The following is a 55,460-nucleotide window of genomic DNA, read 5'->3' on the forward strand; positions in this document are numbered from 1 at the left end:
CGGGCTGGTCAGCAGTAGCGCGACGAAGGTGAGCAGCACGGACAGGCCCGCCACGAGGATGGACGGGGCGCCCATGCGCACGGCTCTGGACAGCGAGTCCACGTCCCGGGTGCCGCGGGTGAGCAGATCACCGGTGCCCGCCTTCTCCACGGCGGACAGGGGCAGCGACAGCACCCGCTGGACGAAGCCCTCGCGGATGTCCGCGAGCACCTGCTCGCCGAGCCGGGCGCCGAGCAGCCGGGCCGTCCTGGTGAACACGCCCTGGAGCAGCAGCAGTCCGGCGATCACCGCGACGACGACGTCCACCCGGGTGGTGGAGACGTCCTGCTGCACCTGTTCCACGAGACGGCCGAGCAGCGCGGGGACGACCAGCCCGCACGCGGTGGCGAGCACGAACCAGGCCACCGTCCGGCCGAGCAGGCCGGCGCGGCCCCTGACCAGTTCTCGGACGTGGCGGCGCACCGCGGGGGCGTCGGCGACCGGAAGACTCACAGCGCACTCCTTCGCGGGATGCCGGAGGACCGGTGCTGGGCGCGGCCGGTCATGTTCCGTCCCGCAGGACGGCGGTGGCGTACTGGGGGTTGCGGGCCACGAGGTCGCGGTGCGCGCCGGTGCCGACCACCTTGCCGTCGACGACGAAGGCCACCTCGTCGGCCTGGTCCAGCAGCAGCGGGCTGGAACTCATCACCACGGTGGTCCGTCCCGCGCGGGCCCGCCGCAGCCGCCGGGCGACGCCCGCCTCGGTGAGGGCGTCCACCGCACTGGTCGGGTCGACCAGGACGAGCACGGGGGTTCCGGACGCGACGGCCCGGGCCAGCCGCAGCCGCTGGCGCTGTCCGCCCGAGAGGCTGCTGCCCTGCTCCGTGAGGACGCTGCCGAGCCCGTCGGGCAGTGCGTCGACGATGTCCTCGGCGCCGGCGGTGTGCAGCGCGGCGGCCAGTTCCTGGTCCGTACGGCCGGCGGCGAGTTCGTCGCGGAGCACTCCCGAGAAGAGCGTGTCGCTGTTGCGCACCACCAGGATGTGCCGGCGCACCTGTTCCACCGGCAGGGTGTCCAGCGGCACCCCGCCCAGGGTCACCGCGCCCTCGCGGTAGCGGCCGAGCCGCTCCGCGAGCTCGGCGTTCTCCTCCGGGGTGGCGGACACGACGGCGGTGAGCCTGCCGTGGCGCGCCGTCAGCCCGGTGGCGGCGTCGACGAGATCGGGGGCCTCCGGCAGGACGGCCGGTGCCGTGCCCGCGGTCGGATCAGGTGCGACGGCGAGCACCCGTACCACGCGCCCGGCGGCCACGTTGGCGCCGACGACGACCTGCACGGCCGAGGTCACCGTGCGCATGGGCAGCATCAGGAACGCCGCGTAGCCGTACGCGGCCACCAGGTCGCCGGGGGAGACGTCACCCGCGAGGGCGAGCCGGGCGCCGGTCCAGACCACGGCCACCACCAGCACGCCGGGCAGCAGGACCTCGGCGGCGGGCAGTACCGACTCCACCTCGGCGACCTCGACACCGGCCTGCCGCAGCCGCTGGGAGTCCGCGCGGTAGCGCCCCCAGAATGCCCGTTCGCCGCCGATGCCGCGCAGTACCCGGAGTCCGGCCACGATGTCCGAGGCCCGCCGGGTCAGTTCGCCCTCCAGCTCGCGGTACCGCCCGACACGCCGGTGCAGGGGACGCAGCAGCGGACCCGTGCCGGCCAGCAGGACCGGCACCCCGAGCAGCACCAGCAGCCCCAGGGGCAGCGAGGTGGACAGCAGGACCACGGCCACCACGACGATGGTGACCGCGCTGCCGGCGCCGCGGGCCACGGCGCCGGGCAGCGCCCCGATCCGCGAGATGTCGGCGGTGCCGACGGTCACCATGTCGCCGTCGGCGACGCGGTCGCGCAGCCCGCCGCCCAGGGTGACCGCCTGCCGGACCACGAGACGGACCGTCAGGTAGTTCGCCTTCAGCCGTCCGACGGTGTCGCACCGGTGCCGCAGCACGCTGCCGGCGGTGGTCACCAGGGCGAGCCCGAGGACCACCCCGGTCCAGGCGAGGAGGTCCCCGGTGTCCTTGTCGCTGATCGCGTCGACGGCCCCGCCGACGGCCAGCGGGGTGAGCCCCATGCCGGCCATCCACAGGCAGCCCCAGAACACCCCGAGCGTCGCCGTACCGGCCTGCCGGCGCAGCAGCCAGAGCAGATAGCGCCGGGGCGACCGGAGATCGGGTTCTCCGGTGTCGGGCAGTGGGTCGTTCCTCGGCAACGCGATTCCTTCTGACGTGTCTCGGTGGGCTCGGGACCAGGGCGCGGGCCGGCCGGGAGGCCGGCGGGGACGGGCGGCGGGCTAGTCCCCCACGCCCGTACGGGCCCTCTCACCGAGGTGGCGGAGCGCGTCCACGACCTCGTCGGGGTGGTCGAGGTGGTAGAGGTGCCCGCCGTCGAAGCGGCGCACGCCGGCCGGCGCGGCCGACCAGGCGCCCCACTGCCCGGCGTGCTCGTCCGTGACGCCGAGGTCGTCCCTGCCCCGCCAGGCGTGGATCGGGCAGGGCAGTACGGCGTCCGCCGCCGGCGGGCGGTACTGGTCGCACAGGGTGAGGTCGGCGCGCAGGGGGCGGGCGACGATGGGGACCAGCTTCTCGCTGGCGGCCACGTAGTCCGGTACGGCGCCGTGCTCGGCCAGTTCGGCCACCAGCTCGGCGTCGCTCATGGCCGCCGCCCCGGTCGGCGCCCCCTGGGCGTCCGGCGCACGGCAGGCGGAGGCCACGAACCCGACGGGCCACGACCCGTACCCGCTACCGAGGGCACGCGCCAGCTCGTATCCGAGCAGGGCGCCCATGCTGTGCCCGAACACGAGGTAGGGCAGGTCGAGCCGGGCGGCCAGCACCGGGACGAGCTCCCGGACCACCTCCTCCGCGCGCGTCGCCGGCTCCTCGCGCCACCGGTTCTCCCGCCCCGGCAGCTGTACGGCGACCACGGCGATCCCGGGGCCGGCCAGCTCCTGCCACTGACGGAACTGGAAGGCCCCCGAGCCCGCGTGCGGCAGGCACACCAGGAGCAGCCGGGCCGTGGCCGGCGGCTGCCACTCGACGAGCCAGCGCCGCTCGCCCCCGTTCACCGCACCGCCCCGCGCGTGTCCAGGGCGTCGGCGAGGTCGTCCGCCAGGTCCCGGCACACGAGCCGCAGTTGGTCGTCCGCGTAGAAGTGGCCGCTGGGGTACCGGCGTACGGTGGCCGCCTCCCGCGTCTCGCCGGCCCAGGCCTCCAGGCCCGGCAGTGCGACCCGGTCGTCCCGCTCGCCCGCGAAGACCGAGAGGGGACACGCCAGCCGGGGCGCCGGCCGCGGTACGTATCCCTCCAGCCAGGCGAGGTCGGCCCGCAGCACGGGGAGCAGGATCTCCAGGAGCTGCGGGTCGGCGAGCGCCTGCGCCGGTGATCCGCCCAGGGCCGCCATCCACGCGAGCAGTTCCGCCTCGGGCAGCCGGGACAGTGAAGGCCGGGGCCGCCCGGAGCCGGGATGCTCCATCCCCGAGACGGCGAGCAGGGCGGGGCTCGTCGACCGGTCGTCGGCGGACAGGGCGCGGGCCACCTCGAAGGCGACGAGGGCGCCCATGCTGTGTCCGAACAGGGCGTAGGGCCGGGAGCCGTGCGCCGCGACATCGGCGCCGATCGTGTCCGCGAGCCGGGCGGGGTCCACGCACGGCGGTTCGGTGATCCGGTGTTCGCGTCCCGGGAGTTGGACGGCCACCACCTCGATCCCGTCCGGCAGGGCCGTGGGCCACGGCCGGTAGGCCGAGGCCGCGCCGCCGGCGTGCGGGAAGCAGTACAGGACGGTGGGTGCCTCGGGCCGTGGCCGGGGGCGCACCAGTTCCCGCGCGGTCGGCGGGCGTGCGGTGGTGGGGGAGGGCTTCATCGCGTTCCCGGCGGTCTCAGGAGCGCGGCTCGGCGGCCGGCCACAGGCGTTCGGCCTGCCGGTACAGCAGCTCCGAGCCGACCGAGCGCCGCCGGCACAGTTCCTCCAGCAGGCCGCTCTGGCGCACCGGTTCGGACTCGGCGTCGAACTCGGAGCCGGTGAGGTGCTTCAGCCAGGGTTCGAGGCCCATGGCGTAGGCGTACACGTGCCGGGCGCCCACCTGCTGGGCCAGCCGGTCCGCCATGGCGGCGTCCGAGCCCTTCAGCCGCCGCGACTGGTTCTGCTCGCGGGTCAGCTTGGCCTCCATCAGCGGGCCGTAGAGCCAGCTCAGGGAGGCGCCGACGCACTCGAGTCCGACGAACAGCGCGTCGACCTCGCCGACGATGTCGCGCACCCGGTCGTAGAGGGCGGGCTCGATCGGCGTGATGTCGGTGGCGAACATGAAGGAACGGCCGAGCGCGCGGACCAGCGGCACCATCTTGGTGCGGATGTCGAGGTCGGCGTGCTCGCCGATGAAGGGCAGACCCACGACGTCGAGTCCCTCGGCGGCCCGGTGGGTGTCCAGCTCGCCCAGCTCCACCACCCGGCGGAAGCCCAGGGCCTCCAGCATCACTTTCAGGCTGGGGTCCTGGAGCGTGCCGCCGGAGGCGCGGGGGACCACGATCGTGCCGATGCGGGTGCGCAGCTGGAGAAGTGTCTCCAGCGAGAAGTGGTCCGAATGGAAGTGGCTGATCACCACGGCGTCGATGTGGTGGGGCAGGTCCGCCAGGGCGAAGTGCTCGTACCCGTCGTCGGAGTAGCCGATCAGCGGGTCGAGCAGGACGCAGCCCGCCGAGGTCTCCACCAGGACCGTCGCGTGCCCGAAGTAGCGCATGCGCACCTGCCCGTCGGGGACGCGGTCCGGGGTGCGGGGGACCTCGTCGTGGAAGAGCGCGTCGAAGCCGGTCGCCCCGGCGGCGTCCAGGCCCAGCCGCTCGGCCAGTTCCCGGGTGTCCACGGGCTGGAGACGGGCGGCGAACACGTCGTCCCACACGGCGTCGGAGAACGGCACGCCGATGTCGAGGCGCTCGGGCGAGGGCAGCACGGGACTGCCGTACACGAAGGGCTGGTCGCGCGGGGGGACGGCGGTCAGCGACAGGGTCTGGCCGTGCTCCTCGAACGCGGGGGAGCGGTACAGCAGCGACTCGAAGAAGCGGAAGGAGGGGTGGTTCGCCGTGTCGTAGACCAACTCGACGCAGCCGCGCAGCGATTCGGGGACCTCGGGGTACAGGGACTCCAGGGGGCCGCCGGTGGCCCGCTCGGCCAGCAGGGCCCGCAGGCGGTCGATGTCGTCCGCGAGGGTGAGGCGCGCCGCCGCGTCCCGCAGGGTCGTGTCGAGCAGTGCCTGCACATCGTCGGTGCCCGCGCCGCCCGGGTTGAGGAACGGTCCGCCGTAACGGGACGGGTCCGCCAGGGCGTTGCGGTGCAGCGCCGGGGACATGACGTAGTTGCGGAGGATGGGAAGCAGTCTCTCGCGCAGGTTCAGCGCCCCGGTGTGCGGTGCCAGGAGGTAGGGCCAGGCGTACCAGCGGTGCAGCAACGGCTGCGCGACGACGGAGGCACGAAGATGGCGTTTCTGGATGACGGGCACGCTGCGTTCCCTTGCGAGTCGAGGCCGGTGGTCAACGGGGGTCGGCTCTTGTGGTGTCTTCGAAATCCGTATTCGGCCCCGTGGCGAATGGGCGGCACAGGCCGGGGGCGGAAAATTCGTACTGCGCCACCGAACAGGTGGGCCGGCATGTTCCCCCGTTTCCCCGCGAGGCTTTCTATCCGGGCGTTCGGGGGCTGGATTTCCGCCCTTTATCGCCGCAGGATTTCGCGCTGTAGTGCTGGGACTTAGCTTTCGACTGTAGTCATGATCCTCAAGGGCCTGCCACCGATCGCACATGTGACGTGCGTCACATGGCGACGTCGCGTGTGTGCGTGATTGACTGGCAAGAAGTTACGGGTGGTCATGCGGTGAAGCTCTCTTCACTACTTCCTTTCCTGGAGGGCGCGTGACCCGAAATCCTCTTCTTGAGGCCGGCGCGCGGGGAACCCGCTGCATGACCGGTCATGAAGTGCACCTTGACACGGGGTGCAGGCCTACGTGAAACTCTGCGACCTGTTGCAGGGGGAACGAGAGGGATATGTCGGACGGTACGGAGCCTCGTGGCATTGCGTTGGTTTCTGGCGCCTCGTCCGGATTCGGTGCGCGCATCGCGCAGGTGCTGTCTGCAAGAGGATACGCAGTCATTGCCCTCGCTCGCCGCGCCGAACGGCTCAAAACGCTCGCCGAAGAGGATCCATATCGAGCCATTCTCCCTGTGGTCGCCGACGTGCGGGACCCGGACTCCCTGGGCAGAGCCCTCGACGGTCTACCCGCCGAATACCGCGACATTTCGGTGCTTGTGAACAACGCGGGCCTGTCGAAGGGCTTCGGCCCGCTCCAGCAGGGCGGCTCGCAGCACTGGCGTGAAATGATCGACACAAACGTCACAGGTGTGCTGAATCTGACCGAAATCGTGCTGCCCCGGCTCGTCGCGCGTGGCGACGGGCACGTGGTCAACGTCGGATCCATCGCGGCCGAGTACCCCTACCTGGGCGGCAACGTCTACGCCGCCACGAAGGCGTTCGTGCACCAGCTCTCCCTCAACATGCGCGTCGACCTCCAGGGCACCGGAGTCCGGGTCAGCTGCGTCGCGCCCGGCATGGCGAGGACGGAGTTCGCCCAGGTCCGCTACGAGGGGGACGACACGCGCGCGGCGGCCCTCTACGCCGGTGTCACGCCTCTCACGGCCGACGACGTGGCCCAGGGCATCGCCTGGTGCCTGGACCGGCCGCCGCACGTCAACGTCAACATGATCGAGCTGATGCCCGTCGACCAGCCCTTCGGACTCGGCTTCGGAGGGAACCGGAAGGGCGGCACGGGCGCCTGCGCCGAACCCGATGCTTCGTGATCCGCGGGCCGGTGCCCGCGGCCGGCCCGGACCCGGCGGGACCGGGGTCGACGCCCGGCCCCGGCCGGCGGACCAGGAGGTGCCGGTACGGCGGGCGCGCCCCGGGGACGCCGGGGAGCTCGCCCGGATCTCCGCGCCGTTCGCGGCCGCGGACCGGCTGCTCAGACGCTCGCCGGACACCTTCGCGCGGCACATCGACGAATTCCTCGTGGCGGTCCCGGAAACAGCGGTCCAAGGGACGGCGCTCCACGGAACGGCGGCCCGCGAAAACACCCTCGCGGGCTGTATGGGACTGCTGCCGGTGCCGCGATGCCTGGTCATATACAACCTCTGCGTCCCGCCGGAGTTCCAGGGCAGAGGAATCGGCCGGACCCTACTGCGTCACGCCGTCCGGCGGGCGGCCGACAGCGGGCGCACCGCGATTCTCGCGGCCTCGAAACACGGGGGCGCCTGGTTCACGCGGCAGGGCTTTCAAGAAGTCGACCCGGACTGCGCCCCGGAAGAGTGGCGGCGCCTGTCCCCCGCCGGCCGCAAGTCGTCTCTTTATTGTCTGCGACTCGATGACCGGTAACACTGGGGCCATTGCTTCAGGATGATCAGGGAGTGGAAAATTGATTGTCTGCGGACTCAAGCTCACGCATGACGGAGCGGTGGCCCTGCTCGACGACGATCGCCTCGTTTTCAGCGTCGAGATGGAAAAGATAGGGAACGGTCTGCGGTACAGCACCGTCTCCGACCTCAGCCAGATCCCCGGAATTCTCGAAGATTTCGGCTACAAGCCGCAGGACGTCGACGAATGGGTCGTGGACGGCTGGGACGGTGACGTCTCGGGCGTGGTTTCCCTGCTGAGTGCCTCGGTCCCGGTGGAACTCGCCGTCGGTCCCTACCGGGAATCAGCGGCCTGCCCCGACCTGGCCGCGCCGGGGGCATCCGGTGAGTTCCCGATGGACGGCCGCACCTACCCCTACACGAGCTACGCGCACGCCGCCGGACACCTGGCGAGCGCCTACTGCTCCAGCCCTTTCGCCCGCCGGGGGGAGCCGTCCTTCGTCCTCGTCTGGGACGGCGGACTCTTCCCCCGGCTGTACTGGGCCGACCCCGACACCGGCGTGGAGAACCTCGGCGAACTCTTCCCGCTGCTCGGCCACGCCTACGCCATCGCCGGCCACCACTTCGGCCCGTTCCGCCGCGAGGTCCAGTCACCGACGGTGGACGACCTCTCGGTGGCCGGCAAGCTGATGGCGTACATCGCGCTCGGACAGCCGCACGAGGACGTACTCACCGCGCTGCGCGAGGAGTTCCACCGGATCTTCGAGAGCGACCTGCCGGAGTCCGTGGAGTACCGCCGTTCGGTCGGCGGCTACGGCAGCCTCTTCGAACCGTCGGTGCCCCCCGTCCACGAGTTCTTCCAGGCCGTACGCGACCGGGTGGAACCCCGGGGAATCGCCGACGAGGACGTCCTGGCGAGCGTCCACACCTTCTTCCAGGAACTGCTCCTGGAACGCATCACCCAGAAGGTCGACGCGGCGCGCGGACCCGGGCCGTTCAACCTGTGCTTCGCCGGTGGCTGCGCCCTGAACATCAAGTGGAACAACGCGTTGCGCGCCCTCCCGGAGTTCGCCGACGTCTGGGTTCCGCCGTTCCCCAACGACTCGGGATCGGCGATCGGCGCCGCCGTGCTCGGCAGGGCCCGCCACGAGGGCCTGCGGCCCGTCGACTGGCACGTACGGCTGGGCCCGGCCCTGCAGCCCAGCCCGCAGACCCCCGACGGCTGGACCGCGACGCCCTGCACCCCCGCCGAACTCGCCCAGGAACTCCATGAATCGGGCATGCCCGTGGTCGTCCTCCAGGGGCGCGCCGAACTGGGACCGCGGGCCCTCGGGGGCCGCAGCATCCTGGCCGCGCCCACCCGGGCGGCGATGAAGGACGAACTGAACCGGGTCAAGGACCGCGAGCCCTACCGCCCGGTCGCCCCGATCTGCCTCGTCGAGGAGGCCCCGGCCGTCTTCGCCCCCGGCACCCCCGACCCTTACATGCTGTTCGAGCACGAAGTGCGCCCCGAATGGCTCGACAGGATCCCGGCGGTCGTCCACCTCGACGGCACGGCACGGCTCCAGACCGTCTCCCGGGACGACGACCCGTTCCTGGCGGAGGTACTGACCGCCTACCACCGGCTCAGCGGTGTCCCCGTCCTGTGCAACACCAGCGCCAACCTCAACGGACACGGCTTCTTCCCGGACGTCGCCTCCGCCATGGCCTGGGGCAGGGTGGACCGGATCTGGAGCGACGGGGTGCTCCACCACCGCAGGGGCGCCTGATCCGGTACCCGTCCGTGGCCGGCACGGCGGCCGGGGGCGCGGAGCGCGAGGCGCTCCGCGCGGTGGCGGCACTCGTCGGCGCCCTGCCGCTGATCAGATCCCTCCACGGCGGTGCCGTGGTCGTCGTCGCGGGGCGGGCCGTGCTCGCCCCCGGCGCGCTCGGCGAGGCGTTCGCCCAGGACCTGGCGTTCCTGCGGTACAGCGGGGCCCGGCCGGTCGTCGTGCACGACGCCGGCCCCGAGCCGGTCCGTCGGGCCCCGGGCGAGGACGAGGGCGCCGCGCTGCGCACGGTGGCCGCGGGCCTGGTACAGCGGCGCCTCGTCGGCCTCGTCAACGCCCACGGCCCGCTGGCCGTCGGCATCACGGGCGAGGACGGCCACACGCTCACCCGCACGGCCTCCGGAGACCTCGTGGCCGACCCCGGGGTCCTGCGCACCCTGCTCGACGACGGCCGCGTCCCCGTGGTCGCCGCCGTCGCACACAGTGAGCACGGCCCCCACCCCGCCGACGTGGTGACGACGGCCCGCCTGCTCGCGGCCCACCTGGCGGCCCGGCGACTCCTGCTGCCCCGGGACGCGGAGGGAACCGACACGACCGGGGCGGTACTCCTCGACCCGTCCGCACCCCACGCACTCCTGCGCACGCTGTACGAACCGGACACACCGCCGGACGAGGCCCAGGAGAGCACACCCGCGGAGCAGGGTGCCCGTGAGGCGCGGTGGGCCGGCCGGCCGTGGCCGGAGCCCGGCGGAGACACCCGCGAACCCCGCCAACCGTCCTGACCGGCGGGACGTCGGACCTGCCGGTACGCAGCGGCAGCGGAGGTGTGCCGCCGCCGGCGCGCCGGTGTGCCCCCGTTGACGCGCCGCGGCCATCGGCGCGAGCCGGATACATCACCCTGCCCGTTCCGCACCCGCCCGCGCCGAAGGGGGTGGCGGTGACCCCGGCGCGGCGCCGCGCGGTACGGCGCGGTGCGCTTCCGCCCGGCCGGGCGGAAGGCGGCCCGGTCCGGCGTGCCCTTCCGCGCCCCGCTCCCACCGGCCGCGGGCCCATCCCGGCATGCCGTGCGGTCTCGGCACCTCTTTGGCGGGACACCCGGCGTCCGGGAGGGGTAGAAGTGGAGTGTTGGCCGGAACAGTGAGGTGAGCGCTCCATGGACCTCGTGCTTGGCGCCCGGGACACGGGGGCCGGAGTAGGTCGCGGGACCCTTCCCGGCGCGTCCCCCTGGCCGCCCTAGGTCCCGTACCGCATCGTGGATGCGGCTGCTGGCCTGTGGGAAGACCCTGTCACCCGACTGCGCGGTGAGGCGGGCGCACCGGTGGGGCCGGCAGGCGGAAGGAGCGAGTGGGATGACAGGAGCGCAGCGGCGCTCGGAGCAGGCGGACCGCCCGGGGGGCGGCGCGGCCGATCCGAGCGGGCTGATGGATCTGCTGGGCGTCGCCGCGGTGCTGCTGGAGGCCGACGGCAAGATCGACATGTGGAGCCCGCAGGCGGAGGAGCTGTTCGGCTACACCCGCAGCGAGGCCGTCGGGCAGTACGCGGCACTGCTGCTCCTCCACCCCGAGAACCAGGACGCGGCGGTCACCCTGTTCGCCGACGTGATGGCGACGGGCCGGGGCTGGGCGGGGGCGTTCCCCGTCCGGCACAAGGACGGCAGCTCCCGGATGGTCGAGTTCCGCAACATGCGGCTGACGGACAACCTCGGTGACCACTACGCCCTGGGGCTGGCCACCGACCGCACCACCCTGCGGCAGGTGGAGCGCAATCTGGCCCTGTCAACCCGGCTGGTCACCCAGTCCCCGATCGGCCTGGCCGTGCTGGACAACGACCTGCGGTACCTGGCCGTCAACCCGGCGCTGGCGGCCATGCACGGCGTCCCCGAGGGCGACCACATCGGCCGCGACTTCCTGGAGGTCCTGTCCGGCGCGCCCTTCCTGGAAGCAGAGGGCGTGATGCGGCAGGTCCTCGCCTCCGGCGCCCCCGTGGTGGACCAGCAGGTGGTGGGCCGCACCGCCGCCGACCCGGAGCGCGATCACGCCTGGGCGGTGTCGGTGTACCGGCTGGAGGACCACCACGGGCACGTACTGGGCATCGCCACCATGGTCGTCGACGTCACCGACCGGTACGAGGCGGCCCGGAAGGCCGACCAGGCCCAGCAGCGCCTGCGTCTCGTGGCCAACGGCTCGTCACGGATCGGCACCACCCTGGAGGTGGAGCGCACCGCGCGGGAACTGGCCGACGTCGTGGTGCCCGACCTGGCCGACATGGTCGCGGTGGACCTCCTGGACTCCGTCCTCCAGACGGGCCGTCCCGACGTGGGCGAGGGCCCCGCGCTGTTCCGCGCCCTGGCGGTGAAGACGGCCTACCCCACCGACGCCGCCGACGCCATCGTCCCGCCCGGCCGCCTCACCACGTACCACGCGGACCACCCGGCGGCTCACTGCATCCGCACCCGCCGTCCGCACGTGATCACCCATCTGGAGGATCACGCCCGGATCGCCTCCGGCCCCGAGGCCGCCCGCCTGCTGGCGCGGGCCGGGGTCCACTCCGACATGGCCGTCCCGCTCATCGCCCGCGGAGAGGTCATCGGCGTGATGGGCCTGGCCCGCGCCCGCAATCCCCAGCCGTTCGACGACGACGATCTGGCCCTCGCCTGCGAGCTGGCCTCCTCCGCCGCGCTGAGCATCGACAACGCCGTCCTGCACCAGCACATCCGCAGCGCCGCCGAGACCCTCCAGCGCAGCCTGCTGCCCCGGCTCTCGCCCCGCCATCCCGGTCTGGACGTCGCCGCCCGGTACCGGCCCGCGCAGGCCTTCAGCGAGGTCGGCGGCGACTGGTACGACGTGATCCCCCTCGACGGCGACCGGACCGCGCTCGCGGTCGGCGACGTCATGGGCAGCGGCATCCCGGCGGCCACCGCCATGGGCCGCCTGCGCACCGCCACCTCCACCCTCGCCGACCTCGACCTGGACCCCGCCCGGATCCTCACCCACCTCGACAAGATCACTCATGGTCTGGACCCGTACATCGCCACCTGCGTCTACGCGGTCCACGACCCGCACCGGGCCCTGCTGCACGTGGCTTCCGCCGGCCACCTGCCCCCGGTGCTGATGCGCGCCGGCAGGCCGCCGGAACTGCTCGACCTGCCCACCGGCATCCCGCTGGGAGTCGGCGGCGTCCCCTTCGAGACCACCACGCTCGCTCTGGAGCCCGGCGATCAGCTGGTCCTCTACACCGACGGACTGGTCGAGACCCGCGACGACCCCATCGACGAACGGCTGGCGGACCTCCTGCGTCTCCTGGCGCCGCGCGACCGCTCCACGGAGGACACCTGCGACCGGCTCCTGCGGGAGCTCCGCCACCCCGCCGGCCACGACGACGTCGCCCTCCTCATCGCCCGCGCCCAGCCCCTGTCGGCCCGGTGACGCACCGCCACACGCCGCCCGGCCGGCCCTCAGCCGGGGAAGCGCCCTGTGGAGCGCAGCCGCCAGCGGCGTTCGGCGTAGGCGAGGTCGTCCCGCCACAGCCGCCCCGCCGCCGCCCGGACCAGCGGACGCAGCACCGGCGCCGCCCGGCGGGCGACGGCGAAACCCCGCCGGTCGGAGGCGGCCATCACGGCCTCGACGACCGCCGTACGCGGCCGGCCCCGCTCGTCCCGCCCGAGGGGCGTGGCATGCGTCTCGACCACGGAGCCCTGCCCCTCGCCCTCGGTGATGCGCATGACGACCGTGCGCGGTTCGGGGGCCGTGAACACGGCACGCACCGGTACGACGAGGCGTCCGGCCACCTTGAAGGAGACGTCGACGGTGAACGCGTCCTCGGTGCCCGGGCCGTCGGGTGATCCGACCACCGACAGGTCGACGAACGAGTACGGGTGGAACCACGCGCCGTGCCACGGGTCCAGGCGGTTGGCCACGACGTCCTCGGTCTCGCACACGCCCGTCCCGGTGTAGACGGCCGTCAGCGCCCGCGCCCGCTCGGGCCTCGGCGCGACGACCGGCGCGTCCAGCGGCGCCTCGCCGCCCGCCTCGTCCAGCCGCACCCACACCAGGACGCCGTCGTCGTGCACCGGCAGGGGAGCCCAGCCCCCGGACGGGCCACCGTCCAGGGCGAGCCCGTGCCAGTGGCAGACCAGGGTGCCGCAGCGCACGGGACTGTCCCGCAACGGTGCGCCGAGATGGGGGCAGATGCCGGGGCCGCCCACCGGACTGCCGTCGGCGCCGCGCCAGACGACCACCTCCCGGCCCGCCACGGTCCGCGCGAGCGGGCGGTCGCCACGCAGGTCGCCGGAGGCACCGACCACGTACCAGTTGCCGGACGGACGGGCCCGGGCCCGCTTCAGCGCCTGTGCGATCACCGCGGGCCGCGCCTCCCGCCAGGTGGGCCGCTGACGCTCCCACGGCACCGGGCGCCGCCGCAGCGACAACGGCAGCCGGCCGCGCCGGCCGGGGGGAACGGGGTTCACGCGACCTCCTCCGCGACCGGCGGGCACGAGGCGGCGCGCACGGCGGCGGGCAGTGGGCCCGGCGCGGCGGGGCGCCCCGGCCGGCGCCGCGCGGCCAGCCGGGCGGCGACCACCCGGACGAGCCCGTCGGCGGCGACCGCGGCCCGGCGCCGGTGCCCCACCGCCGCGCGGCGGTGCAGCACCGCGTACCCGTCCCGGGCGACGGCGTCCAGGATGCCGCCGTACAGGACGAACGCGGTACGGATGCACGGGCGGGACACCGGGTCCAGCATCGCCAGGCCCGGCGCCGCCTCCCGGTAGACACCGCGGGTCAGCGCCTCGAACTCGCGCAGCGCGCCCGTGATGCGGCGGTCGTGCCGCCCGGTGTCCCGGCTCCACCGCAGCAGTTCCCGGCCGACTCCGTGACCGGCCAGCAGATCGGCGGGCAGATAGACGCGCCCCCGGTCCAGGTCCTCTCCCACGTCGCGCAGGAAGTTGCTGAGCTGGAAGGCGACGCCCAGGGCGGCGGCGTACGGCGCGGCCTCCTCGCGCGGGACGACCGTCCCCAGCACCGGCAGCATCTGCAGACCGATCACCGCGGCCGAGCCGTGCATGTAACCGCGCAGGTCGGCATAGGTGGCGTAGTCGGTCACCACCAGGTCCGCGCTCATGGCCGACATGAAGTCCCGGAAATGGGCGTGGTCGATGCCGTAACGGCGTGCGGTGTCGGCGAGCGCCCGGACCACCGGTTCGCGGCTGTGCCCGTCGCGCAGCCCCTCGTCCAGGCTCCGCCGCAGTTCCCCCAGTACCTCGCCGCGCCGCCAGGTGTCCACGCCCGGGTCGAGGGAGTCGACGATGTCGTCCGCCCAGCGGGCGAAGCCGTACAGGGCGTGCACGGCGGGCCGGCGCTCGACCGGCAGCAGCCGGGTGGCGAGGAAGTACGTCTTGCCGTGCCGTGCGTTGAGCGCACGGCAGTGGTCGTACGCGGCGCGCAGCGCCGGATCGCCGATCCCCGCCGCGTCCAGTTCACGGTCCGTCATACGGTGCTTTCCTCCACGGACTTCGGCGTGCTCTGCGGCCGGGTGGCCGCGGGGTGCGGCAGGCCGGTGATCCGCGCGGCGGCGAGCTTCCCCGACACCAGCACGGTCGGCACGCCGACGCCCGGCGTCGTGCCGCAGCCGGCCAGCACGGCGTTCTCGGTGCCCCGCACCAGGTTGCGCGGCCGGAACGGGCCCGTCTGGGCGAAGGTGTGGGCCGCCGAGAAGGGCGTCCCGGCGGCGTGGCCCGCGGCCCGCCAGGTGGCAGGGGTGACGAGGCACTCCTCCTCGACGGCGGCCTCGATGCCGTCCAGGCCGCGCCGCTCCAGCTCGCGCAGCAGTGTCCGCCGGTAGCGGGGGCCGAGTTCGCCCCACGCGACGGCATCCGGTCCGATATCGGTGTTCGGGCACGGCGCGAGGATGTAGTGCAGGTGCCGGCCCGGGGGAGCGAGCCTGGGATCGGTGGCGGTGGGCCGCGTGATGAGCAGGGACGGATCGCTCATCGGCCGCCCGGTGCGGGTGAGTTCGTCGAACGTGGTGCGCCAGGCAGCGCCGAAGGAGATGGTGTGGTGGGCCAGTTGTGGCCAGGTGCGGTCCGTTCCCAGGTGCAGCACCACGGCGGACGGTGAGTGGCGCAGGCGCAGCGGCCGGCGGGGACGGCGGCCCAGGAGCCGGTAGGTGACCGGGAGATCTGGGGTGAGGACCACACTGTCGCAGGGGATGCGTTCCCGGTCGGTGACGACGGCGGTGACGCGCGCCCCCGAGCGTTCCAGCCGGATCACCTCCTGCCCGTGGCGCAGGTCGGCGCCCGCGTCGGCGGCGGCGTCCGCCATGGCCCGCGGCAGCGCGTGCATGCCGCCCCGGGGGAAGTACACGCCGGCGACGGTGTCCATGTAGGCGATGACGGCGTACGCGGCCAGAGCGCGGGCGGGCGGCACCCCCGCGTACAGGGACTGGAAGGAGAACACCCGGCGCAGCCGTTCGTCGGCGAGGAAACGCCCGATCCGGGCATCGAGCCGGCCGAAGCCGCCGAGCGCGGCCAGCCGGGCGAGGTCGGGGGTCAGCAGGTCCAGCGGGGAGTCGAAGTTGGCGTCGATGAAGCGGCGCATCTGCACCCGGTACAGCTTCTCCAGCCAGTCGCGCAGCCGCCGGTAGCCCGCCGCCTCCCGGGGCCCGGCGAACCGTTCCACCTCCGCCGCCATCGCGTCGGCGCCGGTGTGCACGTCGAGCGTGGCGCCGTCCGCGAAGCGGGCCCGGTAGGCCGGGTGCAGGGGAATCAGGTCGACCCGCCGGTACAGGCTGTCACCGACGGCCGCGAAGGCCTCGTCGGCGAGGTCGGGCATGGTCAGCACGGTCGGGCCGGTGTCGAACCGGTAACCGCCCAGGTCCAGGCGTCCGGCCCGGCCACCGGGCAGCGGGTCCCGCTCGACGACGGTGACGCGGCGTCCGGCGCCCAGCAGGTGCAGCGCGGCCGACAGCCCGGCCAGACCGGCTCCCACGACCACGACGTGATCGCTGCGCCCGGGCAGCGTACGCGTCATCGTCCGCACTCCTGCGCACCCGAACCGGCCAGGAACGCCGGCCCGGACACGCCCACGTCGCCCCTGGAACACGAACCGCTGCCACCGGACGGCACGGACTCCGCCCCGTGGCCTGATGCCGGCACGTCGCCCGCGGACGGCCGCGGGGTCCCGCCGTCCGACGACGCCCGCCCGCCGTCCCCGGCCGCCGCCCCGCCCTCCCCGGGGCCCGGCCCGGCGTCCGCGCACGGCACCGGTCGCTCGTGGTCCGCGCATCCCGGCCCGTCCCCCGTGGAGGCCGGTCCGTCGCCCGCGGCGGCGAGGAGGCGGCGGAGCCGGGCGCCGGGCACGTGCGCGAGGCGGGCGTCGTCGAGGTGGTGCAGGCCCTGGGCGATCAGGCGGCCGATCCTGTCCTCCACCGCCGCTCGGGCGCCCGTGCCGGTGAGCACCTCCCGCACCCGGTCCAGGTCCGGCTCGGTCAGGCCCGCGTTGCCCAGCGCGCGGCGCAGGACGGTCAGCGCCGAGTGGTCGCCGCTGGTCTCGGCGCGGACCCGGGCCAGAGCGACCAGGTACGTCGGTTTGCCCTCGCGGACGTCACCGCCGCAGGGTTTCCCGGTCCGCAGGGGGTCACCGAAGACGTCGTCCAGGTCGTCCCGCAGCTGGAAGGCCATGCCGGCACAGCGGCCGGCCGAGCGCAGCGCGCGCGTCGTGGCGTCGTCCGCGTCCGCGAGCACGGCGCCCAGCGCCAGCGGCCGCTCGACGGAGTACCGGGCGCTCTTGAGACAGGCCGCCCGCAGGGCCCGGGACAGGGAGTACGCACCCGTGATCTGTCCCTGCACCTCCAGATACTGGCCGGCCACCATCTCCGTGCGCATGTCACTCCACAGACGGCGCACGGCGGACGCCCGCACCGGGTCGAGCGGTGTCTCGGCGACCAGGTCGTCCGACCAGGCGAGCGCCAGATCACCGGCCAGCAGCCCGGCGGCCTCCCCGAAGCGGCCCACGCGCCGGGGCGAGGCCGAACCGGCGTACTGGGCGCTCAGCTCGGCGTGCAGCGCCGGCCGGCCGCGGCGCCGGACCGAGCCGTCCATCACGTCGTCGTGCACCAGGGCGCAGGTCTGCAGGAGTTCGAGCGCGGCGCCGATCCGCAGGGCCGACACCGTCAGCGCCTCCCCGGAGCCGCCGCAGGCACGCAGTGACCACCACAGCAGCTGGGAGCGGGCCCGCTTGCCCCCGGTCCGGGTGAACCGCACGACCCTGCCGGCCAGTTCCTCGGCGAACAGGACGTCCATGGCGCGGGCGCGGGCCACACGGCCGGCCAGGAAGTGGTCCAGCACCCGGGCCACGGCGGCCGGCACGTCCGCGTCGGCCACGCCCGCGTCCCCCGTGCCCGGCGGGATCGCACCCTGGGCCTCGCCGGTTGCGCCGTCCGGACGCACCCGGACGGGGGAACCCGACAGCGGCACCGGGCGCGGGAGGGGCGGCGGTGCGACCGCATGGTGTTCCTTCGCCTGTGTGGAGCGCATCGCGGTTCCTCTCGTCCTGATCACAGAGCAGTTCGTCACCACGTCTTCGGCGTGTGGGCCGGACGCGGATGCGGTACGGGCCGAGGCGCGGCGGACCGCTTGTGACGATGCCTTCCACATCCCTCACGCACCGTGGCCGACGCGTGCCGCATACGAGTGACCCGCATCCGTTCGGGCACATGGGCCGGAACAGGGGCCGGGTGCGCGACACGCACCGGGACGCACAGCACGGAAGGAGCCGTAGTGCCGGAGACGGAGGTGGCCGTCATCGGGGCCGGAGCCGCCGGGCTGTCCCTGGCCCACCGTCTGGCCGGGCCCGCGCCGGGACTGCGCACGCCGTCCGTGGTCCTCGTCGACGCGCCGCCCGGCCCGCTGCGCGCACCCCGCCGGACCTGGTGTTTCTGGGAGGCGGGCCGTGGCCGCTTCGACGCCGCGGTGACGGCCTCCTGGCGGCACCTGCGGGTACGGCCCCCGGCGGGGCCCCCGTTCGAAGGGGACCTAGGGCCGCTGCGGTACAAGATGATCCGCTCCGACGACTTCGAGGACCTGGTCGCCGGGGACCTGGCGCGCAGCCCCCACGTACGGCGCCTGGAGGCCACCGTCGAGACGGTGGAGGACGTGCCGGGCGGCGCCCGCGTCCGGCTGCGGAACCCCGACGGCACACCAGGGGTCCTCGACGCGCGCTGGGTGTTCGACTCCCGGCCGCTCGGCAGCCTGCCCGCCGCCCGCACCACACTCCTCCAGCACTTCCACGGCTGGTTCGTCCGCACCGCCGAGCCGGTCTTCGACCCGGCCACCGCCGACCTGATGGACTTCCGCACCCGCCAGCCCGCCGACGGCCTGTCGTTCGGTTACGTGCTGCCCACCGGACCGCACGACGCCCTCGTGGAGTACACCGAGTTCTCACCGCGGCCCCTGACCGCCGGCGGGTACGAGGCGGCGGTAGGGCACTACACGCACGATGTCCTGGGGCTCGGCGACCTCCGGGTCCTCGCCACCGAGACCGGGGTCATCCCGATGACGGACGCCCCGATGCCCCGTCAGGTCGGCGCGTCCGTCTTCCGCGTCGGCGCCGCCGGCGGCGCCACCCGCCCGGCCACCGGTTACACCTTCTCCGGGCTGCAACGCCAGACCGCGGCCGTCGCCGCCGCCCTGCGCCAAGGACGCCGGCCGGTGCCGCCCCCGGCCCACTCCGCCCGCTCGCGCGCCATGGACGCCGTACTGCTGCGCGCCCTGGCGAGCGGCCGGGTCGACGGCCCCGCCCTGTTCTGCGGGCTGTTCCGCCACGTGCCCACGCCCACACTCCTGCGGTTCCTCGACGGACGCACCCGTCTGCGCGAGGACCTGGCCATCGGCCTGCGCACCCCGGTCGGCCCGATGCTGCGCTCGGCGCTGGAACTGCCGGGCCTGCCCCGCCGCCCCTTCGACTGACCCGCCCGCCCCGCGCACCCTCGCCTTCCTACCGACCCCGCCGCACCTGGAGACCGCATGACCCTGCTGCGTGACGCGGACCTCGCCGCCGCGTTCGACCACGCCGCCCGCAGCTACGACGCGCTGGTGGCCGCCAACCCCGGCTACCACGCCCACCTGAGGCGCTCGGTACGCCGTCTGGGCCTGCCCGGACACGGTGCGGGGCTGCGCCTGCTGGACCTCGGCTGCGGCACCGGCGCCTCGACGGCCGCGCTCCGCTCCGTCCTGCCGGCCGCGCACATCACCGCCGTCGACGCCTCCGCCGGTATGCTGGACCGGGCCGCCGCCAAGCCCTGGGCGAACGAGGTGACCTTCGTGCGGGCACCGGCGGAAGGCCTGGCCGAGGCGGGGGTGAGCGGGCCGTTCGACGCGGTCTTCGCCGCCTACCTCTTCCGCAACGTGTCCGATCCCGACGCCGTCCTCACCACCGCCCGCGACCTGCTCGCGCCCGGCGGGCGGCTGGGCGTGCACGAGTACACCCTGAGCGGCCGGCGCGCCCACCGCGCCGTGTGGACGCTGGTGTGCCGGGGTCTGGTCCAGCCCACGGCGTCCGCACTCGGCGACGGCGAGCTGTACCGCCATCTGTGGCGCAGCGTCGTGGAGTTCGACACCGCCGACCGTTTCGCCGGCCGCGTCCGCGCGGCCGGCTTCGAGCAGGTCCGCGCCCTTCCCCTGCCGGGCTGGCAGACGGGCATCACCCACACCTTCGTCGCCCGCGGCCCGGAGGCGGCCCGCGGCCCGGAGGCGGCCCGCGGCCCGGAGGCGGCCCGCGGCCCGGAGGCGGCCCGCGGCCCGGAGGCGGCCCGCGGCCCGGAGGCGGCCCGCGGCCCGGAGGCGGCCCGCGGCCCGGAGGCGGCCCGCGGCCCAGAGGCGGCCCGCGGCCCAGAGGCCTCCGGCGGCCCAGAGGCCTCCGGCGGCCCGCGGACCGCCCCCCGCCCGGGGACCGCGCGATGACCGGAGCCAGGCACCCGAACGGCGCCCGTCGCGGCCGGGACCGGCGGGCCCGGCTGCTTCCGGCACATCCCGGGAGGCGACGCGTGGACGGCGCCCGACCCACCACGGCCGTCATCGGCGGCGGCATCGCCGGTCTCGCCGCCGCCACGGCACTCGCCGAGCGCGGCGTCGGCGTGACGCTGTACGAGAGCCGGCCCTACCTCGGCGGACGGGTCGGCGGCTGGCCGACCACCCTCCGGGACGGCACGCCGGTGACCATGAGCCGCGGCTTCCACGCCTTCTTCCGCCAGTACTACAACCTGCGCGGGCTGCTCCGCCGTACCGACCCCGGCCTGCGGCGGCTGACCGGCCTGCCGGACTACCCGCTGCTGCACGCCGGCGGGTTGCGGGACAGCTTCCGCCATGTCCCGCGCACCCCGCCGTGGAGCGCGCTCGGCTTCGTCGCGCTCAGCCCCTCCTTCGGCCTGCGGGACCTGGGGGACATGGATCCGGTCGCGGCGCTGCCGCTGCTCGACGTCCGCGTCCCCGGCGTCTACGACCGGCTCGACCGCACCAGCGCCCACGACTTCCTGCACGCCGTCCGCTTCCCCGAGAAGGCCCGGCACCTGGCGTTCGAGGTGTTCTCGCGGAGCTTCTTCGCCGATCCCCGGCACCTCTCGGCGGCCGAGATGGCACTGATGTTCCACATCTACTTCCTCGGTTCCGCCGAGGGCCTGCTGTTCGACGTGCCCCGCGCACCCTTCCCCACCGCCCTGTGGCACCCGCTGGCCGGCTACCTGGAGGGGCACGGCGCCGAGGTGCGCACCGGCGCGGCCGTCGAACACCTCGCGCCGGCACGGGACGGCGGCTTCCTGGTGACCACCGACCGGGACGAGCGGCACCACGACAGCGCCGTCCTGGCCCTGGACGGCGCGGGCCTGCGCTCCCTCGTGGCCCGATCGGACCGGCTGGGCGACGCGCCGTGGCGCGAGCGGGTCGCCCGGCTGCGCAACGCCCCGCCGTTCCTGGTCACCCGGCTGTGGCTGGACCGGCCCGTGGCGCCCGACCGGCCCGGATTCCTCGGTACGAGCGGCTTCCCGGCCCTGGACAACATCAGCGTCCTGGAGCGGTGGGAGGACGAGGCCGCCCGCTGGGCCGCGCGCACCGGAGGATCCGTGGTCGAACTGCACGCCTACGCGGTCCCGCCCACGGCGCCCCGGGACGTCGAGGAGAAGCGCCTGGTCGAACAGATGCACCGGGTCTACCCCGAGACGCGTACGGCCGCGATCGTCGACGTCCGCCACGAATGGCGCGAGGACTGCCCCCTGTTCCCGGTGGGCGGCTACCGCGACCGGCCGACCGTCCGCACCCCGGATCCGCGACTCGTGGTGGCCGGCGACCTGGTCCGCACCGGCCTGCCGGTGGCACTGATGGAACGGGCCGCGACCACCGGCTTCCTGGCCGCGAACGCGTTGCTGGAGCGGTGGGGCGTGCGGGGCCAGACCCTGTGGACGGTGCCGGACCGCGGGCGGAGCGCCGTACTGCGGGGCCTGGCCGGGTGGACGGGGAACGGCGCACGTCACAGACGCGACCGCCGGCCGGGAGCGGGCTCGCCCCACCCGGCCGGAGAGTGACAGGATGGCGGGATGCAGTGGGAGTCAGGGACGGTCGTACAGGTCACCCGGCACCGTCGTGTCTTCGAGGTCACGGTGCGCGGAGAGATGGACTACGACGAGTGCGACCTGCTCGGCGCCGCCTGGGACGAGGCCGACGACTGCGCGCTGCCAGCCACTGTGGTGGATCTCACCGGTCTGACCTTCGGTGACAGCCAGCTGCTCCGCTCCCTCCTCGACGCGCGCCAGCGCCACCAGGCGGACGGCCGCTCGTTCGTCCTCCTCGGCCCGCTCCAGGCAAGTGTCGACCGCCTGCTCACCATCAGCGGCACCCGCGAGTACTTCACCCTCACCGACTCCCGTGAGGCGGCACTGCGCACCACGGACGGCTGACGGCCCCTAGGATCCGCGTCCCGGAACACCAAGACCGGCGAACAGGCATGAGCGGCCTACGACCGGGTAGCCGGGCCCTATCAACAAGTCGTCCGGTACGGGCGGCGTGCGTACCCGGGAGGGGAACACCTTGACGGCAGTGAGCGTGGCGAAGACGGACAGGCGTGCGACGACCCATGCGGTCGGGCTGCCGGAGGTCGCGGATCCCACGGCTGTGGCTCCTCGGGATGCGCGGGAGTTGTCGAAGGTGTTCTTCGATCAGCTGGCGGTGCTGGAGGAGGGTACGGCGGAGTTCCAGTACGCGCGGAACACGTTGATCGAGATGAACATGTCCTTGGTGCGGTTCGCCGCCGCGCGGTTCCGCAGTCGTGGGCCGGAGGAGATGGAGGACATTGTCCAGGTCGGGATGATCGGCTTGATCAAGGCGATCGACCGGTTCGAGTTGACGCGTGAGGTGGAGTTCACGTCGTTCGCGGTGCCGTACATCGTGGGGGAGATCAAGCGGTTCTTCCGGGACACGTCGTGGGCGGTGCATGTGCCGCGGCGTCTTCAGGAGGCGCGGGTGGCGTTGGCGCGGGCGACGGAGGAGTTGCGCAGCCGGTTGGGTCGGACGCCGACGGTGCGTGAGCTGTCGGAGTTGATGTGCCTGTCGGAGGAGGAGGTCGTGGAGGCGCGGTTGGCGGCCAACGGCTACAACTCGGCTTCGCTGGACGCGGCGATCGGTGGCAGTGAGGACGGGGAGAGCGCGCTTCAGGACTTCATCGGTACGGAGGACGCGGCGCTGGGGTTGGTGGAGGACTTCCACGCGTTGGCTCCGATGATCGCGGAGTTGGAGGAGCGGGACCGGGTGATCCTGCATCTGCGGTTCGTGGAGGAGCTGACGCAGGCGCAGATCGGTGAGCGTCTGGGTGTCTCCCAGATGCACGTCTCGCGGCTGCTGTCCCGCACCCTCAAGCGCCTTCGGGAAGGCATGCTGACCACCCGCTGAGTCCCCTTCGGCGTAGGCAGGGGCATGGAGCCCCACAAGGCGGGTATAGGCGGCCAAGTGAAGGTAGTGAAGGCGGCTTCCACGGCGTGCGGTCTCCGCGCCGACCGTGTACGGGACATGGCCCCCGAGCCGATACAGGCCAGCGCGGCGCTCGACGGAGGTCTCGGCTGCATCGCCGAGGCGCGGCGCCGGGCCGCCGTGTTCCTGACGCACGCGCAGCAGGAATACGGGGTCCCGGTCTCGGCCCGGGCGCTCGACCTGACGCAGCTGGTCGTCAGCGAACTGGTCACCAACGCCTGCAAGTACGCGCCGGGACCGATCCTGATGGACCTGCGCGTCACCGGTGCCCTGGTCGAGGTGTCCGTGTGGGACTCCGACCACGTGCTGCCGGTGGCCCGCGCCGCCGAGCCCGGCCGGGTCGGCCAGCACGGCCTGGAGATCGTCCTGGCCGTCGCCGAGGCCTTCGAGGCGCAGCGCGAGCCCGTGGGCAAGAGGATCACCGTGCGCATCGCCCTGGCGGACGCCGGGCCCGCCGCGGCCAGGTAGCACATCGCCGGGCGTCCACGGCGAGGACCGCGGGCCGGCTCCGGCGCGCGGTCCCGGCGCACACATGGAGGCGCTCGGTCTCCGCTCCGCGTGAGGAATCCGCTTCGCACGGGGCCCCGGACAGGAAGTCGCCCACATTTTTCTCCCCACCGTACGGCCCCTCCCAGCAGGGATCTGGCACCGGAGCGCCGCCACCGACCGCGCAGAGCGGCTTGCGCCTGACACCAGGATGCGGAACTGTTGCCGTAAGGCATCTATTTCCGAAGGCAGGAAGGTGGTGGGGCGCGCACGCTGCGCGCCCCTGCTTGTGTGCGCATTTCGCGGCTCTTCCGCCGCCCCGCGCGGCGCCGCCGACACTGTCGGTGCGACGTGGGTCGACGCCCCCTGCCCCGTCCTGGTCGTCGACCGGCACGGCGGCCTCGTACAGCTCAACCGGGCCGCCCGGTCGCTGCTGCCGGACGCCTGCGGCGGTGACCGGTTCCACGACATCGTGCCGGCCTGGCTGTCCGACGCACACCGGGATCTCGCCGGCGAACAGCCCGATCGTCCCCGCGGCCCGTCGAGCGGCGCCATCGGCGAACGCTTCTTCGAGGCGCATCCCTCGCCGTCCCACGACGGGGACGTGGTGTGGTGGCTGATCGACGACACCGGCCGCCGCCTGGCCGAACGGGCCCTGCACAGCGCCCAGGAGCGGTCCACCGCCCTTGCCGAGGTCTCCAGCAGGCTCCTGTCCACCCTGAACGTGCCGCGCTGCATGGAGGTGGTCGCCGACACGGCCGCCGAGTACCTGGCCGAGGCCGCCGTGCTCGTCGCCCCGCCGCAGGGGCGGCGCCACCACGTGACGTACGCGCGGCGCGGGGGGTCCGTCACCCAGGTGACCCGGAACATCGATCCGCACGGCGTCCCCGGTCTCAGCGAGGCGCTCCAGGGGTTCCCGCCCGTTCCGGCGCGCTGGATCAACCCCGACGACATCCCCGACTGGCTGCTGCCCGAGGGCTTCCCGGGGGCGGCCGGCTCCGTCATCATCGCCCCCCTGCCCGGCCACGGGGTACCCGCCGGAGCACTGATCCTGCTGCGTTCCGGCACCGAGAAGTCCTTCTCCGACGGGGAGGAGGTCTTCGCCCGGCTGTTCGCCGCCCGTGCGGGCGCCGCCCTGTCCGCGGCCCGGCTGTACACCGAACAGGCCGCCATCACGGCCACGCTGATGCGGGAACTGCTCCCACCCGCCCTGCACCGGGTGCACGGGGTGGAGTACGCCGCCGCCTACCGCCCGGCCAAGGACCACGAACGGGTCGGCGGGGACTTCTACGACTTCCACCCCGGAGCCGACCCCTCGCGGGAGAGCCTCGTCGTCCTCGGCGACGTCGCGGGCAAAGGCCTGGACGCGGCCGTACTGACCGGCAAGATCCGCAACACCCTGCACGCGCTGCTGCCCCTCGCGGCGGACCACCACCAAGTCCTGAGCCTCCTCAACGGCGCCTTACTGACCTCGCACCACACCCGGTTCGCCACGCTCGTGCTGGCCTCGGTGTCCCGCCGGGGCGGCCGGACGCACCTGCGGCTGACCAGCGCGGGACACCTTCCGCCGCTGGTCGTCCGCAACAACGGCGAGGTCGAGGAGATGCCCACCCGCGGCACCCTGGTCGGCGCGCTGCCCACGGTGACGGCCCGCACCGTCGAGACGACGCTCGCGCCGGGGGAGACCTGCCTGCTCTACACCGACGGCATCACCGAGGCCCGCGGCGGACCACTGGGCGACGAGTTCTTCGGGGAGCACCGGCTCAGGCGGGCACTGGCGGAGTGCGTGGGCATGCCGGCGGAAGCCGTCGTGGAACGCGTCCAGATGCTCGCCACCCAGTGGCTCGGCACCGGCCACCACGACGACATGGCCGTCCTCGCCATGAGCGCCCCCAGGACCGGCCCCCTGTCGCTCGTCGACGGCAAGGTCCGGCATCCGCGTCCCAGGAGGAGCAGGTGATCCACCCCGCCCGGGCGGACGAGTGCCGCGACCGGCTGTGGGAAGCCGTCGCGGCCGGTGACGAGTACGACGCCGTGGACGCCGTCCGCGACGCACTGGCCGACGGCCTCGACGAAGAGGCGCTGCTGCTGGACGTGATCGCCCCCGTGCAGGAGAAGGTCGGCACCGAATGGGCCGCCGACCGCCTCACCGTCGCGCAGGAGCACGCCGCCACCGCCATCAACGAACGGGTGGTCGCCGCCCTGGCCCACCCGCCGCGGGCCGAGCGGACCGGCCGGACGTTCCGGGGCCGGGTGACCGTCGGCTGCGTGGACGGCGACTGGCACGCCTTCCCGGCCCGGCTGGTGACGGAGGTACTGCGCCTGCGCGGCTGGCAGGTGGACTACCTCGGGGCCCAGACGCCCACCCCGCACCTCATCGCCCATCTGCACCGCAGCGATCCGCAGGCGGTGCTGCTGTCCGGCTCGCTGCCCACCCACCTGCCCACCGCCCACACGGCCATCACCGCCTGCCAGGCCGTCGGCGTCCCGGTCCTCGCCGGGGGCCGCGCCTTCGGCCCGGGCGGCAGATACGCCAGGGCGCTGGGCGCCGACCGCTGGGCGGCGGACGCCCGCGGCGCCGCGGACGCACTGGCGGGCGGGCTGCCCCGCCCCGCGCCGACGGCGGTCCGGCAGGCGGTCGACGACCTGCCCCACCTGGCCGACCAGGAGTACACGATGGTCGTCCACTCCCGCGGCGGGCTGGTGAAGCAGACCCTCACCGACCTGGAGGACCGCTTCCCGGCGGTGCGCGCCTACACCGACGCGCAGCGGGAGCGGACGGCCGAGGACGTCGCCCACATCGTCGACTTCCTGGCCACCGCCCTCTACGTGGACGACCCCGAGGTGTTCACCGCGTTCCTGACGTGGACCGCCGCCATCCTGCGGGCACGCGGGGTGCCGGTGCACTCCCTGCTCGCGGGGCTGGACGTCCTGGCCGGGCAGCTGCGCGACTTCCCCCGCACCCTGGGGGTGCTGCGCGAGGGGAGCCTCGCGATACGCCCCCGCTCCACCGGCCCCGCTCCCGGACCCGGCGTCCGCCCATGACCGAGCACGCCGCCCCCGCATTCAGCCTGGAGGCCACCGCCGAGCCGGCCGTGTGGACGGTGCACGTCACGGGCGAGCTGGAGTACGCCACCAGCGACGACCTGGTGGACGCCGTCGTCGGACACCTCCAGCGCCATCCGCGGCCCAGGGTGGTCCGGCTGGACTTCCGCGGTCTGACGTGGATCGACTCCTCGGGCCTGTCCGCCCTGCTCATGGTCCACCGGTACACCAGTTCCCTGGGTGCCGACCTCTGTCTGGACAACCGCCCCGACTTCCTGGACCACCGGCTCCGGCTCACCGACATCCTCGACCACCTCACCCGGCCCGTGACGCCCGCGGACGCCCGGGGAGCCGGGGCGGACGGCGACGCCACCCGGGCCGGCGCCACCTGAGCGAACCGCTTTCTCCCGGGTCCGGCCGCGGCCTTCGCGCTGGCGGGACCCGGTTCCCCGGCCTGCTCGCGGGCGCGCCCGCGCCACCCGGCCGAGAAGTGCGCCACAGGGACCGCGGATCGCCCGGAGCACGGGGTACACGGATGACAGGACGACTTCCGCACGTCCGCCGGGAGCTGTCGGCACGCACAGTTGCCGTTTGACAACTATAGCCAGGAGGCAAGAAAGTAGCCGTGTCGGTGTACACGGGAAGGATCTGGGATGCTCCGGTCAACGGAGGCCGCTCCGTGTGCGCGCCACCGTCCAGGACAAGCGGTGCCGGCCTGCCGGCCGGTTCAGGCGGTCCGGCTTCCGGGCCCCTGCGCGTCGTCGTGTATCTGCGCGGCGGCCACGGCACAGAACGCTTCCAGCCCCTCCGCGAGCGCGGTGCGCTTCGAGACCGGCATGAGGCTGAGGACCGCCCTGAGTTCCGCCTCCCGGCGGGAGCGCAGATCGGCGAGGAAGGCGCGGCCCCGGCCGCTCAGGCGCAGCCGCACCTCGCGCCGGTCGGCCGGGCTGTTCTCACGCTCCACGAAGCCGGCCGCCTGCAACCTGTCGAACAGCCGGCTGGTCGACGGCGGCGTCGAAGCCAGTGCCTCGGCGAGCGTGCGCATATTGATGCCGTCCTGGTGCTCGAGGATATGCAGCAGGCGCAGCTGGGACGCGGAGGCCGGCGCGGTCGACGCCCGGCCCCACAGGACTTCCAGCAGCTCCGCGGCCGTTGAGGTCACACGTGCGATCTCGTCGGGCTCCGGTCGGCGGTGGAAGGAAGTCACAGTCACACTCTCGCAGGCACTGGGGTGCCCGCCAGCGTACTAGGTGCGGGTGCCGGCGACGGATGTCCGGCGCGACCGGCCCACGGTACGCGAGAATCCCGCCTCCGCAGGAGGCTCACACTTTGTCCGGCGAAAGATTGGTTCACTGTCCATCGTGAAGAGATTCGTCGCCGCTGTACGCGCTCTGCGGACAGCGGCTCCCCATGAGTTGCTCGACGCCGCCCGCCGCGTACTGGTCGAACAGTACGCGGCCGAGGCCGTCGAGCTGTTCATGGCCGACTACAGCCTGACCGTGCTCCAGCCGGTGTCCGTGCTGCCGCACACCCTGGAACCGGTGTCCGTGCACAACAGCCCCGCCGGACGCGCGTTCGGCTCGCAGCAGTGCTACAGCGAGAACCTCAGGGACGGGCGGGCGTGCCTGCACCTGCCGGTCAGCGTGCGCGGCGACCGGATGGGCGTGCTGTCCGTGACCCTGCCCGACGCCGACGCCCGCCGCCACCAGGCCGAACTGTGCGAGATCGCCGAGGTGCTGGGGCGCGAGGTGCTCGTCGCCGAGCGGGACACCGACCTGTATCTCCAGGCGCGGCGCAAGGACCGGCTGACCCTGGCCGCCGAGATGCAGTGGCAGCTCCTGCCCGGCCGCTCCTGCTCGCGTGCCGAGTACGACCTCGCCGCGCAACTGGAGCCCGCCTACGCCATCTTCGGTGACAACTTCGACTGGTCCGCCACCGCCGACCACCTGATGCTGTACGTCACCAACGGCATGGGCGAGGGCATAGAGGCGTCCCTGCTGACCAACCTCGCCATCAACGCCCTGCGCAACGCCCGCCGGGCCGGCATCCCCATCGCCGACCAGGCAGCCCTCGCCGACCAGGCCGTCTACGCCCACTACCGCGGACGCTGCTACCTGTCGGTCCTGCTCTTCGACTTCGACCTGACGAACGGGCGGGTACAGGTGGTCGACGCCGGTTCCCCGCAGTTGCTGCGCCTGCGGCGGGGCGTCGTGGAACGCGTCGCCTTCGAGGCCCAGCTGCCCCTGGGCATGTTCGAGGAGACCGACTACGTGGCGCAGGAGTTCCAGGTGGAAACCGGGGACCGGCTGCTGTTCGTCAGCGACGGCGTGCACGCGGTCGCCTCGCCCAAGGGGGAGGCCTACGGGGAGGCCGCTCTCGCGCGGGCGATCCAGTCCACCCGGCTGCTGCCCGCGGCCGAGGTGCCGCGTGCCATCCTGCGCGAGCTGACCGGCCACCGAGGCGAGGCCATGCCGGACGACGACGCGCTGGTGGTCTGCCTGGACTGGCGCGGAAGGCCGGCCGACCGGTGAGCGCGGCGTCCTGACCGCCGGGGGCCCCGAGGCCCCGGGCGGCCCGGGCCGGCACCCGGCCGGGCGCCCGCCACCGGCGGTACGGCGGGTGCGCGGCATCCGGTTCGCCGGTGCGGCACGCCGACCGCCGGCGCCGCATGCCCGTCCCGAGCCGCGGGCGGCCGACGGCGTCACCTGTGCCCCCGATCCCACCGTGCACCGCCCGCTGATGCTCACCTGTGCGCCGCGTCCCGCCGCGCGCGGCGCACGGCGTCAGCTGTGCGTCGTGGACGGCAGCGTCCTGACCCGCGCGTCGTGCGGGGCAGTGTCATCACCCGGGCGGGCCGCGTGGGCACCGCATCCGTCCGCCTGCTCCCGTCGGCCGGGGTTCTCCGCGAGCCGACGCCCGCCCGCCGGACCGGTGCGCGGAATGCCACCGTGGTCGTCCTGCGCCGGCACGCGGCACCGACCGGCCGTCACCGGGGGGCCGCCGTCCGTCAGGGTTCGCGGGTGCGGGGATCGTCGTCCGGCGCGGGCCCGTGCCGCTGCGCCCTCAGGAACGCCCGCATGCCCTGGATCAGCGCCGCACGGTCGGCCGGCCGCATGGTGGCCAGGGGGGCGGCGAGCGCCCGTGCGCGCTCCGCGGACACCTCGGTGAGCAGGCGCCTGCCGTGGCCGGTGAGGTTCAGCTGCACCTCGCGCCGGCTGTGCGGATGCAGCACCCGCTCCAGCAGGCCGGCCGCCTCCAGACGGTCGCACAGCCGGCTGGCCGTGGGCAGGCCGATGTCCATGCGCTCCGCGAGCCCCGTCAGATTCAGCCCCGGCGTGGCCTCCAGTATCCGCAGCCCCCGCAACTGGTGCGCCGACAACCGCAGACTCGCCCGCTGCACGGCATCCGACCACACCTGGGACAGACGCTCCACGGCATCGGCGATCTGCGACGCGGCGGCTTCGGGGGCGTCCCCCTCCGCGCGTGCCCGACCGTCTGCGGCATCACCGGGACCAGTCACGAACACATCACTCTCAGGAACCCCTGGACCGGACGGACACCTACCTCACGCACACGCTGTACCCGCCCCTTCGCAGGGCAACCGGTGCCGGTCCACTTAGGGTCCGGGACGCGGGTGACTCCTCCCGGCGGGCACCTGTGTGCGAAGGGGGCGGGGCCGCGGCCCGCTCGGGAGGCCGGCCGCGGCACACCGCCGCCGGAGCGCGGCACGGACGGCCGGCTCCGGGTCACGTGCCGACTGCCCGGCGAGGGCCCCCGCACACGGAGCCGTCCGGGTGATCCGCGTACGAGGGCGGCGCCCGCGCCGTGACCCGCTCGGGTCAGACCCGGTCCGCGTGGACGACCACGGCATAGGAGCCGAGGCCGATCAGACGCTCTCCCGGGATGTCACCGAGCGCCGTGTACAGCGTGAGGACCTCTCCGGTCACCGGATCGAAGCCGACGTCCTTGACGGTGCCGTGTTCGGTGCCGTACTCGGTCAGGACCCGGCTCCCGACGGCCTCGCGGTGCTCGGGCGCGTCGTCCGGCCCGGACTCCGCGGCGACGTGTGAGCGTACGATCACGGCATCGCGACCGACGGCCTCCACCGCCCTCCACGCGATGACCGAGGAGCCCTTCGGCGCCCCGGACAGGCGCAGGCAGGCGACGCTCCGCGTCCGGACGTCGATGGTCAGGCCGCTCACCGTACCCAGGGTCACCGCCTCCTCGGCGGTGATCACCGAAAGCCCCTGGGCCTGTGTGAAGAGGGTCATGCCGGGTCTCCTTCGGCTTCGGCGCGTGCGGGGGTGTCCGCGTGCGGCAGGTCGGCGCCCGCCTGGAAGGCCTCCACCTGGCCGCCGAAGCTGGGCAGGTCCGCCGCGGCGAAATGGCTCGCCCGCGCCGGGACGACCATCGCCTCGCCCGACACGGCCAGAGTCTCCCCACGGGGGATGAACACATGACGCCGGTGGCTGTCGAAACGGTCGTTGGCGGCGATCTCGAAACCGACGACGCGCCCACCGGCACCGGCTTCGACCACCACGTCGCGCACGGTGCCGATCGCGGTGCCCTGGTCGGTGAGCACCGGCGCCCCGATCACCTGGCCGCTTCCGGCGGCGTGGGACCCCACGACCGCCTCCCGGTCCGCGAGCACGGCCTCACTCGGGATCATCACCGCAGCGGGCCCCACGGCGTGCACCGCCGAAAACGGCAGACTCCGCTTCAGCGGCCCGGCCAGCAGCCCCCGGCCGCTGAGGGTGAAGCCGGTGATCCGGCCCGCCCCGGCGTCGAAGACGGTGTCCTTGATCCGCGCGACCGCCTCGCCGCCGAGGGTCACCACTTCCCGCCCGGTCAGCTCGCGAGCGAGCATCAGCGTGATCACCGCGGACCTCCTCGACCGGAACGACGGCCGCCGCGCACCGCGATCACCGTTCCGGAACGGCGTCTGGCCTGCACCGCCAGCGTCGCCGCGGCGATCAGTCCCATCGCCACGATCACCAGGACCACCCAGGCCCACCACACCATCGCCGACCTCCTCAGGGACCATGTCCCTCGTCGTACCGGGGTTCCCCTGTGCTCCCGCTTGCCCGCAGGGGCAGGGCACACGCCTGCCCATGCGGGGGACACGGCCCCCGGTTTCCCGGGGAATCAGGCCCTTGCGGAACCTGGGCTCTTCCGCGGGCATACGGCCTCCCGCACGAGGGCACGCGGCCGCCGGCCGGTCACACGGTTGGGCCGCCCGTCCTCGGGCACCCGGTGACGGCCGTCGGCAGTCCGCTATCCGGAGGCACCTATGGCAGTTCGTCATCGTCTGATCAAGGCCGACCCGGCCGCGGTGTGGGAAGTCCTCGCCGACGGCAACCGATACGCCGACTGGGTGGTGGGTACCGGCGAATCTCATCCGAAAGAGGGACAGTGGCCGCAGGTCGGCGCGTCCATCGCGTACGAGATCCCGCTGGGCCCGGTGCGGCTCGCCAACGAAACGGTCGTACGGCACTGCGAGGAGGGCTCCCGCCTGGAACTGGAGATCATGGCGGGATGGCTCGGCACGGCCCGCTTCTCGATCGAGCTGAGGGAGTGGGGTGAGCACTGCCTGGTCATCGTGGACGAACACCCCTTGCAGGGGGCCGGAGCCCTCCTGCACAACGTCGGCGTCGAGGCGTTGATCCAGGTGCGCCACCGCTCCATGCTCGCCCGGCTCGCCCGGTGCTGCGAGGACGCACAGCGCCGCCCGACGGCCTCCTCCCGGCAGGCCCGCGCCGGGGAGGCACCCGGCCATGCCTGACGCCGTGGTGATCGGAGCGGGCCCCAACGGGCTGGTGGCCGCGAACGTCCTGGCCGACGCCGGCTGGAGCGTCCTGGTGATCGAGGAACAGCCGGAGCCGGGCGGCGCGGTCCGCCACGACCGGGGCGTCCACCCCGACTTCGTCAACGACGTCTTCAGCTCCTTCTACCCGCTGGCCGCCGCGTCCCCCGTGCTGTCCACGCTGCGCCTGGAGGAGCACGGACTGCGCTGGAGCCACGCACCGAGCGTGCTCGCCCATCCGCTGAGCGACGGCCGGTGCGCCGTCCTCGACCGGGACATCGAGACGACGGCCGCGTCCGCCGAGGCCTTCGCACCCGGCGACGGAGCGGCCTGGCGGCGCCTGTGCGAGCTGTGGGAGACGCTGAGCCCGGACCTGCTGGGCACCCTGTTCACCCCGTTCCCGCCGGTGAAGTCCTCCCTCCGGCTGCTGCGCACACTGCGCGCGGCGGGTGGTCTGCGCACGGCCCGGTCCCTGGTCCTGCCGGTGCGCCGGATGGGGGAGGAGGAGTTCCGCGGCGAGGGCGGCCGGCTGCTGCTGGCCGGCAGCGCCCTGCACGCCGACCTCGCCCCCGAGTCCGCGGGCAGCGGCGGCTTCGGCTGGCTGATGTCCATGCTGGGGCAGACGTACGGCTTCCCCGTGCCGGCCGGCGGCTCCGGTGCGCTGACCGAGGCGCTGGTGCGGCGGCTGCTCAGCAAGGGTGGAGAGATCCGCTGCGGGGAACGGGTCGACAACATCGTCATCCGCGGTGGCCGGGCCGTGGGGGTGCGCACCAGCGCCGGTGCGGCGGTGCCCGCGCGCAGGGCCGTACTCGCCGACGTGGCCGTGCCCGTCCTCTACCGGGAACTCGTCGGCGCCGAACACCTGCCCGCCCAGCTGATGGCGGACCTGCTGCGCTTCCAGTGGGACTTCGCCACGTTCAAGGTGGACTGGGCGCTCGACGGCCCCGTGCCGTGGCATGCCGAGCAGGCCGCCCGGGCCGGAACCGTCCACCTGGCCGACGGTGTGGACGAGCTGACCCGGTTCGCCGCGCAGATCGCCATGCGCCAGGTGCCCGACCGTCCCTTCGCCCTGTTCGGGCAGATGACCACGGCGGACCCCTCCCGTTCCCCCGCGGGCACCGAGTCCGCCTGGGCCTACACCCACGTGCCCCACGACATCCGGGCGGACGCCGGCGACGAGGGCATCACCGGCACCTGGGACAAGTCCGACCAGGAGCGCATGGCGGACCGGGTGGAACGCCAGGTGGAGCGCTTCGCCCCGGGCTTTCGCTCCCTCATCCGCGCCCGGCGCGTACTCGCGCCGCCCACCCTGGAGGCGCTGGACGCCAACCTGTCGGGCGGCGCCATCAACGGCGGCACGACCGCCCTGCACCAACAGCTCGTCTTCCGCCCCGTACCCGGCACGGGACGGCCGGAGACCCCCGTGCCGGGCCTGTACCTCGCCTCCGCCGGTGCCCATCCGGGCGGAGGCGTGCACGGCGCTCCGGGCGCCAACGCGGCACGCGCCGCGCTGCGCTCCCGGCGGGCACCCGGCCTGGCCGGCGTCCAGCGTGTCCTCACCCGCCGCGACCGCACCGGACGCAGACGCTGACCGGCCGGCCGGTGGACGGCGCATCCGGTCACCCCGGGAATCGGGAAGAGGACCGGACACGCCATCGCATCCCAGGGGAGCACCATGCACGACCACCAGGACGGGCCCGACCGCCGGCACCGGCGTCCCGAAGGCGTCGACGACAAGACCGTCGAGGCTCTCGGCGCCCTGTCGAAGGCCCTGGAGACCACCGAACGCGCCCGCGGCCATCTGTACGGCTTCCACCAGCTCACCGGCGGGGCCGACCTGGAACTGGACCGGGCGGTGCGGCTGCTGCGCGAGGCGGGACATCCTGAGTGGGCGGACAAGGTCGAGGCCGAGATCCTGGGGCGCAATGTCATCCCGGGCCACTGGACGTTCCAGATCGTCGAGGCCTACAACGACACGTACTACCGCCCGTTCCAGCAGCTGGAACGCAGTGCCGTGAGCGAACTCGCCCAAGGCCGGGACCACCTGTACGAGGCCGAGATGAAGGAGGACCGCCGCACCCGCGGGCATCCCCACCACACGGCGCGCCCCCCGGCCGCCGAGGCCTGACCCGCACCCCGCCACCGGAGCGCGGCCGGCGCCCCGCCGAGAGAAAGGCGAAGCCTGTGGGAAGCAGTCCCCTCAAGGACCGGACCGTCGTGGTGACGGGCGCCGCACGGGGGCTGGGGGCCGCGCTCGCCCGCGAGGTCGCCCGGCGGGGCGCCCGGCCGGTCCTCCTCGGACACGAGAAGGCCCTGCTGGACGACCTGGCCGCCCAGCTGCCGACGCGGGCACTCGCGATCGAGGCGGACGTGACCGACCTCGCGGCCCTGCGCCGGGCCGCCCACGCGACACACCGGTGGCTCGGCACCCCGTCCGTCGTGATCGCCAATGCCGGCATCGCGGCGGGCGGCCTGTTCGCCGACACGGACCCGGCCGAGTGGCGGCGGGTGATCGACGTCAACCTCACCGGGAGCGCCCAGACCGCCCGCGTCTTCCTTCCCGACCTCCGTGCCACGGCCGGCTACTACCTGCAGATCGCCTCCCTCGCGTCGCTCGGCGCCGCCCCCTTGATGAGCGCCTACTGCGCGTCGAAGGCGGGGGTGGAGGCCTTCGCGCACGCGCTGCGCGCCGAGGTCGCCGCCCACGGTGTCGCCGTGGGCATCGCCTACCCGAACTGGACCGACACCGACATGGTGCGCGACGCCGACCGGTACGCGGTGCTGCGCGAGCTGCGCGGCCACATGCCGGGACCCGCCCGCCGGGTGTACGACGTCCCGGAGGTCGCCGCCCGGATCGTCGACGGCCTGGAACACCGCCGTACCGCCGTGTACGCACCGCCCTGGCTCCGGCTCGTGCAACCGGTGCGTGCCGTCCTGCCCCCGCTGGTCCTGCGGGCGGCGCGCAGGGGTCTGCCGCGCCTGGAGGCCGGGGATTCCCTGGAGCCCACCGGACTCCTCGGCGCCGGCGGGGACGCCGACCGCGCGGCGAGCCGGCGCGCCCCGTGATCCGCCGGGGAACACCACCGCGGCATCGGAACCGAGCCGGCACCCCGCCCCCACCCCCACCAGGACGGCGTCCATGCAGACGTTTCTCCCCGATCCCGACTTCCGCTGCTCCGCCCTGCTCCTCGACCGCCGCCGCCTGGGCAAACAGCGGGTCGAGGCGCTCCAGGTGCTGCGCGGCCTGACCGTCCCCGGGTACGGCTGGCGCCGGCACCCGGCCGTGCGCATGTGGATCGGGTACGACGAGGCACTGGTCCGCTACGGCCTCGAGGTGTGCCGGGTCTGGCGGGAGCTGGGGCACCAGGACAGCTGCGCCGCCTCACTGGTCGCCGGATACGCCGCGCACCGTCCGGGCGCGCCCGTGCGTGACCAGGCATCCCTGGCCGCCGCCGGGGAACTGCCGCCGTGGCTCGGTGACGAGGCATTCCACCGCAGCCACCGCTCCGCGCTCGTCCGCAAGGACCCGGAGACGTACGCGCCCGCCTTCCCCGGCGTCCCGGACGATCTGCCCTATGTGTGGCCGTCGTCCGACCGGGAGGGACACGACCTGTCCGGGCATCCCTGACACTGGTTGGGGGGCCGCATCGGGGGCAGGCGCCCATTTCCGGGACGCGGTCCGCGCTCCGGGCGGTATCGGGAGGGCTGGTGTCCAACGTTCCTACGGTGGTGAAGACCCGTTCGGGTCACGCTCTGGTGGCCGTGTTCCAGGGGGAGATGGATTACCTCACCGGGCCCATGTTCCGCACGGAGTTCCTGAGCCTTCTCGATTCCGGTGACCGGTTCGTCGTACTGGATGTCGCGGGGGTGCCGTTCTGTGATTCCGCGGGACTGAACGCGCTGCTGGCGGCGCATCGGCATGCGAAGGAGATCGGTGCGAGGCTGGTGCTGGCCGCGGTGCCCGACCAGCTGCGGCAGCTGCTGAGAATCACCGGCGTCGACGAGATCCTCGACATCTACGGTTCCGCCCAGGAGGCGGCGGCAGCGTTAGACGGCTGACCTCGTTCCCGTATCCGTCACTCCGGTCCGTCACCCGGACGGCCGTATCGGACGCGTTTCCCTGCTCGACCGCCCCAGTTCAGCACCCTTTCGAACGCACGGGCGGGCCTGATGCGTCATCAGGTGGGTAAGCGCCTGTTCTCGACGGCATCAAGGAAGGGGCAAGCCATGTCAGTGGAACCCGAACCTGCCGGAGCGGAACTGGCGGCGGAACACGTTGCCGCATCGATGATCCAGTTGTGGCAGCGGGCCCATGAGGACGTCGCACCGACGGTCGCCGAGGAGCAGATGCGCGCTCTGCTCGCCCTGGAGGGTGGGCAGGCCGGCCCGGAGCGGATCGCCAGGGACCTCGGCATCAGCCTCTCCTCGGTGCGCGGCCTGCTCGACCGGCTGGAGCAGCGCACGCTCGTGCGCCGTGTCCCGCCCGGGGAGTTCTGCCTCACCGGCGCCGGCAAGTGCGTTCTGGAAGCGACACGTCAACGCCGCCGACAGCTCCTGGAGCAGGTCCTCGGGACGGCCGCGCCGCAGGACCGCCCGGTGCTGCGGGACGCCTTCAACCAGATGTACGGCCTGGTGAGCCCGCTGGCCCGGGTACCCCGCAGCCGCTCACCCCTGTGAGCCGGCACCTGGATATTCACGCGGATATCGAAAAAGGGCCTTCCCGGATCAATTCCGGGAAGGCCCTTTTCGTATGACGGGGAGAAGCCCATCAGTGCTTGAAGGCGTCCTTGGTCTTCTCCTTGGCCTCGCGGGCGTCTCCCTTGCTCTTGGTGGCCTGCCCCTCGGCAGCCATGCGGTCATTCCCCACGGCGCTTCCTACGGCTTCCTTGGTCTTGCCCTCGGCCTGCTCGGTCTTCGCCTTGGCCTTCTCACCGGCAGTCATGGAACAGTGCCTCCTCATAGCTTGTGTGCCGCTGTCGCGGTAACCCGCTCGTGCCCCCGCTTTCCCTTCACAAACACGGGGCCGGTGAAGAATGAAGGGAAGTTCGCAGGGCATGCGGAGGTCAGGAGGTTGATACATATGGTTCCCCTGCTTCTCGTCCTGCTTCTGGCCCTGATCCTCTTCGGCGCCGGTTTCGCCATCAAGATCCTCTGGTGGGTCGCCGTCGCCGTCCTGGTGCTCTGGCTCCTCGGCTTCGTCATGCGCTCCGCCAACTCCGGCGGCGGTCGAGGTCGCTGGTACCGATGGTGAGCTGACTCAGCGACACACGCACCCCGCGCGGGGCCCGGCCGGTATGACGGCCGGGCCCCGCGCGTGTGCGGTGGCGTCCCGCTCGGGCCGGCTGTCGGGTTCGACGGGCGCACCGTTCTCGACCCGGAACCCGAACGTGGCGTTCGCGTGCGCATCGGTCCTCCAGGTGCTCCGGCAGGTGTCTCCCTGCCCCGTACAGGTGCCAGGGGGGGGCCGGGTCCACCCGTCCGCCGGGCTCGGCGAAGGCGACCGGCGTGCGCGGGGTCGGCGAGCCGGTCCCGCAGCCTCCTCAGGTTCGCGGCGGCGACGGTCCGGTAGAGGGTCCAGCGGAAGACCTGGGCGCGTTCGGCCGGCAGCGGGCAGGTCGGCGTCGCGGGGCAGCCCGCGCTGATGGCCTGGGCCGCACAGGCCGCACAGACCGACCGATCCCGGGCCGGCCAGAGCCTCTATGTCAGATAGCCTGACATCAATGCCGTACGGAACCGGAGGTTCTGCATGACCATCGAGTACGCCACCCGTTACCGGGCCCGCTCCGTCATCCCGCCGGAGCCGGGCAAGCCCTACTTCGTCGAGAAGGGCCTGGGCGACCGCGCCCACCTGTTCGGCGACCTCGTCACGGTGTACGCGGGCGGCGAACAGACCGAGAACACGTTCAACTTCTTCACCTGCGAGGGCCCCAAGGGCGAGCTGATCCCCACGCACTCCCACGCGAACACCTACGAGGTCTTCTACATCACCCAGGGCGCCGTACGGCTCTTCGTGGAGGACCTCGGGGGCGAGCAGCACGAGAAGCTGCTCACGCCCGGTGACTTCGGCTTCGTCCCCAAGAACTGCCCCCACGCCTACCGCATGGAACGGCACCACTCCCAGGTCGTCGGCGTCGCCGCCGGACCCGGCGGCACCTTCGAGCGGTTCTTCGAGACCCTCGGCACGCCCGCTGACGAACTCGGGCTGCCCGTCCGCCCGTTCGTGCCGGAACCGGAGAAGTTCGCGACCGCGCCCCGGCAGTACGACGTCCGCTTCCTGCCCGGCCACCAGTGGCGCACCGGGAGCTGACGCACGTGCCGTACGCCGAGGCGCTACCGGCGGGCGTCCTGGGCGTGCCCTGTACGCGCTGCTGGGGGTCAGGTCGCCGGCACCACCGCCCGTCGGCCTGTTCGGCATGGTGCCGGGGCAGGCCCTGCCCGGGGAGTCTGCTGAACCGGTCGGCCGGTCCTTGCCGCGGTGCTTCGCGACGTCGGCCGGATTCCCGCCCGCCGCTGCTCGGGAGGATAATCCGGCGGGTACCCCGAGCCTGTGAGGAGCCATGAGTCATCGCGCCGCCAACCTGCCCCAGCTCCTGTCCGAGGGCCGCCGCTGGTTCGAGGACGCCCTGTTCGCCAGCATGGAGGCGGCGGGCGAGCAGCCGGTGACGACGGCGCAGGCGTCCGTCTTCGCGATGCTCGACGCGGAAGGCACCACCGTCTCCGAACTCGCCCGGCGCGTCGGGGTCACCCGGCAGACGGCCCATCAGGCGGTACACGGCCTGATCGGCATGGGGCTGCTGGAGCAGACGCCCGACCCCGGGTCCGCCCGCAGGCGCCTGATCCGCACCACCCCCGAGGGGCGGCGCGTGCACGAGCGGGCCCAGGCCACGATCAGGGTGATCGAGACGGCGCTGGCGGAACGGATCGGTCCGGCCGCGGCGCGTGCGCTGCGGGAGGCGCTGACCTGCGACTGGGGGCAGCCGCCGCTCGTCGCCGCGCCCTGAGCGGCCTCACCCGGCCATGTGTTCCTTCCCGGCAGGCGCCGGGACCACGGTGATGCCCTGGACGGCCCGGCTGAGGACCACCACCCCCACCACGATCATGAGGGCCCCGCACGCCTCGGGTGCGAGCCACCAGCCGGTGCGGATCCGTTCGTCGAAGAGGGTGATCCCCAGGACCAGGCTCACCACCGCGTCGCCGATGGTCAGGGCCGGCTGGCTCGCGGCCAGCGGACCGGCCTGGAGCGCGTTCTCCAGCAGGAACACGGAGGCGGCGCCGGCGAGCGCGAAACCGTACGTCTGCCAGGACCGCAGGAACGCGGAGAAACCGTGGTCGGCGAACGTGCCGCTGGCCGACTTCAGGAGGGCGGCGGTCAGGGCGTTGCCCGTCGCGGAGGCCGCCCCCAGCAGTGCGGCGCGCCGGGCCGGCGGGCGTCCCCGGCCGGCCAGCAGGATCGCCGCGGCCATGCCACCGGCGCACAGGCACACGGCCGGGATCCAGCGGGAGAGGGGCGCCTGATCGGTCGCGCCGTGCGGGGCCGCCGCCAGGAGCAGCAGGGCGAGGCCCGCCACACAGCCGCTGACGCCCCACCAGCCCCAGGGCGGCAGCCGCCGGTGCATCAGTGGGGCGGCGACGAGCAGCGCGAAGGGCAGTTCCAGGATGAACAGCGGCTGGACCAGCGCGAGCGGGCCGTTGACCAGGGCCAGGCTCTGGAACAGCGCGGCGCAGATCACGCCCGCCATGCCGGCCATCCAGTAGGGCCGGTGCACCAGCTCCGCCAGCAGCCGCAGCCCGCCCCGGCTGCTGGCCGACGCCGCCTTGCGCTGGAACGCGGTGCCCACGGCGTTGCTCGCTGCTCCCGCGACGGCGAACGCCGCGGCCAGTTCGATCACGACCGTCTCCTGCCTGCGGCGGACCTCCCGGAGGAGGACCGGGCCCCTCCAGCCTAAGGAGGGCCGGATCCGAGTGCCGGGTGCGGCCGCGGGCGGCAGGCGCCGTTCTCGCCCGGACGGGCTATGCGCCCGGTTCCGGGGTATCCGCCGGGCAGAGCCGGTCCGGTGAGCTGGAGGAGTGCATGACGCAGGCGGTCCGCGAGATCATGACCACCAATCCGGTCGCGGTGGCGCCGGACACCCCGGTGTGCGAGGTCGCGGCCCGGATGCGCGACGAGGACATCGGCGTGGTCCTGGTCTGTGCCGGCCACCGGCTGCGCGGCCTGGTCACGGACCGGGACCTGACGGTGCGGATCCTCGCCGAGGGCGGGGACGTCACCGGGCGGACGGTCGCCGAGGCGTGCAGCCGCGAGCTGGTCACCGTGGCGCCGGACGACGACGTGGACCGGGCCGTGTGGCTGATGCGCGGCAAGGCCCTGCGCCGGCTACCGGTCGTGGAGGACGGGTGCGTGGTCGGGATCGTCGCCCTGGGCGATGTGGCCGTGGAGTACGACCCCGAGTCCACGCTGGGGGTCATCAGCGCGGCCGGCCCCACCCGGTGAGGACGGACTCCTTGGGGGACCCGAGAGGTTCGGGTACGGCCCGGTGGGCGCGACGGTGCGGTAAGTCGGCCTGCGCACGGCCAGTAGCAGTGCTGGACGGCGTGTGGACCCCTTTGCCGCGCTGCGCGTGTCAGGGGTCCGCCCGACGCGCACCTTCACCCTGCGACCCGGTGGCGACCGGGAGCGGTCGGGGTGGGCGGCGGACGTCAGGCGGCGGCCCCGCCGGCCGTGCGGCTCACGCCGTGCCGGCGCCGTTCGTGCGCAGGGCGGTGTCCACGGCGCGGATCCGCCACTCCTCCACCGTGTCCTGCTGCCGCCGGGCCCGTTCCAGGAGGGTGCCGAGCTGACCGGGATCCAGGCGCCGGTCGGCCGTCGCGAGCCGGCGCAGGGTGCCCCATCCGGCCGCCTTGCCCTCCACCGCCATTCGCAGCGCCTCCAGCTCCACGACCGTGGTCAGCGGAGACCGCCTCACCAGCCGGCCGTTGGTCTTCAGCCGCCCCACCTTCTCGGCCGCCCAGCCCGCGCAGACCTTGGCGCGGCGCACCGGCACGTTCAGGTCCCGCATGATGCCCAGCAGTGCCGCCCGGTCCTCGCGGATCTCCGCGGCGACCGGTCCGAGGGCCCTGCCCAGCGCGGAACCGCGGGCCGACCGCACCAGGCTGCCGGCCCGCTCGGCGCCCGCCGTGGCACCGGTGAGGTGGTCGTTGAGGTAGATGCCGAGCAGCCGCTTGTCCAGGCCACCCGTGCCCTCGGGGCCGGGCGTACGGGAACGGTTCATCGCGAGCCTCCTTCGTAGCTGCTGTGGCTGCTGTGGCTGCCGTGGCTCCGGGGCGTCCGTGATCCCGGTGGCCCGCCGTTCGCGTCCCGGCCGCGAGCGGGACGCAGCGGGCGGGAGACGCCGAGACGCACGTCCCGCACGCCGTCGGAGAAGTGCACGGTCGGCTCGGTGCCGGACGGCGGCAGTCCGGCCGCCCCGGTGAGGGTCTCCTCGACCCGGTCGAGGCGGGCCGCGCGCAGCGGCCAGGGCGCGTGCTCGACGGGCGTCTCCCACAGCGCGCCGAGTTGCCGCGTGTAGGCCCGCCACCGCGAGGTCAGCCACACGTCCCGGGGGTCCGGCCGGATCGGCGTGCCCGGCCGGACGGCCAGGTGGTAGCGGGGGCCGCCGCCGCGCCGGACCCCGGTGTAGACGAGGGTGTCTGCGGGGCGCGACACGTCCAGGCGGCCGAGGTGGTACGGCACGCCCACCGCGCGGGCCGCCAGCATCACCGGGCAGGCCACCTCGATGGAGAGGAACCACAGCCCGTCCCGGCCGTCCCGGTCACGGACGTAGGTCCGCAGGTTGGTCTCGGCGAAGGAGGGCAGGGCCACGGGGGAGCCCGGCGGACGCACCCCGGCCATGACGAACGTGGTGAGGCCCACCCACGCCGCCCCGTCGAAGGTGTCCACCACCAGGCCCGCCGGCAGCAGCCGCTGGACCTGGCCGGGGGAGTACGGCCAGTGCACGAAGGTCTGCGTCAGCCACCCGGCACGCAGCACGGGAGTGTGCACCCGCTGCTCCGGTCCGTACGACACCACGCCCAACGGCTTTCCCGCGCACGCCGGCCGAAACCCGGTGTGCCGGGTGCACCGGCGGGTTCAGCCGCCCCAGACCGACCAGGACGCCGTGCCGTGCGCGCAGACGAGGACGGCGAGCACGACCAGGTCGGCGATGCCCAGTCCCAGTCCCAGGAGCGCCCGGAACCGGCGCGGTGTGTCCCGGCGCAGGGCCAGGACGGCCAGCACGATGGCGACGGGGCCGAGGACGAGGTTGAGGACGAGCAGTCCGACGAGTCCGAGGACGAAGGAGGCCACGGCCATGCCTTCGGTGTCCCGCCGGCCCGTCCGGGCCGAGGGGGGTGCGGTCAGCCGCATCGTCACGCCCCCCTCGTCCGGTTGCGGCGCCGCCGCTCGCGTCCCGCGAAGACGGCGAGCCAGAGGGCGATGAGCGAACCGACCACCAGCGTGACGGGCCAGGGGAGGTAGGCCGCCGACCCCACGACGATGCCCAGCAGGAGCAGGGCGGCGATCAGGAAGAGCACGGCTGCCTCCCCGGGCCGGCGACGAGGGGCGCGGACTCCTGTCGGTGCACCGGCCTCTGCGGCCGTTTCTTTAACGCGTTCATGACATCGCCGGTTACCCGTGAGTCGCCGTCTCACGCAGTGGTTCGCCGGACGGGCGTGTTCCTGACGGCGCGGCAGCACACGCGTGGCCGGATCGGACGCGTTCGCGCTCCGGGCTCCACGGACCGCGCCCCTTCCGGCCCCCTCGGGTGCTCGGCCTGCCCGTGGCCGCCCGCCCGGACTCGGCCGGGTCCGATCCGCCCGCTCGGATCCGGCCACCGGTGCTCAGGTGGCGCGGGTGCCGCCGCCCCGGCGGATACGGCCCAGCAGATCCCGGTGGTAGGCGGCGATCTGACCGCCCGGCACCGGTGCGGGGCTGCCGGCGAGGGTGTACCAGGTGTCGCTGCCGGACTGCTGGACGGCGACGCGCACACTGTGTCCGTCCGAGCGGAGGATGGTTGCGACGGTGAGGTCGCCGGTGATGGCGCCGACTTCTTCGGTCAGCGCTCCGCCGGGGCCGGCCGTGACCCGGTCGACGTAACTGTTGATGGCGGGGGGGTTGTTCATGAGGCGCAGGTTTCCATCAATCCGGCCGGTGCGTCCCGCACCGCGCAGGAGTCGCGCGAGCGTTCCCCGTGTTGGGTGTGTGGCCGGGGTCCGGCGGGGCCTCATCCGAACAGCGGGAACCGATCCGCCGCCGGCCCGAGGGCCGTCCGTTCGGCGTCGGTGAGCGCGGCCCGCCCGGTGCCCACGCGCGCGTAGTGCGTGTCGCTCCATTCCGGCAGGGCGGGCCGGCCGAGCAGACCGTCCAGGGTGGCGCGGACCGCGGCCAGCCCCTCGGCCGAGGGGCTGGGCGCGTGCGGGAGCCGGACCGTCAGGTCGAGGTGGTGGACGGTCGCCTCCACCGCGAGGGTGAGCGTGAGGTCGCCGGCCGTCAGGACGTGCCCCTGCGTGGCCACCCTCGTCCCGGGCGGCACGGTGGCCGCCGCGTGCGCGGCCGCCGCCAGCGTCTCCAGATACAGGCCGCGCAGCTGGCCGAAGTCGAGGAACATGCTGCCGTTCACCCGTACCCAGCGCCTGCCGTTCGCCGCCCCGGCCGTGCCCGGCCGCCAGTCCCGCCAGTAGGTCACCGCGTTCCGGTCGGCGGGTCCGTGCGCGGGCGTGTGGAGGGCCACCAGGGCGCGCTGGGCGTCCTGGAGGCAGTGGAAGACGAGGTCGCGCACCGCCCAGCCCGTACAGCCGGTCGGCAGCCAGGACTCCTCGTCGCCGAGGTCCGCGACCGCCGCGGTGGCGGCTGCGTACGCCGCGCGCAGGACGGACGCCGGGCCGGTGCTCTGTGCTGTGCTCATGCGGTCTCCCTGTCCCGTTGCGGTCAGGACACCGGATGGTAGTCACCGTCGCCCGCGGCGCCGGGCCCGGCCGTGCGTGAGAACCGGATGTCCGGGGCCGGTCAGTCGCGTGCCGTGTCCCGGTAGGGCACCCGGGCCAGCTCGTGGACCTCGCCGACCGTGCCCCACTCGTCGCCGCCCAGCCGGGACAGCGGACGCAGCAGCGCGATGTCGGGGCGGCCGGCCACCAGCGCGTCCTCGCGGACGGCGGCGTGCACGACCCGGCCGAACACGACCGTCGAACCGCCCAGCCGCAGCGTCGAGTGCAGGGTGCACTCCAGCGCCACCGGGGAAGCGGCCACGCGCGGGGGCCCCACCCGCAGCGAGGGTTCGCGCTCGATGCCCACGGCGTCGAACTCGCTCCGGTCCCGGGGGAAGTCGGTCGCCGTCGCGTTGATCTGGGCGAAGAGCGGCTCGGGCGCGAGGTTGACGACGAACTCGCCCGTCGCCTCCGCGTTGCGCAGCGAGTCCTTGCGGCCCACGGAGGTGAACTGGACGATGGGCGGATCGGTGCAGGCGACGGTGAAGAACGAGTGGGGAGCCAGGTTCGCCGTCGCGCCGTCGGGCGTGAGGGTCGAGACCCACGCGATCGGCCGGGGCACGACGACGGCCGTGAGCAGGCGGTAGAAGGATCCCGGATCCATGGCATCCGGTGAGTAGTCGACACGCATGACAGCACGCTAAGCGGTCACCCGGCCGGGTCACACCGCCGGCCCCTGTGCACCGGGCGCCCACACACGGTGAAGCGCGCCGCCGGTGCAGCCGTGTTGCCCGTGTCGCCCTGAGCGGAACCCTCTGCGCCGACGTCTACGAGCCGGCGGCCGACGCCCGCGACCACGTCCGCGACACGGCACGGCACGGAGTGACCCCGGACCGTCGTATGCCGGTCCGGGGCCGCTCGCCCGGGTGCCGCCCGGTACCCGGGCCGTCGGTCCGTCAGACCGCGAGGCGCTCCGCGAGCTGCTTGGCCCTGGCGGCGGCGGCCTCGAAGGCGCGGTCACGCGAGGCCTCGTACAGCGGGACCAGCTCGGCCATCGCCGGGTTCTTCGACGCCATGGTCAGCTCCGGCACGATGAACTCGAGGTCCAGGCCGAGGGCGTCGGCGAGGACGGCCTTGAGGTAGTTCTGCACGTACTCGTACGACTCGCGCGGCGTGCCCGGCGCGTAGGAGCCGCCCCGGCTGGCGACGACGGTCACCGGGGTGCCCTTGGCGGACGGGTCCGGACCCCCGGTGCGGCCCATCAGGACGATGTTGTCCAGCCAAGCCTTGAGGGTCGACGGGATCGTGTAGTTGTACATCGGGGCGCCTATCAGCACGGCGTCGGCCTGCTCCAGCTCCTCGATCAGCTTCACGCGCTCGGCGAAGACGGCGGCCTGCTCCGGCGTGTGCGTGGCCGGGTCGGTGAAGCCGGCGAGGTGCGCCTCGGCGGTGATGTGCGGGACGGGGTGCGCGGCCAGGTCGCGGTAGATGACCGTGCCCTGCGGGTGCTCCTCCTCCCAGTGCTTGCGGAAGGCCTCCGTCACGGCGCGGGAGGCCGACGCCTGGGTCGGGAAGACGGATGAGTCGATGTGCAGCAGGGTGGCCATGAAGGTCTCCAGTGAGCGAAGCGAGGCAGCAATGAGCGAGGCAAGGCAGCCGGACACGCAGCGCACCGGCTGACGATTCATACGAGACTATTTCTAACACAGGGACTTACTTTTTCTCACCCCCCTACGGAGGAGTAGTACCCTGAGGTCATGGCGGACGAGAACCACGACAGTGCGGCCTGCAAGCGGGTGGACGACGGCATCACGCGCGTCTTCCAGTTGCTCGGCAAGCGCTGGAGCGGCCCGATCGTGGCCGTTCTGGTTGAACAGCCCGCGTACTTCACCGACCTGTGCCGGGCCGTCCCCGGCATCAGCGAACGCATGCTGTCCGACCGGCTCGCCGAACTCGGCGCGGCCGGACTCGTGCTGCGCGAGGTCGACGAGGGCCCGCCGCTGCGCGTCTCCTACCGGCTGACGACGGCCGGCGCGGCCCTGGAGCCCGCGCTGCGCGAGCTGGCGGAGTGGGCCAAGGTCCACCTGCCGGAGGCGTCGGCGTGCCCGGAGACCAGCCTGGAACGGCCGCCACGGACACGGGCCTAGCGCTCGGTCACCGGGGAGCCCGGCGCTCAGCCACCCGGGAGCCCAGCCCTCAGTCGACCGGCCAGGTGTGCACCGGTGCGTTCAGGTGCATGTAGTCGATGTACAGCTGGGCCATTCGCCGCAGCGCCTCGTGCCGGCCGGCGTGCGTGGCGGTGTCCAGGCGGTGGAACATCTCCTTCTGCCACACGGCCCCGTTCCGTGCCGTCACACAGCGCTGCTCGATGATCCCGAGGAGCGGCTCCCGCCACGCGTCGTCCATGCCGGAGTGTTCCAGTCCGCGGTGCGCGAGCGGCAGCAGCCGGCGCAGGACCAGTTCCGGCACCGGCACCTCGCCCATCCCGGGCCAGTACAGCAGCGCGTCGATGCCGTGCCGGGCGGCGGCGTGCAGGTTGTCCTCGGCGGCCGAGAAGGACATCCGTGACCACACGGGCCGGTCCTCCTCCACCAGGGCCCGGGTGAGCCCGTAGTAGAAGGCGCCGTTGGCGAGGGTGTCGGCGACCGTCGGTCCGGCCGGCAGCACCCGGTTCTCCACCCGGATGTGCGGTACGCCGTGGGTGACGGCGTAGACCGGTCGGTTCCAGCGGTAGATGGTGCCGTTGTGCAGGGTGAGTTCGCCCAGCTCGGGGGTGTCGCCGCGGTCCAGCGTCTCGGCCGGGTCCTGCTCGTCGCACAACGGCAGGAGAGCCGGGAAGTAGCGCAGGTTCTCCTCGAACAGGTCGAAGACGCTGTTGATCCAGCGTTCCCCGAACCACACCCGGGGCCGTACCCCCTGCACCCTGATCTCCTCCGGGCGGGTGTCGGTGGCCTGCTCGAACAGCGGGACACGGGTCTCGTGCCACAGCTCCTTGCCGAACAGGAACGGGGAGTTCGCCGCCAGGGCGACCTGCACCCCGGCGATCGCCTGGGCGGCGTTCCAGTACGGGGCGAACTCCTCCGGGGACACCTGGAGGTGGAACTGCGTGCTGGTGCAGGCCGCCTCCGGCGTGATGGTGTCCGCATAGGTGCGCAGCCGGTCGACCCCGTCGATCTCGATGCGCAGGTCCTCGCCGCGCGCCGCGAAGACCTGGTCGTTGAGGAGCCGGTAGCGGGGGTTCTCCGACAGTGCCCCCTCGCCGATGTCCTCCTGGCGCAGCGTGGGCAGGATCCCCACCGTGATCAGACGGGCACCCACCGAACGGGCGCGCTCGTCGGCGTGGTTCAGCGCCGCCCTGATCTCCGACTCCCAGGCGTCGGGTCCGCCCGCCGTCAGCCGCCGGGGCGGGACGTTGATCTCCAGGTTGAACCGGCCCAGCTCGGTGGACCAGGCGGGATCGGAGATCGCTTCCAGTACGTCGTTGTTGCGCATCACCGGCTCGGCGCCGTCGTCCACCAGGTTCAGCTCGATCTCCAGGCCGACCTGCGGCCGCTCCGACTCGAACCGTGCCTCGCGGAGCATCAGCGCCAGCGCGTCCAGGCAGGCGTGCATCTTGATCCGGTACCGGCGGCGGTCCTCGCGGGTGAAGACGAGCGCCGGGACGTCACGCCCCATCGGCCCTCCAGGGTCCCCTCGACGGACACCTCTCCCCCCAGCGTCGCACCCCCGCACGACCCGCACCAAGCGGGTCGCCGTCGAGCCCCCTGCCCGTCGCCGCTGGCCGCCCGCCTCGGGGGGGACCCCGTACCGGCGGCGCCGCGCGGTTCCCTCTCACCCGCCCGGCCCTCTCGGATGGCCCGCGGGCGCCCGGCGGCGGAGGGTCTGAACCAGACCGGTCGGGTCGTTGGACGGCCGGTCCGAGGCGGGGAACGGTGCATCCATGCGCTCGGGCCGTTCCCCGCCGTTGCCCGCCGCCCCTGCCGTCGCGCGGGTGTAAGTAGTCGCTGTACAGGAAATCCCGGTAGATGATCATGGGCGGCTGGCACGCCGGCCGGGAGCTACGAGAGGTTCCCGGAAAGATCGCCGGACGGCCGTTGGCGGCCTTGGGATGCCCGACTTCCGCACCAGTACCGACCGACCCCCCCGCAACTCCGGCAGTGACTGACGACCATCGCACCACCGGCCGCTTCGCACAGGATCACGCAGTGAATTCAGCTGTGAGGCGGCAAAACCTCGATGACCGTGGCCGTGCCGGCAATAGGCCGGGCCTCGTGCATCGTGATCACGTCACCGCACTTCAGATGCCTCCACTGCTCGGGGCTCAGAGGGGCCAGCCGAACGTCGGCGGTCTCTCCCGGGCCGAGCTCCTCCGCGAACTCCACCCACACCCGTGCGACGCTCAGCTCGCGTTCTCCACCGGTGGTGCGGTTGCCGATGTCCCACATCGGTCTGAGTCGGCCGTCCCCGGCATAGGCACTCCGGCGTCCGCCCTTCTTTGCCTCTGGGAGACTCAGTGTCGCCCTGACCGTGCCGTGCCGGACTTCCCAGCCCCGCCACTCGCACCAGCGGCGGCTGCGGTCGAGCATCATCTGCCGGGCGGCCTCGGCGAGAAGCTCCCAGAAGTGCAGGGAGATGGAATGGACGTCTCCGAACTCGGTGAGAAGGCCGAGCACCATCTCCCACTCCTGGCGCCTGATGTCCTCGCGAACATCCCCGACCGTCACGCCGTTCTCTGTCATGGCGTCCTCGGGCAACAGGTCAACGGCTTGCCGAAGGAGCGTGAACGCGTCATCCATGAGCCGGATTCTCCCTGGCCTTGGGCACCTCGTCACCGCCGAGCACCAGGACCCACCGGCGCGACACGCCTGGATGCTTCTGGATGCTCGGTGTGAGTGGCGAGCCGGGTGCCATGGCCGGCCGCGGCGACCTGATCGTTGGGTGATCGCTTGTCACCCCGTCACCTTGGTGTTCGCCGGCACCAGTGATGCTCGTAGCAGCAGACCTGGCCGGTGCCGGTGCCCCCGGCAGGCAAGAACGGGCACGTGGTAGAACGAAACGACTGTCCGAGGTGTGAAGCCCCGGCCGGGAGCCCATGCCGTCCCAGACCAACTCCCTGCGCCTGGAGCTGAGTCCGCGGGGCATCGGTGTCACCGGACTGCACGTCGGCTACCTCGACACCGACACGGCCGCACACGTCGACGCGCCCAAGTCCAGCCCCCGGGACGTCGCCGCGCTGGCGCTGGCCGGCGTCGAGTCCGGGGCGTACGAGGTGCTGGCGGACGACGTCAGCCGGCAGGTCAAGGCGGCCCTCTCCGGCGACCTGGCGGCGCTCCACCCGCAGTCGGCGGACCAGGTGCGCCGTCCCGGGACATTGGTGCCACGCGTGCGGCGCTGCACGTGCAGGGCGGCGGCGTGCGGTGGTTCGCCGTCGGTGAAGGCGAGGCCGGGCTCTCCCGGATCACGACGGTTCCCGGCGACGCGCACAGCCACTCGCTGACGCTGCCGGCCCGGGCCGTGGGCGGCGTCGGAGGCGTCTAGCCGGTACGGCCCGCGGGGCGGCGGGATTGTCAGTGGGGCCCTCTACCGTGTGGAGCAGTGAGGACCTGCGGGAACGGCCGCGGTCCGTCCTGGGGGAGGGGGCTGCCATGTGCACGGCGTGCACCGTGTCGACGACGTATCTGGAGCTGTCGCAGGAGGGCGAGGGTGCCCACAAGTTCTACGAGGTGACCGTCGACGGTCTGGTGGTGACCGTGCGGTACGGCCGGATCGGCGCCGCCGGGCAGACGCAGACGACGGCGTTCGCGACGGCGGAGAAGGCGCGGGCCGCCGCCGCGAGGAAGGTGGGGGAGAAGGTCCGCAAGGGATACGCCCCCGCCGTCCCGGGACAGCGCGCCCCGCGCGCGGTGACCCGGCGTCAGGTCAGCTCGGCCCCGTCCACGGCGCGGGCGGTGGCGCCCGTGCTGTGGCGGTTCCGCACCGGCTCCGCCGCGTTCGGCATCCATGTCGACGACGAGCGCTGCTGGGTGGGCAACCAGGCGGGTGACGTCTACACCCTGGACCACGAGGGCGACGTCCTGGCCCGGTTCGGCCTGCCGGACGGCGTCAAGTGCCTGGTCGCCGACGACTTCTGGATCTACGCGGGCTGCGACGACGGCACGGTGTACGACCTCTCCTCGAAACTCCCCTTCGCCGCCTATGACATCGCGGTCGACGTGGACATCTTCTGGCTGGACATCCACGAGGGCGTCCTGGACGTCTCGGACCGCGCGGGCCGGCTCACCGTCATCGACCACGAGGACGAACACCAGTGGTCCCGCCGCAGCCGGGGCGAGCACGCGTGGATGGTCCGGGCCGACGACCGGGCCGTCTACCACGGCCACCAAGGGGGCGTCACCGCCTACGCGCCCGACGGCGGCGGCGAACTGTGGCACACCCCCACCCGGGGCGGCGTGCTCTTCGGCTGGCAGGAGGAGCACGCCGTGTACGCGGGCACCGCGCACCGGGTGGTCCAGCGGCTGTCCAAGGAGAGCGGTGCCATCGAGGCGACGTACGCGTGCGACAGCAGCGTGTACTCCTGCGCCACCTCGCCAGGCGGCCGGTTCGTCTTCGCCGGTGACGGCGCGTCATCCGTGTACTGCTTCGACCGGGACGGCAAGCGCCTGTGGAAGCTGGGCACGGGCAGCGGTTCGGCGCTGTCGATGCAGTACCACGACGAGCGGTTGTACCTGGTGACCACGGACGGATCGCTGGTCTGCGTGGACGCGAGCGAGGCGGCGGTCTCCGCGGCCCAGCAGGGCACGGTGCCGGTGGTGCGGGACGTCAAGCTCGCCGCCGCCCTGCCGACGTACGCGCCGGCCACGGCAGTGACCGCGGTGGCCACGGTCGCCCAGGCGCCGGCCGGTTCGGTGGTGGTCGAATGCGTGCGGGAGGCCGGCCGGGTCCGGGTGCACGTGCTGTCCGACGGCTACGACTCCTCCTGGAACGTCCAGTTCCCCCGCGCGATACGGGAGCCCGGCGCGCGGTACGTCGTCGACGCCCTGCACCCCGCGGCGGGCGGCTTCTACCGGGTCCGGGGTGACATCCGGCGCCTGCTCTGACAGCCCGGCCGTACCGGGCCGGGTGCCGGGCCCCGGCGGGTCAGGGGCGCGTGGTCGCCGTCCGTTCCAGGATCTCCCGTGCGACGGGGAGCGCGTCGGCGCGGTCCGCGGGGACCAGGCCGATGCGGGTGCGGCGGTCCAGGAGGTCCGACTCGTCGAGGGCCCCCTCGTGCTCGACCGCCCAGCGGAGCTCCGCCCGGGTCACGGGATGGCCGGGCAGGACCGGCTCGGCCAGGGCCGGGTCCCGGGCGGCGAGCGCGTGGACGGCCGCGGCCTCGGTGCCGTGGCGGCGGACCAGGTCCGGCGGCGCGGACAGGGCCCGCAGCCGGCCGGGGGCGGCGGCGCCGACCAGCGGCAGGTCGGCGGTGGGGGAGGGGACCGTACGCAGCCCGCGCGCCGCGGCCGCGGCGTCCACCGCGTCCTGCGCCATCCGCCGGTAGGTGGTGAGCTTGCCGCCGACCACCGTGGTGACACCGTCGGCCGAGGTCAGTACGGCATGCCGGCGCGAGATGTCGGAGGTGCGGGCCGGTGCGCCGTCCCGGCCGCCGGATCCGGAGGTGTCCAGCAGCGGGCGCAGTCCGGCGAACGCGCCGACGACCTCGTCCCGGGCCACGGGAGTGTCCAGGACGGAGCCGAGCACGTCCAGAAGGAAGCCGATGTCAGTCTCGGGGACCTCCGGCACGTCGGGGATGCCGCCCTGGACCGGCTCGTCGGTGAGGCCGACGTAGACGCGGCCGTCCCCCTGGGGCAGGACCAGCACGAAGCGGTTGGTCTCCCCGGGGACCGGGACGTGCAGGCCGGCCGGCAGGGCACCGAGCCGTTCGGAGCGCAGGACCAGGTGGGTGCCGCGGGACGGCCGTACGCGGAGGCCGTCGGCGAGGGTGCCCGCCCACACCCCGGTGGCGTTGATCACGGCGCGGGCCCTGATCTCACCCTCCTCACCGGTGCGTTCGTCCCGGATCCGGGCGCCCGTCCCGGTCAGCTCCAGTGCCCGCACCCGGGTCAGCACCCGGGCGCCGCGCGCGGCGGCCGTGCGGGCCAGGGCGGTCACCAGGCGGGCGTCGTCGGTCACCCTGCCGTCCCAGGACAGCAGTCCGCCACGCAGTCCGGCCGCGCGGACCGAGGGCGCCAGGTGCCGGGCCTCCGTCGCCGACAGCCGGCGGGGCGCGGGCAGCACCTGGCGTGGGGTCCGGGCGGCCAGCCGCAGCACGTCCCCGGCCCGGAACCCGGCCCACGCCAGCGAGGCCTGGGCCCTGGACACCAGCGGGGTGAGCGGCAGCACGAACGGCTGGGCGGCCACCAGGTGCGGGGCGGTGCGGGTCATCAGGATGCCGCGTTCGACCGCGCTCTCGTGCGCCACGTCGAACTGGGCGGAGGCAAGGTAGCGCAGCCCGCCGTGGATGAGCTTGGAACTCCAGCGGGAGGTGCCGAAGGCCAGGTCGTGGGCGTCGACCGCGACGACGTCCAGTCCGCGGGCCGCCGCGTCCAGGGCGGCTCCGGCCCCGGTGGCGCCGAGCCCGACGACCAGGACGTCGGCCGTCCGGCCGTCCGCGGCCTCGGCCAGTTCCCGGCCGCGCCGGCGTGCGCTCAGGGACGAGCCGGGCGCGGCCTCGGTGTGGCTCATGGCGTCAGGGTCCTCTCCAGGAGGGCGCGCAACTCACCGAGGAACGCGCCGGAGTCCAGCTCCGGGTCGTCCTCGTCGGTCATCGTACGCAGGGACAGGGTGAAGGACTGCACGGTCAGCAGCAGGGCGCGGGCCTGCCGTTCGGTGTGGCCGGGCCGGACGGACCCGTCCGCGTGCCCTTCGCGCAGGGCGTCGGCGAGCAGCGCGAGCAGTGCTTCCTGGCTCGCGCCGCGGCGGTCGAGCACGTAGGGGAGGAGCAGTTCCGGGTCGACGTCGATGATCTTCCGGAAGAGGGGGTGCGCCCGGAACGCCTCGACCCCCCTCACCAGTCCGTCCACGATCCGGGTGCGGGTGGCGGTGCCGGGGGAGGGCTCCGGTATGGCCCGGCCGGCCACGTCGATCCACTCGCGGGTCATCAGGTCGCCCACCAGGGTCCGCAGGTCGGGCCAGCGCCGGTAGAGGGTCATCCGGGAGACCCCGGCGCGCCGGGCGACGTCGGCGAGGGTGGTGCGCCGTACCCCGACGGCCAGTACGCAGTCGCGTACCGCGTCGAGGACGTGATCACTGTCCGAACCGTTGTGACGAATAGGCGTCATGTGTCACAGTGTAACGCCCCGGGGGCCGGAGGGAAGGTGCCCGTGCCCCGGGGCGCGGCCCAGCCGCGCGAACCGAGCACACCGACCTGTGAGGACGACCGTTCGATGGACATGCTGTGGAACGGCTGGGGAGACCCGGCCAAGGCGGCACCGCTGCCCGAGACGGTGACCGGCCTGCTGCGCGACCTGCTCGGCGTCACACCCCGCACCACACCCGCGCCCGCCCTCGCGGACGTCCGCCCGCCCGCCCCCACGGCCGCCCCCGCAGCGCTGCGGGCGCTCGCCCGCGCTGCCGGCGGCGAGGAACACGTCCGTACCGACGCGGAGACCCGCATACGCCACACCCGCGGCAAATCCACCCCCGACCTGCTGCGCGTCCGCGCCGGCGACCTCTCCGCCATCCCGCAGGCCGTCGTCCTGCCGGGCAGCCACGACGAGGTCCTCGCCGTGCTGCGCGCCTGCGCCGCGCACGGCCTGGCCGTCGTCCCCTTCGGCGGCGGCACCTCGGTCGTCGGCGGGCTCGCCCCCCAGCGCACCGCGTTCGTCGCCCTGGACCTGCGCCGCATGAACCGTCTGCTCGACCTGGACCCCCTCTCGCGCACCGCCGTCCTCCAGCCCGGTCTGCGCGGCCCCGAGGCCGAGGCGCTCCTCGCCGGACGGGGCTTCACCCTCGGCCACTTCCCGCAGTCCTTCGAATGGGCCACCATCGGCGGGTTCGCCGCCGCCCGCTCCAGCGGCCAGGCCTCCGCCGGCTACGGCCGCTTCGACGAGATGGTCCTCGGCCTTACCCTGGCCACCCCTGCGGGCACCATCGAGACCGGCCGCGCCCCCCGCTCCGCCGCCGGACCCGACCTGCGCCAGCTGATCCTCGGCTCCGAGGGCGCCTTCGGCGTCATCACCTCCGTCACCGTACGGATCCGCCCGCTGCCGCAGACCCGGGTGTACGAGGGCTGGCGGTTCGGCTCGTTCGAGGAGGGCACCAGGGCGCTGCGCCGGCTCGCCCAGGACGGCCCCCGCCCGACCGTGCTCCGGCTGTCCGACGAGACCGAGACGCTCATCGGCCTCGCCCAGCCCGAGGCGATCGGCGCCGGTCCGGGGCGCGGCGACACCGGATGCCTCGCGATCACCGGTTACGAGGGGACGGCCGAGGACACCGCGTGGCGCCGGGAGCGGGCTGCGGCCGTCCTGACGGACTGCGGCGGCACCCCCGCCGGCACCGAACCCGGCGACCGCTGGGCGCACGGCCGCTACTCCGCGCCCTACCTGCGCGACGCCCTGCTCGACGCCGGAGCCTTCGCCGAGACGCTGGAGACCGCGGCGTTCTGGTCCCGGGTCCCCGGCCTGTACACGGCCGTCCGCACCGCCCTCACCGACACCCTCACCCAGGCGGGCACCCCGCCCCTGGTGATGTGCCACATCTCCCACGTGTACGAGAACGGCGCTTCGCTGTACTTCACCGTCGTCAGCGCCCAGGGCGAGGACCCGGTGGCGCACTGGACGCCCGCCAAGCACGCCGCCAACGAGGCCGTACTGGCCGCCGGCGGCACCATCTCCCACCACCACGGGGTCGGCACCGACCACCGCGACTGGTACGTCCGCGAGGCCGGCCCCCTCGGCGTCTCGGCCCTGCGCGCCGTCAAACACCGCCTCGACCCCGACGGGCTCCTCAAC

General features: G+C 73.7%; 56 protein-coding genes and 2 pseudogenes (2 of these 58 cut by a window edge). 30 read left to right on the top strand and 28 right to left on the bottom strand.

The annotated features are described in order from the left end of the window. The 5 genes from ACGFT1_RS17205 to ACGFT1_RS17225 all read right to left on the bottom strand — a co-directional run. On the bottom strand, nt 1–492 hold the beginning of the coding sequence (locus ACGFT1_RS17205) for an ABC transporter ATP-binding protein (protein ID WP_373909797.1). 1,263 nt of this gene lie to the left of the window's left edge; only the first 492 of its 1,755 coding nucleotides appear in the window; its start codon is at nt 490–492; its stop codon lies beyond the left edge, outside the window. A 49-nt stretch (nt 493–541) separates the two neighbouring features. Further along, complete coding sequence (locus ACGFT1_RS17210) at nt 542–2,236, bottom strand: ABC transporter transmembrane domain-containing protein (protein WP_373909798.1); 1,695 nt, start codon at nt 2,234–2,236, stop codon at nt 542–544. Between the two features lie 81 nt (nt 2,237–2,317). Beyond that, nucleotides 2,318–3,088, bottom strand: a complete 771-nt coding sequence (locus ACGFT1_RS17215; RefSeq protein ID WP_373909799.1) for a thioesterase II family protein — start codon at nt 3,086–3,088, stop codon at nt 2,318–2,320. Next, a complete protein-coding gene (locus ACGFT1_RS17220; RefSeq protein ID WP_373909800.1) occupies nt 3,085–3,882 on the bottom strand; it encodes a thioesterase II family protein in 798 nt (265 codons plus the stop codon). The genes ACGFT1_RS17215 and ACGFT1_RS17220 overlap by 4 nt, the downstream gene beginning before the upstream one ends. Before the next feature lie 16 nt (nt 3,883–3,898). After that, complete coding sequence (locus tag ACGFT1_RS17225) at nt 3,899–5,512, bottom strand: MBL fold metallo-hydrolase (protein WP_373909801.1); 1,614 nt, start codon at nt 5,510–5,512, stop codon at nt 3,899–3,901. Between the two features lie 538 nt (nt 5,513–6,050). On the opposite strand from ACGFT1_RS17225, the gene ACGFT1_RS17230 reads away from it, so the two are divergent. The 5 genes from ACGFT1_RS17230 to ACGFT1_RS17250 all read left to right on the top strand — a co-directional run bounded on the left by ACGFT1_RS17230 (nt 6,051) and on the right by ACGFT1_RS17250 (nt 12,603). After that, nucleotides 6,051–6,860 (top strand): SDR family NAD(P)-dependent oxidoreductase, encoded by an 810-nt coding sequence (locus tag ACGFT1_RS17230; protein WP_373909802.1) that lies wholly within the window; start codon nt 6,051–6,053, stop codon nt 6,858–6,860. Then, nucleotides 6,850–7,431 carry a GNAT family N-acetyltransferase gene (locus ACGFT1_RS17235; RefSeq protein ID WP_373909803.1) on the top strand — a complete coding sequence of 194 codons (582 nt, stop codon included), beginning with the start codon at nt 6,850–6,852 and terminating at the stop codon, nt 7,429–7,431. The genes ACGFT1_RS17230 and ACGFT1_RS17235 overlap by 11 nt, the downstream gene beginning before the upstream one ends. A gap of 40 nt (nt 7,432–7,471) precedes the next feature. Further along, nucleotides 7,472–9,178 (top strand): carbamoyltransferase N-terminal domain-containing protein, encoded by a 1,707-nt coding sequence (locus ACGFT1_RS17240; protein ID WP_373909804.1) that lies wholly within the window; start codon nt 7,472–7,474, stop codon nt 9,176–9,178. A gap of 14 nt (nt 9,179–9,192) precedes the next feature. Then, the gene (locus tag ACGFT1_RS17245; RefSeq protein WP_373909805.1) at nt 9,193–9,960 is read left to right on the top strand and encodes a hypothetical protein; all 768 of its coding nucleotides are present in this window, start codon (nt 9,193–9,195) and stop codon (nt 9,958–9,960) included. Nucleotides 9,961–10,527: 567 nt separating this feature from the next. Beyond that, nucleotides 10,528–12,603, top strand: a complete 2,076-nt coding sequence (locus tag ACGFT1_RS17250) for a SpoIIE family protein phosphatase (protein WP_373909806.1) — start codon at nt 10,528–10,530, stop codon at nt 12,601–12,603. A gap of 29 nt (nt 12,604–12,632) precedes the next feature. On the opposite strand, the gene ACGFT1_RS17255 is transcribed toward ACGFT1_RS17250, so the two are convergent. Genes ACGFT1_RS17255 through ACGFT1_RS17270 form a run of 4 tightly spaced genes read right to left on the bottom strand, consistent with a single transcriptional unit; the run spans nt 12,633 to nt 17,705 of the window. After that, a complete protein-coding gene (locus ACGFT1_RS17255) occupies nt 12,633–13,643 on the bottom strand; it encodes a DUF5914 domain-containing protein (RefSeq protein WP_373909807.1) in 1,011 nt (336 codons plus the stop codon). After that, nucleotides 13,640–14,662: a phytoene/squalene synthase family protein gene (locus ACGFT1_RS17260; protein ID WP_373909808.1), complete on the bottom strand. Its 1,023-nt coding sequence runs from the start codon at nt 14,660–14,662 to the stop codon at nt 13,640–13,642. Before ACGFT1_RS17260 ends, ACGFT1_RS17255 begins: the two co-directional genes overlap by 4 nt. Continuing rightward, nucleotides 14,659–16,200, bottom strand: a complete 1,542-nt coding sequence (locus ACGFT1_RS17265; RefSeq protein WP_373909809.1) for a phytoene desaturase — start codon at nt 16,198–16,200, stop codon at nt 14,659–14,661. The genes ACGFT1_RS17260 and ACGFT1_RS17265 overlap by 4 nt, the downstream gene beginning before the upstream one ends. Beyond that, a complete protein-coding gene (locus tag ACGFT1_RS17270) occupies nt 16,197–17,705 on the bottom strand; it encodes a polyprenyl synthetase family protein (RefSeq protein ID WP_373909810.1) in 1,509 nt (502 codons plus the stop codon). Before ACGFT1_RS17270 ends, ACGFT1_RS17265 begins: the two co-directional genes overlap by 4 nt. A 243-nt stretch (nt 17,706–17,948) precedes the next feature. Here ACGFT1_RS17270 and ACGFT1_RS17275 point away from each other — a divergent pair, with 243 nt between their 5' ends. From ACGFT1_RS17275 to ACGFT1_RS17315, 9 genes and pseudogenes are all read left to right on the top strand, one after another. Beyond that, the gene (locus tag ACGFT1_RS17275) at nt 17,949–19,136 is read left to right on the top strand and encodes a lycopene cyclase family protein (protein WP_373909811.1); all 1,188 of its coding nucleotides are present in this window, start codon (nt 17,949–17,951) and stop codon (nt 19,134–19,136) included. 57 nt (nt 19,137–19,193) lie between these two features. Continuing rightward, a pseudogene (locus ACGFT1_RS17280) lies at nt 19,194–19,910 on the top strand (class I SAM-dependent methyltransferase); the annotation flags it as partial. A gap of 215 nt (nt 19,911–20,125) precedes the next feature. Then, a complete protein-coding gene (locus ACGFT1_RS17285) occupies nt 20,126–21,742 on the top strand; it encodes an FAD-dependent oxidoreductase (RefSeq protein ID WP_373909812.1) in 1,617 nt (538 codons plus the stop codon). 12 nt (nt 21,743–21,754) lie between these two features. After that, a complete protein-coding gene (locus tag ACGFT1_RS17290) occupies nt 21,755–22,114 on the top strand; it encodes an STAS domain-containing protein (protein WP_373909813.1) in 360 nt (119 codons plus the stop codon). 130 nt (nt 22,115–22,244) lie between these two features. Then, nucleotides 22,245–23,102 (top strand): RNA polymerase sigma factor SigF, encoded by an 858-nt coding sequence (locus ACGFT1_RS17295; RefSeq protein ID WP_373909814.1) that lies wholly within the window; start codon nt 22,245–22,247, stop codon nt 23,100–23,102. Nucleotides 23,103–23,219: 117 nt separating this feature from the next. Beyond that, nucleotides 23,220–23,648 carry an ATP-binding protein gene (locus tag ACGFT1_RS17300; RefSeq protein WP_373909815.1) on the top strand — a complete coding sequence of 143 codons (429 nt, stop codon included), beginning with the start codon at nt 23,220–23,222 and terminating at the stop codon, nt 23,646–23,648. Nucleotides 23,649–23,955: 307 nt separating this feature from the next. After that, nucleotides 23,956–25,626 (top strand): SpoIIE family protein phosphatase, encoded by a 1,671-nt coding sequence (locus ACGFT1_RS17305; protein WP_373909816.1) that lies wholly within the window; start codon nt 23,956–23,958, stop codon nt 25,624–25,626. After that, nucleotides 25,623–26,711 carry a B12-binding domain-containing protein gene (locus ACGFT1_RS17310; RefSeq protein ID WP_373909817.1) on the top strand — a complete coding sequence of 363 codons (1,089 nt, stop codon included), beginning with the start codon at nt 25,623–25,625 and terminating at the stop codon, nt 26,709–26,711. Before ACGFT1_RS17305 ends, ACGFT1_RS17310 begins: the two co-directional genes overlap by 4 nt. Further along, entirely contained in the window at nt 26,708–27,103 is a 396-nt protein-coding gene (locus ACGFT1_RS17315; RefSeq protein WP_373909818.1) for an STAS domain-containing protein, read from the top strand. Before ACGFT1_RS17310 ends, ACGFT1_RS17315 begins: the two co-directional genes overlap by 4 nt. Nucleotides 27,104–27,438: 335 nt before the next feature. Here the strand turns inward: ACGFT1_RS17315 and ACGFT1_RS17320 are convergent, their stop codons facing one another. Continuing rightward, nucleotides 27,439–27,924: a MarR family transcriptional regulator gene (locus tag ACGFT1_RS17320; protein WP_373909819.1), complete on the bottom strand. Its 486-nt coding sequence runs from the start codon at nt 27,922–27,924 to the stop codon at nt 27,439–27,441. A 148-nt stretch (nt 27,925–28,072) separates the two neighbouring features. Here ACGFT1_RS17320 and ACGFT1_RS17325 point away from each other — a divergent pair, with 148 nt between their 5' ends. Beyond that, complete coding sequence (locus ACGFT1_RS17325; RefSeq protein WP_373909820.1) at nt 28,073–29,242, top strand: PP2C family protein-serine/threonine phosphatase; 1,170 nt, start codon at nt 28,073–28,075, stop codon at nt 29,240–29,242. Between the two features lie 476 nt (nt 29,243–29,718). On the opposite strand, the gene ACGFT1_RS17330 is transcribed toward ACGFT1_RS17325, so the two are convergent. The 4 genes from ACGFT1_RS17330 to ACGFT1_RS17345 form a co-directional block, all read right to left on the bottom strand. Continuing rightward, on the bottom strand, nt 29,719–30,231 hold the full coding sequence (locus ACGFT1_RS17330; RefSeq protein ID WP_373909821.1) for a MarR family winged helix-turn-helix transcriptional regulator: 513 nt from the start codon (nt 30,229–30,231) through the stop codon (nt 29,719–29,721). A gap of 319 nt (nt 30,232–30,550) precedes the next feature. Beyond that, nucleotides 30,551–30,982 carry a hypothetical protein gene (locus ACGFT1_RS17335; protein ID WP_373909822.1) on the bottom strand — a complete coding sequence of 144 codons (432 nt, stop codon included), beginning with the start codon at nt 30,980–30,982 and terminating at the stop codon, nt 30,551–30,553. Continuing rightward, nucleotides 30,979–31,590 carry a PRC-barrel domain-containing protein gene (locus ACGFT1_RS17340; protein ID WP_373909823.1) on the bottom strand — a complete coding sequence of 204 codons (612 nt, stop codon included), beginning with the start codon at nt 31,588–31,590 and terminating at the stop codon, nt 30,979–30,981. Before ACGFT1_RS17340 ends, ACGFT1_RS17335 begins: the two co-directional genes overlap by 4 nt. Then, nucleotides 31,587–31,733: a hypothetical protein gene (locus tag ACGFT1_RS17345; protein ID WP_356947597.1), complete on the bottom strand. Its 147-nt coding sequence runs from the start codon at nt 31,731–31,733 to the stop codon at nt 31,587–31,589. Before ACGFT1_RS17345 ends, ACGFT1_RS17340 begins: the two co-directional genes overlap by 4 nt. A gap of 268 nt (nt 31,734–32,001) precedes the next feature. Between ACGFT1_RS17345 and ACGFT1_RS17350 the strand changes: the two genes are divergently transcribed. From ACGFT1_RS17350 to ACGFT1_RS17380, 7 genes are all read left to right on the top strand, one after another. Next, entirely contained in the window at nt 32,002–32,493 is a 492-nt protein-coding gene (locus ACGFT1_RS17350; protein ID WP_373909824.1) for an SRPBCC family protein, read from the top strand. Beyond that, nucleotides 32,486–34,105 carry a phytoene desaturase family protein gene (locus ACGFT1_RS17355; RefSeq protein WP_373909825.1) on the top strand — a complete coding sequence of 540 codons (1,620 nt, stop codon included), beginning with the start codon at nt 32,486–32,488 and terminating at the stop codon, nt 34,103–34,105. The genes ACGFT1_RS17350 and ACGFT1_RS17355 overlap by 8 nt, the downstream gene beginning before the upstream one ends. An 84-nt stretch (nt 34,106–34,189) precedes the next feature. After that, a complete protein-coding gene (locus tag ACGFT1_RS17360) occupies nt 34,190–34,642 on the top strand; it encodes a hypothetical protein (protein WP_373909826.1) in 453 nt (150 codons plus the stop codon). Between the two features lie 56 nt (nt 34,643–34,698). Beyond that, on the top strand, nt 34,699–35,580 hold the full coding sequence (locus ACGFT1_RS17365) for an SDR family oxidoreductase (protein ID WP_373909827.1): 882 nt from the start codon (nt 34,699–34,701) through the stop codon (nt 35,578–35,580). A 73-nt stretch (nt 35,581–35,653) separates the two neighbouring features. Next, complete coding sequence (locus ACGFT1_RS17370) at nt 35,654–36,142, top strand: MSMEG_6728 family protein (protein WP_373909828.1); 489 nt, start codon at nt 35,654–35,656, stop codon at nt 36,140–36,142. Nucleotides 36,143–36,240: 98 nt separating this feature from the next. Further along, a complete protein-coding gene (locus tag ACGFT1_RS17375) occupies nt 36,241–36,573 on the top strand; it encodes an STAS domain-containing protein (RefSeq protein ID WP_373909829.1) in 333 nt (110 codons plus the stop codon). Nucleotides 36,574–36,741: 168 nt separating this feature from the next. Further along, complete coding sequence (locus tag ACGFT1_RS17380) at nt 36,742–37,191, top strand: MarR family winged helix-turn-helix transcriptional regulator (protein WP_373909830.1); 450 nt, start codon at nt 36,742–36,744, stop codon at nt 37,189–37,191. Nucleotides 37,192–37,282: 91 nt separating this feature from the next. On the opposite strand, the gene ACGFT1_RS17385 is transcribed toward ACGFT1_RS17380, so the two are convergent. Further along, nucleotides 37,283–37,456, bottom strand: coding sequence for a CsbD family protein (locus tag ACGFT1_RS17385; RefSeq protein ID WP_356825994.1), 174 nt, complete (start codon nt 37,454–37,456; stop codon nt 37,283–37,285). A gap of 138 nt (nt 37,457–37,594) precedes the next feature. On the opposite strand from ACGFT1_RS17385, the gene ACGFT1_RS17390 reads away from it, so the two are divergent. The 3 genes from ACGFT1_RS17390 (at nt 37,595) to ACGFT1_RS17400 (ending at nt 39,515) form a co-directional block, all read left to right on the top strand. After that, entirely contained in the window at nt 37,595–37,765 is a 171-nt protein-coding gene (locus tag ACGFT1_RS17390) for a hydrophobic protein (protein WP_356825992.1), read from the top strand. 495 nt (nt 37,766–38,260) lie between these two features. After that, a complete protein-coding gene (locus tag ACGFT1_RS17395) occupies nt 38,261–38,821 on the top strand; it encodes a quercetin 2,3-dioxygenase (protein ID WP_373909831.1) in 561 nt (186 codons plus the stop codon). A 250-nt stretch (nt 38,822–39,071) separates the two neighbouring features. Next, a complete protein-coding gene (locus tag ACGFT1_RS17400) occupies nt 39,072–39,515 on the top strand; it encodes a MarR family winged helix-turn-helix transcriptional regulator (RefSeq protein ID WP_373909832.1) in 444 nt (147 codons plus the stop codon). 6 nt (nt 39,516–39,521) lie between these two features. On the opposite strand, the gene ACGFT1_RS17405 is transcribed toward ACGFT1_RS17400, so the two are convergent. Then, a complete protein-coding gene (locus ACGFT1_RS17405) occupies nt 39,522–40,403 on the bottom strand; it encodes a DMT family transporter (RefSeq protein WP_373909833.1) in 882 nt (293 codons plus the stop codon). A 182-nt stretch (nt 40,404–40,585) separates the two neighbouring features. On the opposite strand from ACGFT1_RS17405, the gene ACGFT1_RS17410 reads away from it, so the two are divergent. Beyond that, nucleotides 40,586–41,005 carry a CBS domain-containing protein gene (locus ACGFT1_RS17410; protein WP_373909834.1) on the top strand — a complete coding sequence of 140 codons (420 nt, stop codon included), beginning with the start codon at nt 40,586–40,588 and terminating at the stop codon, nt 41,003–41,005. Between the two features lie 235 nt (nt 41,006–41,240). Here the strand turns inward: ACGFT1_RS17410 and ACGFT1_RS17415 are convergent, their stop codons facing one another. From ACGFT1_RS17415 to ACGFT1_RS17450, 8 genes are all read right to left on the bottom strand, one after another. After that, nucleotides 41,241–41,783, bottom strand: a complete 543-nt coding sequence (locus tag ACGFT1_RS17415; protein WP_373909835.1) for a hypothetical protein — start codon at nt 41,781–41,783, stop codon at nt 41,241–41,243. Continuing rightward, a complete protein-coding gene (locus tag ACGFT1_RS17420) occupies nt 41,780–42,580 on the bottom strand; it encodes a YqjF family protein (RefSeq protein ID WP_373909836.1) in 801 nt (266 codons plus the stop codon). Before ACGFT1_RS17420 ends, ACGFT1_RS17415 begins: the two co-directional genes overlap by 4 nt. A 60-nt stretch (nt 42,581–42,640) precedes the next feature. Next, nucleotides 42,641–42,916, bottom strand: a complete 276-nt coding sequence (locus tag ACGFT1_RS17425; protein WP_373910101.1) for a DUF4190 domain-containing protein — start codon at nt 42,914–42,916, stop codon at nt 42,641–42,643. A 2-nt stretch (nt 42,917–42,918) separates the two neighbouring features. Then, nucleotides 42,919–43,083 (bottom strand): hypothetical protein, encoded by a 165-nt coding sequence (locus tag ACGFT1_RS17430; RefSeq protein ID WP_373909837.1) that lies wholly within the window; start codon nt 43,081–43,083, stop codon nt 42,919–42,921. A 306-nt stretch (nt 43,084–43,389) separates the two neighbouring features. Continuing rightward, nucleotides 43,390–43,671 (bottom strand): hypothetical protein, encoded by a 282-nt coding sequence (locus tag ACGFT1_RS17435; protein WP_373909838.1) that lies wholly within the window; start codon nt 43,669–43,671, stop codon nt 43,390–43,392. 101 nt (nt 43,672–43,772) lie between these two features. Beyond that, a complete protein-coding gene (locus tag ACGFT1_RS17440) occupies nt 43,773–44,453 on the bottom strand; it encodes a maleylpyruvate isomerase N-terminal domain-containing protein (RefSeq protein ID WP_373909839.1) in 681 nt (226 codons plus the stop codon). Between the two features lie 101 nt (nt 44,454–44,554). Next, on the bottom strand, nt 44,555–45,163 hold the full coding sequence (locus tag ACGFT1_RS17445; protein ID WP_373909840.1) for a flavin reductase family protein: 609 nt from the start codon (nt 45,161–45,163) through the stop codon (nt 44,555–44,557). A 265-nt stretch (nt 45,164–45,428) separates the two neighbouring features. Beyond that, entirely contained in the window at nt 45,429–46,079 is a 651-nt protein-coding gene (locus tag ACGFT1_RS17450; protein ID WP_373909841.1) for an FMN-dependent NADH-azoreductase, read from the bottom strand. Nucleotides 46,080–46,229: 150 nt separating this feature from the next. Between ACGFT1_RS17450 and ACGFT1_RS17455 the strand changes: the two genes are divergently transcribed. Beyond that, nucleotides 46,230–46,619: a winged helix-turn-helix transcriptional regulator gene (locus ACGFT1_RS17455; RefSeq protein WP_373909842.1), complete on the top strand. Its 390-nt coding sequence runs from the start codon at nt 46,230–46,232 to the stop codon at nt 46,617–46,619. Between the two features lie 49 nt (nt 46,620–46,668). On the opposite strand, the gene ACGFT1_RS17460 is transcribed toward ACGFT1_RS17455, so the two are convergent. Further along, entirely contained in the window at nt 46,669–48,147 is a 1,479-nt protein-coding gene (locus tag ACGFT1_RS17460) for a glutamate-cysteine ligase family protein (RefSeq protein ID WP_373909843.1), read from the bottom strand. A 536-nt stretch (nt 48,148–48,683) separates the two neighbouring features. After that, the gene (locus ACGFT1_RS17465) at nt 48,684–49,277 is read right to left on the bottom strand and encodes a hypothetical protein (protein WP_373910102.1); all 594 of its coding nucleotides are present in this window, start codon (nt 49,275–49,277) and stop codon (nt 48,684–48,686) included. Between the two features lie 290 nt (nt 49,278–49,567). On the opposite strand from ACGFT1_RS17465, the pseudogene ACGFT1_RS17470 reads away from it, so the two are divergent. Then, nucleotides 49,568–49,819, top strand: a pseudogene (locus ACGFT1_RS17470) (short-chain dehydrogenase); the annotation flags it as partial. Between the two features lie 298 nt (nt 49,820–50,117). Beyond that, nucleotides 50,118–51,569 carry a WGR domain-containing protein gene (locus tag ACGFT1_RS17475; RefSeq protein ID WP_373909844.1) on the top strand — a complete coding sequence of 484 codons (1,452 nt, stop codon included), beginning with the start codon at nt 50,118–50,120 and terminating at the stop codon, nt 51,567–51,569. Nucleotides 51,570–51,609: 40 nt separating this feature from the next. On the opposite strand, the gene ACGFT1_RS17480 is transcribed toward ACGFT1_RS17475, so the two are convergent. Together ACGFT1_RS17480 and ACGFT1_RS17485 are read right to left on the bottom strand one after the other, a co-directional pair. Then, a complete protein-coding gene (locus ACGFT1_RS17480; RefSeq protein ID WP_373909845.1) occupies nt 51,610–53,193 on the bottom strand; it encodes a glycerol-3-phosphate dehydrogenase/oxidase in 1,584 nt (527 codons plus the stop codon). After that, complete coding sequence (locus ACGFT1_RS17485; protein WP_373909846.1) at nt 53,190–53,789, bottom strand: TetR/AcrR family transcriptional regulator; 600 nt, start codon at nt 53,787–53,789, stop codon at nt 53,190–53,192. The genes ACGFT1_RS17480 and ACGFT1_RS17485 overlap by 4 nt, the downstream gene beginning before the upstream one ends. Nucleotides 53,790–53,894: 105 nt before the next feature. Between ACGFT1_RS17485 and ACGFT1_RS17490 the strand changes: the two genes are divergently transcribed. Continuing rightward, nucleotides 53,895–55,460: the 5' portion of an FAD-binding oxidoreductase gene (locus tag ACGFT1_RS17490; RefSeq protein WP_373909847.1), read on the top strand. The gene runs 27 nt beyond the window's last position; 1,566 of the gene's 1,593 nt are visible here — the first part of the coding sequence; the start codon lies at nt 53,895–53,897; its stop codon lies off the right edge, out of view.

Origin of the sequence: Streptomyces sp. Y20 (assembly GCF_043195475.1) — a bacterium.
Taxonomy (GTDB): domain Bacteria; phylum Actinomycetota; class Actinomycetes; order Streptomycetales; family Streptomycetaceae; genus Streptomyces.

Coding starts and splice junctions, on each gene's coding strand:
- ACGFT1_RS17425 (WP_373910101.1), bottom strand. CDS start 42,916: ATGCGGCTGACCGCACCCCCCTCGGCCCGGACGGGCCGGCGGGACACC.
- ACGFT1_RS17260 (WP_373909808.1), bottom strand. CDS start 14,662: ATGACGGACCGTGAACTGGACGCGGCGGGGATCGGCGATCCGGCGCTG.
- ACGFT1_RS17350 (WP_373909824.1), top strand. CDS start 32,002: ATGGCAGTTCGTCATCGTCTGATCAAGGCCGACCCGGCCGCGGTGTGG.
- ACGFT1_RS17450 (WP_373909841.1), bottom strand. CDS start 46,079: ATGGCCACCCTGCTGCACATCGACTCATCCGTCTTCCCGACCCAGGCG.
- ACGFT1_RS17410 (WP_373909834.1), top strand. CDS start 40,586: ATGACGCAGGCGGTCCGCGAGATCATGACCACCAATCCGGTCGCGGTG.
- ACGFT1_RS17380 (WP_373909830.1), top strand. CDS start 36,742: ATGTCAGTGGAACCCGAACCTGCCGGAGCGGAACTGGCGGCGGAACAC.
- ACGFT1_RS17370 (WP_373909828.1), top strand. CDS start 35,654: ATGCAGACGTTTCTCCCCGATCCCGACTTCCGCTGCTCCGCCCTGCTC.
- ACGFT1_RS17385 (WP_356825994.1), bottom strand. CDS start 37,456: ATGACTGCCGGTGAGAAGGCCAAGGCGAAGACCGAGCAGGCCGAGGGC.
- ACGFT1_RS17235 (WP_373909803.1), top strand. CDS start 6,850: ATGCTTCGTGATCCGCGGGCCGGTGCCCGCGGCCGGCCCGGACCCGGC.
- ACGFT1_RS17460 (WP_373909843.1), bottom strand. CDS start 48,147: ATGGGGCGTGACGTCCCGGCGCTCGTCTTCACCCGCGAGGACCGCCGC.
- ACGFT1_RS17250 (WP_373909806.1), top strand. CDS start 10,528: ATGACAGGAGCGCAGCGGCGCTCGGAGCAGGCGGACCGCCCGGGGGGC.
- ACGFT1_RS17285 (WP_373909812.1), top strand. CDS start 20,126: ATGACCGGAGCCAGGCACCCGAACGGCGCCCGTCGCGGCCGGGACCGG.
- ACGFT1_RS17345 (WP_356947597.1), bottom strand. CDS start 31,733: ATGGTGTGGTGGGCCTGGGTGGTCCTGGTGATCGTGGCGATGGGACTG.
- ACGFT1_RS17355 (WP_373909825.1), top strand. CDS start 32,486: ATGCCTGACGCCGTGGTGATCGGAGCGGGCCCCAACGGGCTGGTGGCC.
- ACGFT1_RS17400 (WP_373909832.1), top strand. CDS start 39,072: ATGAGTCATCGCGCCGCCAACCTGCCCCAGCTCCTGTCCGAGGGCCGC.
- ACGFT1_RS17475 (WP_373909844.1), top strand. CDS start 50,118: ATGTGCACGGCGTGCACCGTGTCGACGACGTATCTGGAGCTGTCGCAG.
- ACGFT1_RS17360 (WP_373909826.1), top strand. CDS start 34,190: ATGCACGACCACCAGGACGGGCCCGACCGCCGGCACCGGCGTCCCGAA.
- ACGFT1_RS17270 (WP_373909810.1), bottom strand. CDS start 17,705: ATGCGCTCCACACAGGCGAAGGAACACCATGCGGTCGCACCGCCGCCC.
- ACGFT1_RS17265 (WP_373909809.1), bottom strand. CDS start 16,200: ATGACGCGTACGCTGCCCGGGCGCAGCGATCACGTCGTGGTCGTGGGA.
- ACGFT1_RS17390 (WP_356825992.1), top strand. CDS start 37,595: ATGGTTCCCCTGCTTCTCGTCCTGCTTCTGGCCCTGATCCTCTTCGGC.
- ACGFT1_RS17230 (WP_373909802.1), top strand. CDS start 6,051: ATGTCGGACGGTACGGAGCCTCGTGGCATTGCGTTGGTTTCTGGCGCC.
- ACGFT1_RS17220 (WP_373909800.1), bottom strand. CDS start 3,882: ATGAAGCCCTCCCCCACCACCGCACGCCCGCCGACCGCGCGGGAACTG.
- ACGFT1_RS17445 (WP_373909840.1), bottom strand. CDS start 45,163: ATGCGTGTCGACTACTCACCGGATGCCATGGATCCGGGATCCTTCTAC.
- ACGFT1_RS17440 (WP_373909839.1), bottom strand. CDS start 44,453: ATGAGCACAGCACAGAGCACCGGCCCGGCGTCCGTCCTGCGCGCGGCG.
- ACGFT1_RS17335 (WP_373909822.1), bottom strand. CDS start 30,982: ATGACCCTCTTCACACAGGCCCAGGGGCTTTCGGTGATCACCGCCGAG.
- ACGFT1_RS17395 (WP_373909831.1), top strand. CDS start 38,261: ATGACCATCGAGTACGCCACCCGTTACCGGGCCCGCTCCGTCATCCCG.
- ACGFT1_RS17455 (WP_373909842.1), top strand. CDS start 46,230: ATGGCGGACGAGAACCACGACAGTGCGGCCTGCAAGCGGGTGGACGAC.
- ACGFT1_RS17485 (WP_373909846.1), bottom strand. CDS start 53,789: ATGACGCCTATTCGTCACAACGGTTCGGACAGTGATCACGTCCTCGAC.
- ACGFT1_RS17480 (WP_373909845.1), bottom strand. CDS start 53,193: ATGAGCCACACCGAGGCCGCGCCCGGCTCGTCCCTGAGCGCACGCCGG.
- ACGFT1_RS17290 (WP_373909813.1), top strand. CDS start 21,755: ATGCAGTGGGAGTCAGGGACGGTCGTACAGGTCACCCGGCACCGTCGT.
- ACGFT1_RS17435 (WP_373909838.1), bottom strand. CDS start 43,671: ATGAACAACCCCCCCGCCATCAACAGTTACGTCGACCGGGTCACGGCC.
- ACGFT1_RS17315 (WP_373909818.1), top strand. CDS start 26,708: ATGACCGAGCACGCCGCCCCCGCATTCAGCCTGGAGGCCACCGCCGAG.
- ACGFT1_RS17415 (WP_373909835.1), bottom strand. CDS start 41,783: ATGAACCGTTCCCGTACGCCCGGCCCCGAGGGCACGGGTGGCCTGGAC.
- ACGFT1_RS17300 (WP_373909815.1), top strand. CDS start 23,220: ATGGCCCCCGAGCCGATACAGGCCAGCGCGGCGCTCGACGGAGGTCTC.